Consider the following 56,493-nt stretch of genomic DNA (forward strand, 5'->3'; position numbering starts at 1 on the left):
AAAGCATTGCGAACAGCACAGACCGTGGCACCCACCGATCGGCGCGCCCGCTCAACCATGGCGGAGCTCCAGGGGAAACCAATTTCGCGCTGGGCTGCGCCGGTCAACGTGCCCTCTTCGATCGAGGCGACATAGGCAGGCGTGTGCACCAGCGCCAACTCACCGTTGCTGGCACAGGGTGCAGGCATCAATTTGACAGAGGGCATCACCTGGACCAATTGATCCCGCAGCATCCGGTACTTGGCCATCGGAAAACGATGCCCCTCAGGGAGCGGCAATACAAACTGATCTGCGTAAAAGGCTTTCATATCGCTATTGTGTCGGTACCCTCGAAAATTCATTTTCTAGAAGTCGACATCTAATTTGCTGCAACGCAACAAAAACGACTTGCAGCATTTTTTGATTTCCCTATAATTTGATTCATGCTGCACTGCAACATAGACTAGGAAGAGGCTGGGTTCGGGCGCAGATAGTTTTACCTCATTTTTATTGGAGATACTTACATGTTGACCGTCGAACAAGTCTTGGCTTCACACAAAGCAAACGTTGAAACCTTGTTGGGCCTGACTTCCAAAGCATTCGAAGGCGTTGAGAAAATTGTTGAACTCAACCTCACGGCTTCCAAAGCAGCTTTGGCCGAAACTGGCGAGCATGCCAAGGCCATGCTGAGTGTCAAGGATGCGCAGGAGTTGTTGGCTCTTCAGTCCGGTCTGCTTCAGCCCCTGGCTGAAAAAACCGCTGCTTATAGCCGTCACCTGTATGAAATTGCTTCGGGCTCCAGCGCTGAGTTGAGCAAGTCCTTCGAAGGTCAAGCTGCTGACGCACAAAAGAAATTCATGGGTCTGGTGGACACTGCTGCCAAAAACGCACCCGCTGGTTCCGAAACTGCCGTTGCCGTGATGAAAAGCGCCGTTGCTGCTGCAACAACCGCGTTGGAATCAGTGCAGAAGGCTGTCAAACAAGCCACTGAAGTTGCTGAATCCAACTTCAATGCAGTTGCTGCTTCCGCTGCTGATGCAGGCAAGCCAGCTGGCAAGAAACGTTAATTCACTTCATTAGTGTGAATTAAGACAAAATTAAATCGCTTATCAGAATCAGTAACTCAAGCAAAAAAGGGAAAACCCTGAGATACTAGAGTTAAGTTTGATTTAGGAAACATTTTTTGTTTCTGCAGGTTGTCTCCTCGGGTCCTTTCGAAACCTTCAGGTTCAGGGATCCCTTAAGGGCTGGTCGCAAGACCAGCCCTTTTTTTATGCTCGCCAGGCAGCCGTCATTTTGTTTTCGCCTCTATCGCGGCCCTGAGTTGCGGCAACGCAGCCTGCATGGCCGTTCTGCCCGCCTGAATGGAGCGACGTCGGGCGCCAAAGTCCGCGCTGGCTACGCCAACCAACGAGGGACGAACCACAACCTCGGCCTCACGCAGTTCAAACGCATTGATGCTTTTGATCATGATCGAAAAGGTTTGCAGCAAAACCTGCAAGGTGTCGCTCGCTGGATTTCCTTCGGGCGCACTTGAAATATCGACAGCGACAATCAGATCGGCCCCCATTTGCCGCGCATAACGCACCGGCACAGGTGACACCAGACCACCATCAACGTACTCATGTCCTGAAATTTTGACAGGCTGAAAAACCGCCGGCACAGCACTTGATGCCCGCACGGCAGACGATGTGTCCCCACGCTGAAACAAAACACCCTGGCCGCTGTTGAGATCGGTAGCAACAACACCTAGCGGTATGGGCATGTTTTCAATGGTGCGGCCATTGACCTGTGCGTTCACATACCGCGCCAATGACTCTCCACGCAACATGCCCCGGTTGAAGATCGGGAGCGTCCAATCGGCAAATGTGGCTTCCTCCATCGTCTCTGCCACCTGCTGCAACTGGGCTCCTGACTTGCCGCTTGCGTACAACGCCGCTACCAAGCTGCCCGCCGAGGTACCCACCACGAGACTAGGACGAATACCCGCCTCCTCCAGAACCTGAATCACGCCAATGTGGGCAAAACCACGCGCCGCACCGCCCCCCAAAGCGAGTCCAATTTTTGGAAGCTTTTTGACAACAGGCTGTACCAATGGCGGAATTTCCACAGGCTTGACCGGTGCCGGACCCGACGCGCAACCCACCAAAACGGATACCGAGAGAGTGACCTGAAGAAATTTCGAGTTCAAAATTGAAAACTTCATTTAATGATAATGATTCGCGTTTGTGTTAAAGTAATCGAACATTTTTTGGAAAGCACTCAGACATGTTGAAAAAACACATCCCTTTCGCCTGCGCCATTTTGCTCGCCTGTACGGCTGCCACTGCGCAGGAGCAGGTTCTGAATATCTATTCAGCACGGCACTACCCAACTGACGAAGCGCTGTATACCAATTTCACCAAATCGACGGGCATCAAGATCAACCGGGTTGATGCAGATGATGCCGGCATTCTTGCCCGTCTCAAGGCCGAAGGCACGGCATCACCCGCGGACGTGATCCTTCTGGTGGACGCAGCCCGCTTGTGGAAGGGTGAAGTAGAAGGCCTGTTCCAGCCTGTCAAGTCCAAAACGCTTGATGACGCCATTCCGGTTCAATATCGCGGTAAACCCACGGCCGACGGGGCATCGCCCTGGTTCGGATTTTCCACCCGCGCCCGAGTCATCGTTTATGACAAGGTGAAGGTGAAAAAGGAAGACGTCGACACTTATGAGGAGTTGGGCGACCCAAAAAACAAAAACAAGCTGTGCATCCGCTCCGGTTCGCACCCTTACAACCTTTCGTTATTCGGTGCGGTGCTGGAGCATATGGGCGAACAAAAGACCGAAGCCTGGCTCAAAGGCATGGTTGACAACCTCGCGCGCTCGCCCAAAGGCGGGGATACCGATCAAATCAAGGCTGTCGCGGCCGGTGAATGCGGCATTGCCGTCACCAATACCTATTACCTTGCCCGTCTGATGCGTTCATCGGCGCCCGAAGACAAAGCCGTCATGGACCGGGTTGGCGTTGTTTTTCCCAACCAGATGACGTGGGGCACACACGTTAATATTGCGGGTGGTGCGGTGGCGAAAAATGCCAAGAACCAGGCTAATGCAATCAAATTCCTCGAATACCTGGCTAGCGCACCTGCACAAGACCATTTTGCCAACGGCAACAATGAATGGCCGGTTGCAAATGGTGTGAAGATCAACAATGCGGCTTTGCAGGCCATGACGGGTGGAAGTTTCAAGAGCGAGACCATACCGATCAACGTCGTGGGCATGAACCAAGTGAAAGTTCAGCAAATGCTTGACCGGGTGGGCTTCAAGTAAACAGCAAGCAGGTCATCTCGGGTATTCTTGAACTTCCTTTTTCCGATCGGAAAAGAGGCAAGTTCAGAGAAAGCGAAACATGAAAATCTCGAGTTTGATCGCCTTGACGGCCCTGGTAGTCTTGGTGGTCACCGTTGGATTGGTGGGTGCCGGGCAACTTGGTTTTCTGACCGGCAAGGTGCCTCAATCTTTGGGTGTCAAGGAGGGACGGCTCAGTCCGCCCTCGTCAAATCCCAACAGTGTCAGCAGCCAAGCCGACTTTTATCCGGAACACCCACAAAAAGATTACGCGCGAATCGCGCCCCTCACCTACAAGGGGGACGGGGAAGCGGCCATGACACGGCTCGCGACGCTATTGTCCCAGGCCGACAGTACCGTGGTCATCACACGTGAGCCTGATTACATCTACGCACAATGCACAACAGCGCTGCTCAAATTCACTGACGACATTGAATTTTGGCTCGACAAAACCAACAATGTCATTCAGGTTCGTTCAGCCAGCCGCCTGGGACGCAAAGACTTAGGCGTGAACCGGACGCGGGTGGAATCCATCCGCGCCCAATTCGCCAATTAACCGGCGGTCGCCTCCTGCGCCTCGGGCTTGGGCTTGCCCTCTTTCTTGGGCAAGGGCTGGATATCCAGCAAGACCTCGGTTTTACTCTCGTCCGTGTCATCGAGGTCCACGGTCAGGCGACCACCATCGGTGAGGCGTCCAAACAGCAACTCATCAGCCAGCGCACGACGAATCGTGTCCTGAATCAGGCGCTGCATCGGTCGGGCGCCCATCAACGGGTCAAAGCCCTTCTTGGCCAAGTGCTTGCGCAGCTTGTCGGTGAACGTGACCTCGACCTTCTTGTCTGCCAACTGGGCTTCCAGTTGCAGCAAGAACTTGTCGACCACGCGCATGATGACAACCTCATCCAGCGCCTTGAAGCTGACCACAGCATCAAGACGATTGCGGAATTCCGGTGTGAACAGGCGTTTGATATCCGCCATCTCGTCACCCGATTCACGCACGTTGGTGAAGCCCATCACCGTCTTGTTGATGGACTCCGCACCAGCATTGGTCGTCATGATGATGATGACGTTGCGGAAGTCAGCTTTACGGCCGTTGTTATCCGTCAGCGTGCCGTGGTCCATAACCTGCAGGAGCACGTTGAAAATGGCAGGGTGCGCCTTCTCGATTTCATCAAGCAACAACACGCAATGCGGTTTTTTCGTGATTGCCTCGGTCAGCAGACCTCCCTGGTCAAACCCGACGTAGCCCGGAGGTGCGCCGATCAAGCGGCTCACCGCATGCTGCTCCATGTACTCGCTCATGTCAAAGCGAATCAGGTCAATACCCATGATGTAGGCCAATTGCTTGGCGGCCTCGGTCTTGCCAACGCCCGTAGGTCCGCTGAAAAGGAAGGAACCAATCGGCTTGTCGCCTTTGCCCAAACCTGAGCGCGCCATTTTCACGGCTGAGGCCAGCATGTCGATCGCCTTGTCCTGACCAAACACGACATTTTTGAGGTCACGCTCCAGCGTCTTGAGTTTGCCGCGATCATCATTGGAGACATTGGCTGGCGGGATGCGGGCGATCTTCGCCACAATTTCCTCCACCTCTGTCTTGCTGATGATTTTCTTGCGCTTGGAAGGCGGAAGGATGCGCTGTGCAGCACCAGCCTCGTCAATCACGTCAATCGCCTTGTCAGGCAGATGACGGTCATTGATGTACTTGGCACTCAACTCGGCCGCAGCCTGCAAAGCCGCCACGGCGTACTTGACGTTGTGATGCTCTTCAAAGCGAGATTTCAATCCTTTCAGAATCTCCACCGTTTGTTCAACCGTGGGCTCAACAACATCCACTTTCTGGAAGCGGCGCGACAGCGCTGCATCTTTTTCGAAGATACCGCGGTACTCGGTGAACGTTGTCGCACCAATGCATTTGAGTGCGCCGGAGCTCAGGCCAGGCTTTAGAAGATTGGATGCATCCAAGGTACCGCCTGAAGCAGCGCCCGCACCAATCAGTGTGTGGATTTCATCGATGAACAACACGGCGTTGGGCCTGTCTTTAAGCGATTTCAGAACCCCTTTGAGACGTTGCTCGAAATCGCCCCGGTATTTGGTTCCGGCAAGCAGCGCGCCCATGTCGAGTGAATAAACCACCGACTCAGCCAAAATCTCAGGCACGTCTTTTTGCGTGATGCGCCATGCCAAGCCCTCGGCAATGGCCGTCTTGCCCACACCAGCTTCACCCACCAGCAGCGGGTTGTTCTTGCGCCGGCGGCACAGAATCTGGATGACGCGCTCGACCTCGTATTCACGCCCGATCAAGGGATCAATCTTGCCGTCCTTGGCCAGTTGATTCAAGTTGACGGTGTATTGCTCCAGCGGTGACTGCTTTTCGTTTTTCTCGCCGCCCGACTCGTCATTCTCTGGCTGGCTCTCGCTGGTTTTCCCCGTTTCAGGCGGGTCGTTTTTCTTAATGCCGTGTGCAATGAAATTAACCACATCCAGACGCGTCACGCCTTGCTGATGGAGGTAATACACGGCATGCGAATCTTTCTCGCCAAAAATGGCGACCAACACGTTGGCACCGGTGACTTCCTTCTTGCCGCTGCCAGTGGACTGCACATGCATGATGGCGCGCTGAATCACCCGCTGGAAACCAAGCGTAGGCTGGGTATCCACATCATCAGACCCGGCCACCTGAGGCGTGTTGTCCTTGATGAAGTTCGAGAGCGACTTGCGCAGGTCGTCGATGTTGGCCGAACAAGCCCGCAGTACTTCTGCTGCACTGGGGTTGTCCAGCAAGGCGAGCAGCAAATGCTCAACCGTGATGAACTCGTGACGCTGTTGACGCGCCTCAACAAACGCCATATGAAGGCTGACTTCCAATTCTTGGGCAATCATGTGATTTCCTTTTAAAGCCTTGTTTTGATGTTTAACTGTAATCCGATTTCAATACCAATTCTGCTCAGATGCCATCATCTGCCTAGAAATCAACAGGCTCGCTAATGCATTTCAACGGGTGCCCTGCTTTGGCTGCAGCATCGAGCACCTGATCCACCTTGGTTGCAGCCACATCCTTGGAATAAACCCCGCAAACGCCTTTGCCATCGAGATGGATCTTGAGCATGATTTGCGTCGCCGCTTCCAGGTCCTTGCCGAAAAATTCCTGGATCACAACAACAACAAACTCCATGGGTGTGTAATCGTCATTCAGCATGACAACTTGATACATCTGCGGTGGTTTGGTCTTCTGTGTTCGCCGCTCCAGGACGACAGAGCCGCCCTCATCGCGGTCGGGTTGACGAATGGGTGGAGCGGGGGGGGTTACAGGGGGTTTGGTTGCCATGCTTTCATTCTACCGAGGGTGTCTGAGCACTGCAGCACCAACCAGAATTGGTGACAGTTTCACTACTTTCAAGCAATACAAAGAAAAAAACCGCTCCAGGCCATCCGGCCAGAGCGGTTGCAACGGGGGCAAGACCTTCAACCTCCCCCATCCGGGACCCGACAAATCACATGTGGTCGATCATGACCTGCCCGAAACCTGAGCAACTCACTTGGGTCGCACCGTCCATCAGGCGGGCAAAGTCGTAGGTCACCTTTTTGCTCAGAATGGACTTCTCCATCGAGCTGATGATCAGGTCCGCGGCCGCCGTCCACCCCATGTGGCGCAGCATCATTTCGGCAGACAGAATCTCAGAACCAGGGTTCACATAGTCTTTGCCAGCGTACTTGGGCGCTGTGCCGTGGGTGGCTTCAAAGCAGGCCACCGAATCCGACAGGTTGGCACCCGGGGCAATGCCGATCCCACCCACCTGGGCCGCCAACGCGTCAGACACGTAGTCGCCATTCAGGTTGAGCGTGGCAATGACACTGTACTCGGCGGGACGCAACAGGATTTGCTGCAAGAACGCATCGGCGATCACGTCTTTGACGATGATTTCTTTGCCAGTCTTGGGGTTCTTGAATTTCATCCAGGGACCGCCATCAATCAACTCGGCACCGAATTCTTTTTGTGCCAGACCGTAGGCCCAATCACGGAATCCACCTTCGGTGAACTTCATGATGTTGCCTTTGTGCACGATGGTCAGGCTGGGCTTGTCATTGTCGATGGTGTACTGCAAGGCCTTGCGCACCAGACGCTCGGTGCCTTCAATGGAAACGGGCTTGATGCCGATGCCGGACGTGTTGGGGAAACGTATCTTCTTGACGCCCATTTCATCCTGCAGAAACTTGATGAGCTTCTTGGCCTTGTCGGACTCGGCTTCGAACTCGATACCCGCGTAGATGTCTTCCGAATTTTCACGGAAGATGACCATATTGGTTTTTTCCGGCTCTTTCACGGGCGATGGAACACCCTTGAAATACTGGATGGGGCGCAGGCACACATACAAATCAAGTTCCTGGCGCAACGCCACGTTGAGAGAGCGAATGCCACCGCCCACAGGCGTGGTCAGCGGACCTTTGATCGACACCACATACTCGCGCAATACCTGCAGGGTTTCTTCGGGTAGCCAGACGTCAGGGCCATACACATTGGTCGACTTTTCACCGGCGTAAACCTCCATCCAGTGGATCTTCTTGGCGCCGCCATAGGCCTTGGCCACCGCAGCATCCACCACCTTCAGCATCACGGGGGTGATGTCCTGGCCGGTACCGTCGCCTTCAATGAACGGGATGATCGGCTGATCGGGCACGTTCAGAGACATGTCGGCATTGACGGTGATTTTTTGGCCTTCTGAGGGCACCTTGATATGCTGGTACATGTAGCGGTATCTCCATGAATGGATTCAATTTGCAGGATTTTTCGAGCCAGAATCAGCCTAAATTTGTGCTAGACACTGGTTACAAGTCGATTTTTATTCTATTCCGAAATATTTGGAGATTCCTGACAAGTCCGGCCAACCAGCCCCTTGCGTCAGAATAGCGCCATGAAAAAATATGCAATTGGACTCCTCGGGTTGGCAGCGCTCATGTCAGGTATGAGCCACGCGCAAAACGCGCCTCAGCTGGACCTGCCCCGCATCAAGCTCTCGGCTGGCATGCACTTGATCGACACCCAGGTGGCCGCGACGCCAGAGCAGCGCTCAACCGGTCTGATGTACCGCAAGGAGATGCCGCAGACCGAGGGCATGCTTTTTGTTTTTGAACAAACAGCACAACAATGTTTCTGGATGAAAAACACCCTGCTGCCCTTGACCGCGGCCTTTGTGGCGGACGACGGCACCATCGTCAACCTCGCCGACATGAAGCCACAAACCACGGAGGCCCACTGTTCAACCCAGCCCGTGCGCTATGTGCTGGAAATGAACCTGGGCTGGTTCGCCAAGAAAAGCATCAAGGCCGGAGCCAAGCTGGGTGGTCAACCATTTGAACCCCGCTAATGCTCTTTTTTTAATAGCTACTCCCGCATGATTGACGGGGGCTACAGCCTAAAAAGACACAAAAAAAGCCACCCGAGATGGGGTGGCTTTTTCATGGCTGCAAACTTCAGGCGAAGTTGGCTTCAGCAAAGCTCCAGTTCACCAGCTTCTCGAGGAAAGTCTCAACGAACTTGGGACGCATGTTGCGGTAGTCGATGTAGTAGGCATGCTCCCACACGTCCACGGTCAGCAAAGCCTTGTCAGCGGTGGTGAGCGGCGTGCCAGCTGCACCCATGTTGACGATGTCCACAGAACCATCGGCCTTCTTGACGAGCCAGGTCCAGCCGGAACCGAAGTTGCCCACGGCCGATTTCACGAACGCTTCCTTGAAGGCGGCGTAAGTGCCCCACTTGGCATTGATGGCGGCTGCCAGCGCGCCGGTGGGCTCGCCGCCGCCGTTGGGCTTCATGCAGCTCCAGAAGAAGGTGTGGTTCCAGATTTGAGCGGAGTTGTTGTACACACCGCCGGAGGATTTCTTGATGATCTCTTCCAGGGTCATGCTCTCGAACTCGGTCCCTTTTTGCAGGTTGTTGAGGTTCACCACATAGGCGTTGTGGTGCTTGCCGTGGTGGTACTCCAGGGTTTCCTGGGAGTAGCTGGGGGCCAGGGCATCAATCGCGTAAGGCAGGGGGGGCAGGGTGTGTTCCATGGAGATCCTCTTGAGTTTGTTGGTTGGAAATGGGATTGTAGAAACTTTGTTCACGCGCCATGTGACACAGTCAAATCAACCTCGCCGTCCGCGAGGGTGGCGCGCACCTGCTGGCCCGGGTGGGTTTGCTGCACGCTGGTGAGGGTCTCGCCTTCGCCGCTGGTCAGCCAGGCGTAACCACGTTGCAGCACCAGCGAGGGGTCGAGCAGGCCCAGACGCAACGCGGCACGGTGCAGCCGATCGCCTTTGCGGGTCAAACCGCGTTGCATTGCAACGGGCAGATCCGCTTGCAACTGCAGCAGGTTCTGCTGTTTTTGTTTCAAAAAATGCAGCGATGACGACTGCAGGCGCTGCGCGCTGGACGCCAGCCGGAGGCGCTGGCGCCCCACGAGTGCCGAGGGTCGCGCCAGACGGGAAGCGGTCAGGTCCAGCCGCTGGCTTTGCTGGTCCAGTTGGCGAAACACCGCGTCTTGCAGGTGCCGCGCCATCAGATCCAGGGCGCCCAGCCAGACATCGCGGGGCTGGGCCACCAGCTCGGCCGCCGCCGTGGGCGTAGGCGCGCGCAGGTCGGCCACAAAATCGGCGATGGTGAAGTCGGTCTCGTGCCCGACACCGCAGACGACGGGCACCGGGCTTTGCGCCAAGGTGCGGGCCAGTTGCTCGTCATTGAAAGCCCACAGGTCTTCCATGGAGCCGCCGCCACGCACCAGCAGGATCACGTCAATGATGGGCGCAGCCGTTTCGGTTTTCTTTTTTGATTTTTTAGGAGAATCGGGCTGCAGCCCTTGATCCACGTGCGCAAGCAGATATAGATTTGATAGCGCCTTGACCAGATCGCCAGGCGCGCTGGCGCCTTGCACCAAGGCCGGGGCCACCACCACCGGAATGTGGGGCACGCGCCGCTGTAGCGCCGTCATGACGTCATGCAAAGCCGCTGCACCCAGTGAGGTCACCACGCCAATGCCGCGCGGCATCAAAGGCAAGGCCCGTTTGCGGGCCGGATCGAACAGGCCCTCACCCTCCAGCTTGGCCTTGAGTTTGAGAAACTGCTCAAACAAGGCGCCCTGCCCGGCCCGGCTCATGCTTTCGACAATCAGCTGCAGGTCTCCCCGCGCTTCGTACACCCCCAGGCGCCCCCGCACTTCGACCAACTCGCCGTCACGCGGCGAAAAATCCATCAAGGTGGCCGCACGGCGGAACATGGCACAGCGGATCTGCCCGCTTTCGTCTTTGAGCGAAAAGTAGCAGTGCCCGCTGGATGCTCGGGAAAAACCCGTGATCTCGCCACGCACCGTCACCGGGTTGAAACGCGCTTCCAGCGCATCCGCAATGGCACGACACAGGGCACCCACCGGCCAGACGCGAGGCGCCACCGCGGCAGATTTGAACTCAGACATCATGGAATCCACGGGTGCGCGCACGTGGAGTCGGCAAAGTACTCCACAGCGGGCGTCCTACAGCCAAGCCTGGGGCAAAGCCCGCTGGAAAGCCTGATGTTGTGTTGCAAGTGCTTGATTTCATTGGGTTTTTTATTGCTTAAATAGTCATCAATCTGTCACAGGGCCCAGCCGGCGTGGCTTGATGGCCCCTCGCAGCACACTTACTCACAAAGTTATCCACATATTTTGTGGGTGAACGCCGTGTGAGCTTCGTGTTCGTGCCGCGGTTGCCCGCTGCGCGGATCGCGTCCAAACAAAGAGGTGGGTGGGCGATAATCTCTGCGCATTTCATCTGCGCGGAGATTCAATTTGTTTTCAATCATACAAGCGGCTGGCTGGCCGATCTGGCCCTTGGTCGCCTGCTCCATTCTGGCGTTGGCACTGGTTATTGAGCGCTTCATCAGCCTGAAGACCTCCAAGGTCGCCCCACCCAAATTGCTGGACGAGGCGTTGGCCGTGTCACGCACGTCAGTACCGGCCCCCGATGTCGTGACCCAGCTCGAAAAGAACTCGGCCCTGGGTGAAGTGCTGGCCAGCGGCTTCCGGGCGCTGAACGCCAATCCGCGCTGCAGCGAGGCCGACCTGCGTTCCTCAATGGAAGGTGCCGGACGCGTGGTAGCCCACCGGCTGGAGCGTTATTTGAGCGCCCTGGCCACGATTGCATCCGCAGCACCATTGATGGGTTTGTTTGGTACCGTGGTCGGCATGATCGAGATTTTTGGCTCGCAGACCGCCCCCGGCGGCGCCACGGGGGGTAACCCGGCGCAACTGGCGCACGGCATTTCGATTGCGCTGTACAACACCGCGTTTGGCCTGATCGTGGCCATCCCTGCGCTCATTTTCTGGCGCTACTTTCGGGCCCGGGTGGACGAATACCTGTTGACGCTGGAGCTCGCTTCTGAACGGTTGGCCCGCCACCTCAACACCTTGCGCAAATGAGCATGAACTTTCGCACCCGTTCGCGTGAAGAGCCGGAAATCAACCTGATTCCGTTCATTGACGTGTTGCTGGTGGTCCTGATTTTTCTGATGCTGTCTACGACCTACAGCAAGTTCACCGAACTGCAACTCAAACTGCCCGTGGCCGACGCCGATGCACAGCGCGACTACCCCAAAGAAGTGGTGGTGACCGTCACCAGCGATGGCGCCTATGCCGTCAACAAAGTTCCCGTCGAGGGCCGCAGCCTGAACGCGCTGGCTGCCGCCTTGCTGGATGGCGCCAAGGCCGGCAAAGAGTCGGTGGTGATCATCAGTGCCGACGCCAGCGCCAAGCACCAAGCCGTGGTCACGGTGATGGAAGCCGCCCGCCGCTCGGGGCTGACACAGATCACCTTTGCCACCCAGTCGTCGTCCCACAACGGGACCCCATAAGGCCATGAGCGGCGCGCAATTGCCAGCATGGCAGCGCGCCGTGACTCGCGCCTGGACCCACAGGGGCTGGCTGGCGTGGCTGCTGCTGCCGCTGGCCCTCTTGTTTGGCGCCTTGGCCGCGCTGCGCCGCGCCCTGTACCGGGCCGGTTGGCTCAAAAGCCAACGCGTTCCGGCCATCGTCATTGTGGTGGGCAATGTGGTCGCTGGCGGCTCTGGCAAGACACCGGTCGTCATGGCGCTGGTGCGTCACCTGCAGGCCCAAGGTCTGCAGGTCGGGGTCGTCTCCCGTGGTTATGGACGCCAGTCAACCGATAGCCATGAAGTGCTGGCCGACAGCCCCCCATCGGATGTGGGCGATGAACCGGCATTGATCAAGCGCGCCACCTCGGCGCCCGTGTTTGTGGCGGCCCGGCGTGTTGAGGCAGCCACGGCACTGCTGGCGCGCTACCCGGCCACCCAGGTGATTGTTTGCGACGATGGGCTGCAGCACCTGGCGCTTCACCGCGACCTGGAAATTTGCGTGTTTGATGACCGGGGCATTGGCAACGGTTTTTTGTTACCCGCCGGGCCTTTGCGCGAGCCCTGGCCGCGTGCGGTCAACCTGGTGTTGCACACCGGCGCCCATCCGGCATTTGCCGGGTTCACCGCCCAACGTCAGCTCGCCCCTTACGCCCTGCGCGCCGATGGTGACCAGATTGAACTGAGCGCGCTGATGAAGGCGCCTGTCAAGCCCTTGCTGGCCCTGGCAGCCATCGCCAAGCCCGACGACTTCTTCACCATGCTGCGCGCCCAGGGCCTGCCTCTGGCGCGCACCCTTGCGTTGCCGGATCACTATGATTTTGATAGCTGGACCCGCAATGAATACCTGGGCTACACCGTGATTTGCACTGAAAAAGATGCCGTCAAGCTGTGGCACAAAAAAATCGACGCGCTCGCTGTGCCGCTGGTCTTCACGCCCGAGAAGGCCTTCCTCAACCAACTCGACACGCTGTTGGCGCCCTTGCTGGCCGCCCGCCACTGAACCCAAAGTTATCATCTGCCCATGGACACACGACTACTTGAATTGCTTGTTTGCCCCGTCACCAAAGGCCCCTTGGCCTATGACCGGGACAAGCAGGAACTAACCTCCCGCAGCGCGCGCCTGGCTTACCCGGTGCGCGACGGCATCCCGATCCTGCTGGAGAACGAGGCGCGCACGCTCACCGATGAGGAGCTCGGGCTTTGAGCTTCACGGTACTCATTCCAGCCCGCCTCGCCTCCACACGTCTGCCGAACAAGCCGCTGGCCGACATTGGCGGTGCGCCCATGGTGGTGCGCGTCGCCCAACGCGTCATGCAAGTGCAAAGCGCCGCAGGCGCAGTCCGGGTGGTGGTGGCAGGCGACAGCCCCGAGATCATCAGGGCCTGCCAATCCCATGGCATTGAGGCCTTGTTGACCCGTATCGACCACCCGTCGGGCAGTGACCGCCTGGCCGAAACGTGTGAGCTGCTGGGCCTGGGCGATGATGAAATCGTGGTCAACGTGCAAGGTGATGAGCCCCTGATTGACCCGTCACTGGTCGGCGCCGTAGCGCAGTTGCTCTCCGATCGGCCCGAAGCCAGCATGAGCACGGCCGCGCATGCCATCGATCAACTGGCTGACTTTCTCAACCCCAATGTGGTCAAAGTGGTGACGGATGCCCGGGGATTGGCCCTGTACTTCAGCCGGGCCCCCATTCCACACTGGCGCGATCAGCCGGGCCCCGCCCTGCCCAGTCCGGCGCCCTTGCGCCACATTGGCATCTACGGTTACCGGGTTGGCTTTTTGCGGCAATTCCCCAAGCTGGCCCAGGCCCCCCTAGAAATCACGGAAGCGCTGGAGCAACTGCGTGCCATGTGGCATGGCCACCGCATCGCAGTTCATGTCGCAGCCCACGCGCCAGGACCGGGCGTTGACACGCCCGAAGACCTGGAGCGGGTACGGCGTTTATTCAGTTCCTGAACGGCCGGTCATGTAAGGCAGGCACAAGCTGACGCGTGCTATTCTCGAAGGAAACGAAGCAGGTCGATTGGCCCGAACAAAGCTACGACCCTGCTGCCTGATTTTCAATAAATCCAAGGACATTCATGAGACTCATTCTTCTGGGCGCGCCCGGCGCTGGCAAAGGCACACAAGCCACTTTCATCTGCCAGAAATACGGCATTCCACAGATCTCCACAGGCGACATGCTGCGCGCTGCGGTCAAAGCGGGCACACCCCTGGGTATTGAGGCCAAAAAAGTCATGGACGCAGGCGCCTTGGTCAGCGACGACCTGATCATCAACCTGGTGAAAGAACGCATTGCACAGCCTGACTGCGCAGCGGGTTTCCTGTTTGATGGCTTCCCACGCACCATTCCCCAGGCTGACGCCATGAAGGCGGCCGGCGTCAAGCTCGACTTCGTACTTGAAATCGATGTGCCGTTTGACGCCATCGTTGAGCGCATGAGCGGACGCCGATCACACGCTCCGTCAGGTCGCACTTACCACGTCAAGTTCAACCCACCCAAAGTGGCTGGTGTGGACGATGTCACGGGTGAGGCGTTAATCCAGCGCGAAGACGACAAGGAAGAAACTGTGAAGAAACGTCTGGACGTCTACAGCGCCCAGACGCGTCCTCTGGTGGACTACTACTCCGGATGGGCCAAAACAGACCCAACCCATGCTCCTCAATACCGCGCCATCAGTGGCACCGGCAGCGTGGAAGAAATCAAGGCCCGCGCCTTCGAGGCATTGGCAAACTGACCTCGATTGCTGGCGTCCATCAGGTCGCCAGCAGTTCCAGCATCAGGGCGACCCGGGCCTTGACCGGAGACAGCCCTTGGGAATCAACGATGGCATGTCCCGGCGCTGGCAACACACGACCGTTTGCACAACGACTGGCACGCACCACCTTGACCCCCACCGCCTGAGCCCTGATCAGCGCCGCTTCAAGATCCTGATGGATGGTGCCGTTGCCGGTGGCGGCCACCACCAGCCCCCGCAAGGGTGTCCAGCCATCCGACTGGGCGCCTGGGCGCAACAAGGCGTCCACAATGGCGCCGCTGGCCCCTGCGAAATTCATCACAATCTCAACACGCGGCAACCCTGCAGGCGCTATCTTTTCAATAGCTACTTCCGCACTATTGACGTGGGCTACAGGCCAATTTCGTGAAAGTCGAGCACACCCCTCCTCCACAAACCCCAGCGGCCCCATGTCGCCTGAGTTGAAGGCATCCACCCGGTAGGTGTGGACTTTTTGCACATCCACTGCGCCATGAATGGTGCCGGCACACACCACCAGCACCCCGTGTGCCCCAGGCGTCACCGCCACCGCCACCGCATCCATCATGTTCTGGGGACCGTCAGGCGCCAAACTGGAGGCTGGCCGCATGGCGCAGGTCAACACCACTGGCTTGCGCGCCAGCAATGACGGCGCCAAGACTGCGTGCAGGAAAAAGGCCGTCTCCTCCAGCGTGTCTGTGCCGTGAGTGATCACCACCCCTCTCACGTCCGCCTGCGCCAAATGGTGGTTCACCCGCAACGCCAGTTGCTGCCACACCGCAAAACTCATGTCCTTGCTGTCAATTTGCGCCACCTGCTCGGCCAGCAAGGTGCGGCCGGCCAGCACCCCCGACAGCCCCGGAACGCCATCGAGCAAGACCTGCACGCCCACCTGTGCCGCCGTGTAACCCACGTTGTCGGCGGCCTGGGCAGCGGTGCCGGCAATCGTGCCGCCTGTGCCCAAAACCACCAGCCGCTCTGAACTATTTGTTGGACTCACTTGCATACTTTCAAAAACTGGTTAAAAATACAGCTACTGGATATCAAGACAGTGTGTATGAACCCACAGTTGTTATCACAGTCTGACCCACCTACCTCCAAGGAGTCGCCATGCTTGAAAGCCCGAAACTCACCGCCCGCCAACAGCAAATTCTGGAACTCATCCAGAGTGCCATCTCCCGCACTGGCGCACCGCCTACCCGGGCTGAAATTGCCACCGAGCTGGGCTTCAAGTCGGCCAATGCCGCGGAAGAACACCTGCAGGCACTCGCACGCAAAGGCGTCATTGAACTGGTCAGCGGCACCTCACGCGGCATTCGCCTCAAAAGTGACACCCTGCGATCTATCAATGAATCGCGCAGCAAGCAGTACTCCCTCACGCTGCCCGGCATGGCGCAACTGATGTTGCCACTGATTGGGAGGGTAGCCGCGGGCTCTCCTATTCTCGCGCAAGAGCATATCGACCAGACCTACTACCTGGAAAACAGCCTCTTTCAGCATCGGCCGGACTACCTGCTGAAAGTGCGGGGCATGTCCATGCGCGACGCCGGCATCATGGACGGCGACCTGCTCGCCGTGCAGTCCACCCGAGACGCCAAGAATGGGCAGATTGTGGTCGCCCGCCTGGGGGATGAAGTCACCGTCAAACGCTTTCGGCGCAACAAGGATGTGATTGAGTTGCACCCTGAAAACCCGGACTACCAAACCATCGTGGTAGAGCCCGGTGAGCCATTTGAAATTGAAGGTCTGGCCGTTGGTTTGATTCGTAACACCATGCTGATGTAAACATCCACAGAAAGGTTCCAAATGAGCACTGCCCTGTCTGCTGTTCCCGGAGTTTTTGCCCCTTTGCATGGCCTGTGGCGCTGGCTGATGCCGATTCCAACCCGTGAAAGAATCGCCCCTGTCAATGTTGCACTTCGTCTCAATGAGTTCACGCCACCCGAGACCGCCAAAACGGGCAGTCCCTCGTTGCGTCGCCCACTCCGAGTGGTCCGCATTCTGGAAGCCGACCAGGCACCAGCCCATGTAGGGCGCATGCTGATTTCTGGCCGAATGGCCGATGTTTGTGCCGAGCTCGACCGCCTTGCAGCGCGTGAAGCAGCACTTCACTGAAACCAGACACAAATAGCGCTTGGTAACCAGAGGTAAGTTAGAGGTCGCGCCCAAATCACCCAGATTGCCGAGGCACAATATCACTCTATGAATATTGTGATTCTTGATGATTACCAGGACGCCGTTAGAAAGCTCGACTGCGCGGTGAGATTGGAAGCCTACCAGGCCAAGGTTTACACCAACACGGTTAAGGGTTTGGGTCAGTTATCTGTTCGGCTCAAGGATGCCGATGTGATTGTGTTGAACCGCGAGCGGACTCACATGACACGTCAGTTGGTGGAAAAACTCCCCAAACTCAAACTGATTGTGCAAACCGGCCGCGTAGGCCCGCACGTCGACATCACCGCCTGCACCGAGCGTGGTATTGCGGTGGCAGAAGGCTCTGGGTCACCCGTAGCCCCTGCCGAACTCACTTGGGCACTCATCATGGCCGCCATGCGTCGGCTGCCACACTACATCAGCAACCTGAAGCATGGCGTGTGGCAACAGTCCGGTTTGAAGTCGGGTTCCATGCCACCAAACTTTGGTGTCGGCATGGTCCTCAACGGCAAGACACTAGGGATCTGGGGTTACGGCAAGATAGGGCAACTCGTCGCCGGCTATGGCAAGGCGTTCGGCATGAAAGTGCTGGTCTGGGGGCGAGAAGCATCCCGAGAAAAAGCGGTGATGGATGGCTTTGAAGCAGCAACCACCCGGGATGAATTTTTTGAGCAATGCGATGTGCTCTCGCTTCATCTGCGCCTGACCGACAACACCCAGGCCATTGTCCGTCTGGACGATCTGGCCCGAATGAAACCAACGGCCCTGCTGGTCAACACCTCTCGCGCTGAACTGATCGAACCCGACGCCTTGATTGGCGCCCTCAACCGGGGCCGGCCTGGCATGGCGGCGGTGGATGTTTTTGAAACCGAGCCCATTTTGCAGGGACACGCCCTGCTGCGGCTGGAGAACTGCATCTGCACACCCCACATCGGCTATGTAGAGCAAGACAGTTACGAGCTGTATTTTGGCGCCGCCTTTGACAACGTCATCAACTTCATCAAAGGCACGCCGACGAATATCGTCAATCCAGGCGCCCTGCAAGTACGCCGTTGAGCCAACGCGGGACTATTTGGACGAACGCGCTGCCAGCATAACTTTTAAAACGGCGGATCAAAAATCTCTCAGGCATCCAGTGCGTTGAGTTCAGCGTTCATCCCCGCAAACTCAGCTGCATGGATACTGAACAGCCTGCTGAAATGCAGGCGCAGGTTTTGGAAATCGTCTTTTCTGTTCATCATGTGCAACAGTTTTAACAGGTCCATGTACACCATCGGTGACGACTCGCCACCACCATGAATACAACGCTCGAGTACCTCAACAGCCTTGTCATACTGCGCCAGTGCGACAAAGAAATCGGCCTGTTGGCGGGTGTCGAACAGTTCCTGGGTATTGGAGGTCAGCGTGGAGCCAGCGATGCTGTGCCCAAAGTCACGACCCCGCTCCGATATAGGAAAATCCAACGCCGCAACCTGCTGGCCTGGCATGACCGCCGGGATCGTAGGCGGTTGCAAGGGGCTATCAATTGAGGCCAGCAGCGAATTCAACTCCAGGTCGACTTCGGCAGACGCGCGCACCGCCCCCTTCACGCCCGGAAGCCCTGGCACATAGGTCATATCAAATCTTTCGAGGCTGGCATTCGTTGGTGCCTGAAACTCTTCGGCCATTTGCGATTCGCGCCACCAGTCCTGCGACTGCGCCAGTTGACGACGTTGTCGGAGCCACAGGTAAACCACACCGCCAAGTGTGAACAACAACAAGCCAAGAAGACCGTACACCAATGACGAGGAATACCGCTGCGACTCCACTTGTTGCAGCTGGTTGATCAAATCCGTCTGACTCGCCTGATTTTTGGCAGCCAGGGCACGCAAGGTGAGCAGGTTTTCCTCCAACCCCTGAGTTCTGGCTGAATCACGCAGCACGTCCTGGGCAGACCGGTTCAATGCCAGCCACCAGGCAGTCGCTTCGGCTCTCCGCTCCACGCTGTCGGTGGGGGATGTCAACAGCTCGGGACTCGACTTGAGGCCGGAATCGCTGCCGGGAAAAGACTCAAATGCGTCAAGCTGCAAGCGGGATTTACCCACCAGTTTCTTCTCCACCAATTGAGGTAGCGGGGCTGGCTTGAACCGGGCCACTGCGACTGGCACGCGTAATTCGACAGGCTTCGCTGCGGTGACGGCCACGAGCGGCTTTTGTTTTACAACATCAGGCGCAGATTGCGAGGCTTCTGCCTTGGCCACCACCTTGGGCACTGGCCCGGCAGAGGTGGCGGGGAGTGACATCTCACTTGGAAAGTCTGCCAGCAATACATAACGACGCGACGTCTTCTGTGAACAGCCTGCGCGCAAATTGACGGCAACGACTGGCTCGTCAATCAAGGTCGAAGACATCACACGCACATTCGCAACAGTGGCGGCGGCGCCAGACACGAAAATCACTTTAACGCGAGAGGTATCCTGGCGCGTGTCGGCATAAAAAACGTCGGCGTCGAAACAAAATGCCGATACATCTTCATCTGGCTGAAACCTGACCTGAACACTCAAATCCAGCGGTCTGCCAACGAGTGCCACGCCGCTTACCGGCCCCAAGGTCAGCGCCAGACTGGAGGCCGTGCCGCAAAGCAGTGCCCAGCCTGCCAACAGGGATTGGAGCTTGGGTAAAAAGGTCATGACGAATATTTTCTCACACGGAACAGGCTTCAATGACCGTGAACAAGCGGCCATAATTCACACGATGAAACCAAATTTTTCCCGTATCGGCATTGTGGGAGCAGGAGCGATGGGGCGTGGTATTGCCCAAATTGCGGTACAGGCAGGCAGCGAGGTTCGTTTGTTTGACACCCAAATTGACGCCATCCGTACTGCACAGCATGCCGTTTGCACTCAGTGGGACAAGCTATGTGAAAAAGGGCGACTGGCGGGTGAGCAGGCGGCGGCCTACAAATCGCGGCTGCTCTGCGCCAATGCGCTGAGTGATCTCGCAGGCTGCGATTTGATCATCGAAGCGGTGATTGAGCGTCTTGACGTCAAGGCGAACCTGTTTGCCGAACTTGAGGCGATGGTACGGCCAGACACGGTGCTGGTCACCAACACTTCGTCGCTTTCAGTCACAGCGATCGCCGCACGCCTCAAACGTCCTGAACAGTTTGCAGGCTTTCATTTCTTCAACCCGGTCCCTTTGATGAAGGTCGTGGAGGTCATTGCCGGCCTCAAGACCAGTCCAGGCGTCTGTGCAGATCTGGCCGCTTATACCCGTCAAATGGGGCACACACCAGTGCAAGCTCAGGATACGCCAGGCTTTATTGTCAATCACGCTGGTCGCGGTTATGGCACCGAAGCCTTGCGAATCGTCAGCGAAGGAGTAACGGACTTCGCCACGATTGACCGTATCCTGAAAGACCAGATCGGCTTCAAACTCGGCCCGTTTGAACTGATGGACCTGACCGCACTGGACGTCTCCCACCCTGTGATGGAATCGGTTTATCGCCAATACTATGAGGAGCCGAGGTATCGGCCCAGTGTCATCACGGCTCAACGGCTGGCCGCGGGCCTGTTGGGGAAAAAAGTGGGTGAAGGCTTTTACCGGTATGAAGCGGGCCTGGCACAGATCAGCCCGGAGCCCCCGGTACCTGAAGTCGATGAGATGCCGCCCGTGTGGGTTTCACCGCGCGCCTCCCGCCGTGCCGAGTTGCTGCTATTGCTCAAAAATCTGGGCGCCAGGATCGAAACAGGCGCGGCCCCCTCACCCATGGCCCTCACCCTGGTCGCTCCGCTGGGCTTTGACATGACCACCGTGGCCGTCGTTGAGCGGCTCGATCCCGCGCGCACGATTGGTATTGACATGCTGGTCGACGACGCGACCACACGTCGCCGCGTGCTGGCCACCAATCCGGCGACCCGGACTGATATGCGCCGGGCGGCCCATGCCTTGATGGCACGTGATGGCAAGGCGGTCAGTGTTATTCGGGACAGTGGCGGGTTCGTGACCCAGCGGGTGGTTGCGACCATCGTCAACATTGCCTCCGACATGTGCCAGCAAAGCATCTGCTCGCCCGCAGACCTGGAAACTGCGGTGACTCTGGGCCTGGGCTACCCTATGGGGCCGCTGGCCATGGGCAATCTATACGGTCCGACCAATATGCTGGAGGTGCTGTTCAACATGCAAACCGTTTACGGGGACCCGCGTTATCGCCCCAGTCCGTGGTTGCGACGACGTGGTGCCATTGGTCTGAGCCTGTTGCACGAAGAAGAATAGAAATACGTCACCATGACCGCCGAACTCAAGCGCAACAGCGCAAGGTATTGAAGGCTGGCACATGAGGGCGATCCGTGCTTTCCCCAAACTTGTCGCCGAGTTATTGATGCGCGGGGAACGCGTTGACCATCATCAAGACGCTGCTCCATCAGTTGGACGACACGACGCTGATTAACCAGCTCGGACACGAACGTGACCATTTCGTGCGTAACCTTCACCATGCCAACGCAGACACGCAGGCGACACTGCCTCGTCTGCCCAGGGGTCCCAAGCGTGACAATGGGACCATTTTCAGTCACCCAAAAGACAGACCATGATTGAACCTATTCTTACCATCGATGAACGAGAGGCGATCAATTCAGGTCGCTGGTTTTCAACCCTTTCACCCTCCCTCAGACACGACATACTGCGATGTGCTTACGTCAAACGATACAAGGACGGCGACTTGATTTGTGCCCGCGGCGAGCCGCCAGACGAGTGGATTGCCTGTGCGCGTGGCGCCGTCCGGGTGAGTTCAACGTCCATATCAGGCAAACAGGTGACGCTGACTTATGTAGAGCCGGGTATCTGGTTCGGCGACGTCGCCATCTTCGACGGCGACCGACGGACGCACGATGCCTACGCACACGGCGACAGCACCATTCTGTGTGTGGCCCGAGCCGACTTCAAGAAAATTCTGGCCGCGCATGCAGAGCTTTACGAGGCATTGTTGCGCCTGCAATCACGGCGCATCCGGCAGCTCTTCGGCTTGGTGGAAGACTTGAACACCCTGCCCTTGCGGGCACGGCTGGCCAAGCAGTTGCTGCACCTGGTGCGCAGCTACGGCGTACCGTCTCTTAGCGATGGATCCGAAGTGCGCATTGGGCTGCAGTTGGCCCAGGAAGAGTTGGCACAGTTGCTGGGCGCATCCCGCCAACGCGTCAACCAGGAACTTAAATCCATGGAGCGCGAAGACGCCATTCGCATTGAGCCGGGCGGTCTGGTGATTCGCAACCGCGACGCCCTGATGCGCATCATTGAATCTGACAAATAGAACCTGGAAGGAAAGAACCCACCATGAGCGACTTTGACCATTTCAAAGGCACCCAGCCCGTATCCGAGAAACACGCGCTCAATGTGGCCACCTTGTCCGCCTGGCTTGATATCAATCTGCCCGGGTTTGCCGGACCCTTGACCATCGAGTCATTCAAAGGTGGGCAGTCCAACCCCACTTACAAACTTAACACCCCGACGCAGAGCTACGTCATGCGGGCCAAGCCGGGTCCGGTGGCCAAACTGCTGCCTTCGGCCCACGCCGTAGAACGCGAATACGCGGTAATGAGCGGCCTGCAGGGCACCGATGTACCCGTGCCCCGCATGTACTGCCTGTGTGAGGATGAATCCGTCATTGGCCGCGCCTTCTACGTGATGGAATTCATGCCGGGTCGCATCCTCTGGGACCAAACCCTGCCGGGCATGAGCAACAGTGAGCGCGGCGCCATTTATGACGAGATGAACCGCGTCATTTCCGCCCTGCACACCGTCAAGTTCGCCGAGCGTGGTCTGGCTGGTTATGGCAAGCCCGGCAATTATTTTGAACGCCAGATTGGCCGCTGGAGCAAGCAGTACGTGGCGTCCATCACCCAGCCGATTCCCGAAATGGACCAGCTCATGGCATGGCTACCGCAAAACATCCCCGCCATGGCTCGGGCCGAGCACATGGTGAGTGTCGTGCACGGCGACTACCGGTTGGACAACCTCATGTTTCATCCCACCGAGCCGCGCATTGTGGCGGTACTGGACTGGGAGCTTTCAACATTGGGGCATCCGCTCGCTGACTTCAGCTATCACTGCATGGCTTGGCACATTCCTCCTGGCGCATTCCGGGGCATTGGCGGGCTCGACGTCACCCGTATGGGTATTCCGACTGAAGACGAGTACATCCGCCGCTACTGCGAACGCACCGGCCTGGCCACCCCCGAGGCCCTCAAAACCGATTGGAATTTTTACATGGCTTACAACATGTTTCGCATTGCGGCCATTCTGCAAGGGATTGCCAAGCGCGTGGAAGCGGGCACCGCCGCCAGCGCGCAGGCGGTCAGTTCCGCGGCTGGCGCCAAACCACTGGCGCAGATGGCCTGGAAATTTGCACAACAAGCCTAGCGCCGGGCACACCCTCTTCTCAACCGACACAACAGGAGATTCCATGGACTTTGACTATTCACCCAAGACAAAAGAGCTTCAAGGCAAACTGCAGGCATTCATGGATGAATTCATCTATCCGGCAGAAAGTGCATACCATGCTGAAATTGAAGCCAATACGGCCGCCGGCAAACGCTGGACGCCCTTGCAAACCATCGAAAACCTCAAGGTAAAAGCTCAGGCGACCGGCTTGTGGAACCTATTTTTGCCGGTGGACAGTGCAGCAGCCTCTGGCTACACCGGCGCGGGGCTGACAAATCAGGAATATGCACCACTGGCCGAAATCATGGGCCGCGTCATGTGGTCCAGTGAAGTGTTCAACTGCTCAGCGCCTGACACCGGCAACATGGAAACCATTGCCCGTTATGGGTCGGAAGAAAACAAGGCCCGCTGGCTCAAGCCTCTGCTCGAAGGAAAAATCAGGTCAGCCTTTGCCATGACGGAACCGGACGTGGCCTCCAGCGACGCCACCAACATTGAAACCCGCATTGAACGCGAGGGCGACGACTACGTCATCAACGGGCGCAAGTGGTGGATATCCGGCGCAGGCGATCCACGTTGCGCCATCTACATCACCATGGGAAAAACCAACCCCGATGCGCCCCGCCACTCACAGCAAAGCATGGTGCTGGTTCCAGCCAATACGCCGGGTATTACTGTCGTGCGTCCCCTGAATGTGATGGGTTATGACGATGCACCCCACGGTCATATGGAAATCCTGTTCGAGAACGTTCGGGTGCCCGTGTCCAGCATTCTTCTTGGCGAAGGCCGTGGCTTTGAAATTGCCCAAGGTCGTCTCGGACCTGGTCGCATTCACCACTGCATGCGACTGATTGGACTGGCTGAACGGGCACTGGAGCTGATGTGCAAGCGGGCGTCCTCACGCGTGGCTTTCGGCAAGACTGTAGCGTCTCAAACCGTCACGCAAGAACGCATCGCAGAGTCGCGCTGCAAAATCGATATGGCTCGCCTGCTGACGCTCAAAGCTGCCTGGATGATGGACATGGCGGGCAACAAATTTGCCAAAAACGAAATCGCCATGATCAAAGTTGTGGCACCGAGCATGGCATGTCAGGTCATTGACTGGGCGATGCAAGTGCATGGCGGAGGTGGAATGTGCGATGACTTCCCGTTGGCCTACTCCTACGCCAACGCCCGTACGTTGCGTTTTGCAGATGGCCCGGACGAAGTGCATCGCAACTCCATTGCAAAGATGGAACTGGGGAAATACGCCGTCAACCCCAAACCCATTGAAATGCCGATTACACGCGGCTGCTGAGGCAGGCCGTAGGAGGCGCGACGGCCTTTTTGGTACTACGCAATATCAAAAAGGCCAGTAAAAGGAATTACCAGACCACTGGCGGCAAACCCGACCACAATTCGTTGAGGTCAGGGAATCGCCATTTGGCAGGGTCTTCGCGACCCGCAATTTTTTCAGTGGCATCAGCGCGCGACAAGTCGATGACTTGAGGCAGGATACGCATATTCGATTTGGTCGAAAAGAACACTTTCACGCAGGGTGTTGTCAATGATTTTCCGGTCTGCTCCATCACCACGCCGATGCGCCCGGAGGTTAGTCGAACCAGTGAGCCGACGGGATAAATTCCCATGCTCTTCACAAATGCCTGAAACACCTTGGGGTCAAAATGCCCGTTTGCCCACTCAGCCATTTTGCGCAAAGACTCCGCAGGATCCCAGCCGGATTTGTAAGGTCGGTTGGAGGTGATGGCGTCATACACGTCGCACACGGCGCCCATTTTGGCGAAGATACTGATCTCGTCGCCCTTCAAGCCTTTGGGGTAACCCGAACCGTCTGTCTTCTCGTGATGATGCAGGCAAACATCAAACACGATGGGATCGACATTGTCTCCGGCAAGCAACATCCGGTGACCCTCGACCGGGTGACTCTTGATAATGGCAAATTCTTCATCCGTCAGTTTGCCAGGCTTGTTCAACACAGCCATTGGCATGACGGTTTTTCCCAGATCGTGCATCAAGCCAGCCAAACCAGCCGAGCGTGTCTGCGCTTCGTCCAACCCCAACTGTCTGGCGAGAGCTACCATCATGGCGCACACGGCTACAGAGTGCAAATAGGTGTAATCGTCAACGGTCTTGAGCCGGGCAAGGCTGATCAGTGCGCCGGGATTGCGCGCCACCGAATCTGAGATTTCCTCGACCAACTGCTTGGCACCACCCACGTCCACCGTGTTGCCCATGCGCGCTTCTTCAAACATGGACACCACAGCCTGTTTTGCCTGATGGCAGATTTGAGCGGCACGTTCAATCTCCTGCGCGGCAGAAACAGGTGCAATCTGGCGTTGCACATCAACCACCTGCTGGAGTTCAGCATCAACCTGGGCTTCGGACTCTGCTTCTGAAACAGCAGACTCACCAGCAGGAACATCCAGACCCTTGTCGCAATCAATCCACACCTCTTTGATGCTGCTGGCCAAAATGGCCTTCAGATCCTTGGGATCGATCAAAACGAACCCTGAACGCCAGAAAGGATGCTCCATCCAGGAGCCGCAGAACTCCTTGAGATGCATGCCCAAAACGAGCTGATTGACGTTAATTCGTTTGAGCATGAAATTGCTTGCGGTGGATAAAAATATAGCCTTCAGCGCTCACGCAGGGGAACATCCAGTTGCCGAAGATAGGCCGCGACCTCACGAGTGAGAACACCGCCTGCGCGAGCCTTTTCCGCAAGCTCGGCGGCGCTGGCGGTTTGCCCTTGCGCTGCCAACGACACTGCCGCGCCAAGCATCCAACGAGGTTCGTCAGGTCGAAACTTCAACGCCATCAGATAAGCCGCAGCGGACTCCTGATGACGCCCCAAGCGTTGCGCTGCATTGCCACGCAACGCCCAAACATCTGCGGAGCCTGATAAAGCGGGCTCCAGCCGCGTCAGCATGTCCAGCGCCTGGCTGACACGGCCTTGCGCCAACTCCATGCGCGCCAACTCACGGGCCAGGGAGCTCAACGCAGCAGGGCTAACCGCTGGCGACTGTTCAGCCAACGCCAGCGCTTCGTGCAACAGGTCCATGGCGGCCTCCTTAGATCCAGAATTCCACAAGCTTTGCGCTTGTGCCAAGGCCTCAAATGACGGCGATGGACGCGAAGTGCCTGATGTGCTGGCGGGAATCGGTGAGTTGACCGGACTTGAAGGGCCTGGAATTGCTGCCGTTGTTAGGGGCGAATGAACCCCAAGGACAGGCACTGACTCAGCGTGCTTTTCTTTGACTGCACGGCCCTGAGGCGACAGATCCGATATACCGCCTTGGGCGACCGTAGAAATGGGCTTGGCGGGTGCCTCCATTTCCGGAGCCTGACTCAAGAGGTTTTCCATCTTCAAGGCCATGGTACTGCGCCCCATGCGCACAGGATTGGCAACTGACCGGGGGGCTTCTGGCTGAGGAGTTGCTTGAGCCGTGAGCGGCTCGGCAACGGCAACGGCAACGGGTACGGGTACGGGTACGGGTACGGGTACGGGTACGGCTGCAAGCTCGTTCTTACTGACAATGGAGGTTTGCACAGGCTCTTTCGGCGTCAGATACCACCGCAATGCCACAGCCAAACCGGCCACTATCAGCAGCCCCATCAACAAACGCCCCAATCCGGAATGACCTGCACGTCGACTGGACGGCCCGGAGTCACGGATCACGTGGGTGTCACGGACAAGACCGGTCCGGGGAGCTGGTGTTTGAACCTGCGTTGAGCCGCCTACCTGTCGGCGGTCAAGGTCACGCAGCATTTTATTGATCACACTCACCGAGAGCCTCCCACATCATCGTCCTGCAAGGTCCGCACTGGTGCGTTCAAACCAAGTGCCTTGAATTTACGCCAGGCTGCCCGCCACGAGCCCCATTGCACCCTTGATTGACTGACACCCGGTGTATCGGCCGCAGCCACGCGAACATGCTGCATACTCACACGGTGCACGTTTTCGCCATAGGCCAGCATCAAACATTTGTGCGCCATGACATTGATAAGCCGCGGAACCCCACGACTCAAGCGGGCCATCTGCCTGGCCGCAGCGGGCTCGAATACCTGAACATCCGTCGCGTCGCTCAATGCAGCAGTCGCCAGACGGTGTTCAAGGTAACCAGGTACCCTGCCGGGCAGCATCGGGCCCAGGTACTCGCTGAACGTGATGCGTTGCAATAGCTGGCGAATTTCGGGCAGGGCCAGTTTGTCATCAAGTTCAGGCTGTCCCAGCAAAACGAGTTGCAGCAACTTGCGTTTTTCGGTTTCCATGTTGGACAGCAAACGCAGACTCTCGACCGTGCGAACGGGAATAGCTTGTGCTTCATCAATGCAAACTACCACGCGTCGGCCTTCCTGGGCATGCTGAAGCAGCGCATCCTGCAAGGTACTGAGCAATGTGTGTCGCGTCCATTTCTGGTGGCTGAGTTGCGACGAAATATCAATGCCCAATTCGGTGATCAAGGCCATCAGCAAGTCGTCGGGCCCCATGTCCGGATTGGGAATGTAAGCGGTCACGCATTCGCCCTGGAGTGTGTTCAACAGTTGCCGACACAGCACTGTCTTGCCACAACCCACTTCGCCCACAATCTTCAGAAAACCTTCACCACTTCGCAGCGCCACAAGCAGCATGTTCAATGCACCCTGAACACCCTCATGTGGATAAAAAAAGGCACTGTCCGGCGTGATCGAGAACGGCACCTCACGCAATGAAAAATGCCGGCAATACATCACTTCACAGGACTTTTGGGCCTGACCTCCTCTACTGTGCCATCGATGCGAATCACGCGGGCTCGTGTTGCATCCATATCATCCAGGGCTGCACGGGTACGACGGGTTTGCGCTTCCCAATCCTGCGCCGTGCGAATGATAGTGGGCTTGATCAGCACAACCACTTCCTTTTTGCGTCCAATATTAGCCCTGTTGCCCAGCAGACTGGAGAGCACAGGAATATCACTGGTACCCGGCAAACCGGACGCCCGTCGATTAGATTCAATTTGCATCAAGCCGCCGATGGCCACGATGTTCCCATCCTGAATACGTACCAACGTATCAGTCTCATTCACGCTGCTGGACGCCAGCGGCAAACGGTAGTTGCCGGCGCTACCCAGGTCGATTTGTTTGGTTTTTTCGGTGACGCTGGTCACAGATGGATGCACGTGCAACATGATGTTGGTACCCTCATCCACCTGAGGCGTGACGTCCAGGGAGATGCCTGAGAAGAAAGGCGTCAGGGTCAGCGTCGGCAATGTGTTACCGGTGTTGTTGCTCCCGGTCGAGGAAGTCGATGTCGTACCGCTGGACACATTGGTTACGAAGAAATCTTCGGCACCCACCTTCAACACCGCCTTCTGGTTGTTCAGCGTTGCAATACGGGGGCTGGAGAGAATCTGCACATCTCCTTGAGTTTCGAGAAAGCCCAACACAGCCTGAAAACCATTCGTGGCAAACGCCAGACCAAAAAGCCCCGCACCGGCCGTTGGCAGTGCCACGCCATCGGCTAACAGACCCGTGGTGGTGGCAGAAAACCCAGGCAGGCCGGTTTGTACGCCACTGACAAGCGTGTTGCTGGTGGCATTGCCACTGAGCACGCCCATCGCCCGGGTGGAGTTACCCACATTCTTGAGCGCTGACCAATCAATGCCACTCTGGAATCCATCACGCAACTCGACCTCGACAATCTTGGCCTCCAGCATGACTTGCCGCTCGATCGCGATCTGGGCTGCCTTGAGGAATTTGTCAACCTGGCGCAATTCCTCGGGCATGGCTCGCACGGCCATGATCCCGGCTTGCGGACTGGTAATCACGTTGCGTCCTTCACCACCTCCGACCAGGCCCTTGACGGCACCGGCCAACTCGGCCCAAAAATCCGTCTTGGACGTCGTGGACACGCGGCTACCGTCCCCCTGCTGAGCGCCGCCAGAGGCAGACGCGCCCGCACCTGGTGTAGTGCTGCTGGATGCGGCCGCCTGCAATGTGGAGCCCGATGCAACGCGCAATTCACTGACACCCAAACGCTGGGAATGTGGGTAATTGACGGTAAAGATCCGGGTTTGCAGCGTAGGTGCATAGATCGTGATGCGACGGCCATCAATCTTGAAGTCGTATCCATAGACATCACGAATCGCCTCCAGCGCTTCGGTCACAGTCACCCCACGCAACGTGACCGACAGTGTGCCTGCCACGTCGGGGTGCATCAGCATGCTGTAACGCGTGTCCGCCACAATCGCCAGAAATACCTCGCGTGCCTGGGCATTGTTTACCAGCAGATCGAGCCGGGGCTCGGGCGCAAGCGGCACGGGCGGTGGCGCTGGCTCAGCCAAGGCCTCACTGATACGCGCAGGCACAACGACGGGAGCCGCAACAACCTGGGCCACCGGTGGCAAGTCGGCACGTACAGCCGCACCTACGTCAGGTGTTCTCAGTGGCCGATCAGCAGCACAACCCGCCAGCAGGCCCATGGCCACACACAAGCCTGATAAGGCAAACGACCGACGCACAGAAGCATGCCCCATGGGTAAAGGTTGAAAAATATCGATCATGCGGTGGCCTTTTTGACTCATTGGGATACAACTGACGGCGCAACGCCCGTCACAACCCGGCGTTGTATGCCGGGGAACTGGGGCACTTTGCGCAATACCCCGTCTTCGCGCAACCAGACTTCAGTCTCGCTGATGCGTTCAATGCGAGCCTGACCCAGTTTCTGGCCTTGCGTATACAGACGCGTACTCACTATCACAAACGCCTGTCCGTTGCGCACAATCACGGACATCGGCCCCTGCACCGCACCGGGAGACTCCGGGCTATCATGCGCTGTACTGCTCACACCGGCCTCGGTCGGGGGCACCGTCGGGTCACGCAAGTTTTGTGCGGTCACCGCAGTCGCCAGCGAAAACAGGAGCCAACCCAGCAGCCTGCTCATCAACCGTGTTTTTATCATGGCTGCACCCCCACCAAAAATAACTGCAAAGTCAACTCAGGCGGCGATTTGTCACTCTTGACGGTCATGGCGCCCCATCGCGCGCTCGGCAGCGCTGTCTCCAGCGTCTGAACATAACGCATCAACTGCGGGTACGGGCCTGATACCACCAACTCTACGCCCTGCCGTGTGAGTCCGCCAGGCATTGTGGCAATGCCAGTCACCGTCGTCGTACTGCTGACCGAAGCCGCTTCTGGCGCCAAAGCCGTCGTACGGAGCAAAGTGAGACCTTCATGACGGCGCAGAAACTGGCTTAAAACCTGAGTCAATGGCGTTTCGCCGGCTATTGTGGGCAAGAGCAACTTGATTTGACTGTTGACGGCGTCCAGCTGAATCGTGACGGCCGCTATTTCATCCCGCAAGGGCTTACTTGTATCGACCGGCGTTGCGGTCAGCCTCAGTGTGTCACGCGCTCGCTGCAGCTCTGCATTTTGTTTCTCGAAACGTTGCGTCAATTGACGGTGCATCACCTGCGCAGGCGACAACCAAATCACATCGACCAGCGCCATGCCACAGGCCATCATCGCCAGAAACAAAAACGCCCGCTCGCGCAAACTCAACGCATTGATACGCGCCGACTGCGCCTCCCACCAGCGCTTCATGGTTTAGCTCCCAAAGACATTGACGGCTTGCCCAAGGAGCTGACCAGGTTGAAAGACCACGTCGGACGCAAGAAGCCCGCAACCTCTGGTATGGCAACCGGCAAAGCGCCGCTCGCGTTTGACGCCACGGGAGCCTTCACGTTCTCTACCCTGACAGTTGCTAGTTTTTGTCCTTGCAGCAAGGGGCTGACGGCCAGCCTTGCGACCCAATCATTGAGCGCGGCAGGCTCCAGCGTCAGGCCGCTGACCTGCAGCTGGCTTTCGTCAGCCCGAACCTCGGTGATCCAGACTTTGGCCGGAATACTCTGGGCCAGCAGTTGCAGCCGCGCGGCGTGACCCCACCCCGGCTTGAACATACCTCGCTGCAGCTCCGATTGCACAGCCTTGCGCTGCAACAACTCCATCGTGCGGGCCTGCAGGTCTTGCGTCAACACAGCTTCAGCGGGACCTGCACCCACCTTGTTTTGCTCAATGGCAGCTTGGAGGCTCTTAAGTTCAAAGGCTTGGGTATCCAACGTCTTCCTGAACCCGTCACTGGCAGCATTGAGACTCCACACTCCATAGGTCGCCAGCCCCCCACCTACCAGGGCGAAAATAGCCAGCGCCTGAGCCAGGGTTTGCGCCGAAAAGTAACGCTTCTGCGTTAACAGGATCGGGGCACAAAGATTGATTTGCTGGGGCATGATGGCTTCAGGCGGGCTGGAATAGAGGGCGGGGGTTCAGAGCTTGCGGCTATCGGTGCGCATCAAGACACCCAGCAAAGGCATACACAAAGCCTGGTCGGCAGCCGCTCCTTGCTCCAGCCCTGAAAAAAGACTGCTCATATCCATGGGCGTGACGACCTGCCCCAACTGACGGCCCAGCCAGGTGGCCAATTCGGAACTTCGCTCACCCGCGTAAACACGGATGCCACTGAGCGGCATGCTCGACCAAGAGCGATCCCAGACATCCAGCGAACGTTGTACTTCAACCAAAAAGCGTTGCGCCTTGTCATCGTCGCCACCGCGGGTGGATGCCACAGGGCTGGCCGCACGCGTGTCGGAATAGTCGTTGCCGTAGGACACACCACCCACGCTGTAGTCAGGCACATATTCACCCACTGGTGAAAATGACTCATCCAACCCGGAACCAACGGAACTATCCTGCTCCCAACTTGCGGTCAAAAAATCCTCAGGCAAATCAAACCGGCGCGTGTAAAAAAGCTCCTCGTTGGCACTGATGGTCAACACCGCCTGCCGTCCATCGTCCAGCACCAACGCGGCGCTGGCACGGTCACCCCGGCCATCCCGTGCTGCCAGCGCACTTTGGAGATTGCGTTGCGCAGTTTCCTGAATGTCAATCACAGACACAACCCAATTCATCGCCTCACCCAGTTCGTGCACCTCGCGCAATACGGCGTTGGGAGCTGCAACCACGAAAAGATGACCCACTCCTTTGTGCTGACCATCACCGACGCGCATCACATCCAGCGTGACGTCATCTACATGGGAGTCAAGCATCTCCTTGATCTGATAACGGGCCGCCGAGCGCAATTCCTCCGGTGCGACCGCCGGGGCATCGATTTGCAGCACCTGGTATTGCTCAGGCCGCAACATGACGAAGGCGCCAAAATCCTTGAGTCCCAGCGCGTGTAAGCGACGGACAAAATCCTCGGAACTGTCAGCGCCCTGGCGCTCAACGCCCATTTTCCGAACCGCATAGCCACCTTCCGGCAAGGCACGCGCACGAACGAAAGCGAGCGTCTTCCCTGACCAGGCAACGACCAGTTGATCACCCGAACCTTGACGCTTCCAAGGCCAGCGCATGATCAACGCCAAAAGCCCGTCGAAAGGCTCAACCTGGCGGGTTTGCACATCCGGAATGAGGTCATGGGCATCTTGGAACTGGTTTCCTTGGGAGGTTCAAAATTGATAGCAAATTATGACCGAAATACATGGGTTGGCAGGGCTTTTTGCACAGTATCTCAATAGTTTTCACGCTGAAAAATAGAAGATTCTGCACCCCGGTACAAACCGAAGGAGCCGCGGGCAGACGGATTGTTTATCGGAGTCGTGTCACACCACTGCCCAAGCAGGTGTGTCAAATTGGTCCGGACAGGACTGGGGGCAGGCGTTGAGGCAGTCGGAGCCCAAGGCCGGGTGGGAGTACCCAGCGCCAAATTCTTCAGGCATGACGTGCCCGCGGTCTCCGCACCCGTCGTCGCCAGATTGATGCTGGCATCAAACGTTACCCGTCCACCGCTGGGTTTGGGGATCATCATGAAGCTGCTTCCCCCCGCGAGGGTTTTACTGGTCGCCAACGGATTGAACACGACACTGGCCGGTTTTTTGACATAGTTGCCAAAACTCCAGGCGCTGGCGGCGACCGCGGTGCAACTGTCATCGGTATTGAGGGTGAAGTTGCTGCCGTTCCAGTACTGCGCTTCTGTCGTTATTTTGAGATCGCGCGTATCGGGCCCCACGCCATTGAGCAAGCGCAATCGGCCATAACGCAATGGTGTCCCTGCGGTTGATACCGCCACAGCGGCTGGCAGCGTGACACCGTCCAGATCGACGGGCAGCGCTCTGACCACCACACTGGCGGGCGCTGCAAGCGCTGTCGGGCGACTCACTTTTTGAGCAGCCGTCACACTGGCCGCGCCACTGGTCCAAGCGCCTGAAGGCGCGGGAGTTCCGGCTGACAACAGCGATCCAGTGGGCAGACCCGCCACACTGAAACCGAAATTTGCCCAGGCGCCCAAACCCAACCGGGCGAATGACCCCGTGTAGTTCTGGGTGGTTGCATTGACTGAATTCTGCGCCGTCAAGGTGAATGGCGTGCTGAAGCCATCCTGATCAAAGTACGTGAAATCAAGCGGCGTATAACTGCCAGACGCCGCCGGATGCACTCTGCAGGCGGCCACGGGCGCAGCGGCGGTTACTGCGAAATGGTCCGGAATGAAGCGGCCAAAATAGGAGGTTGCCACCGTGTTGCCAAACTTGCAGCCGTATTGGCCACCCACCAGCGTATTGGAAAAGTCTGCCGTGCAATCCCCCGCAAGCGAATCGACACTGGTCAAAGCGTCGTCATACACACCATTGGCTGCAAAGTTGAAATAGCCCACCTCGGAGTAGTTAAAGGCTGCGCCCGTCGCCGAGCCGGTAACCACACTGGCCGCGCCAAAGGTACCGGCGACCGCCCCCGCCTGCACCGCACCAGTATGCGCCGCTACTTTGGTCGAATCCAGCTGGGGTGCAAGGCTATAGCCCACTACCCCAGTGGCCGCCGTCATCGTAAAGTTGGCGCCGGTTTTGATCGGCGACGCCGTGCTGGCGCTGGTTCCCGTGCCATCGGCATTGGCGTTCGACGTGACAGTCAAACCGGTAGGTCGTACAGAAAAATCGTCCGAGGAGCAGCCATACACGGTGGGCGTCAGGTTGCTGTCTTTCACACGGCAGCGCAGTTTGCTGTAGGCGTTGGGTAAGTTGAAGTTGGCCGCCACCGTTTTCCGCCCGCCATCGGTCGTCACAAACGTGATCGCCTGGGTGGCCACTGGGCTGGCATAGGCGCTGCACGCTGGCTGCGGCGAGGCGCTGTCGTCAAACAACTCGACCGTGACATTGCCCGCTGCAGTGTAGGTGGTGGACTGCACCCCTGCGGTTTGGAGTGCCACCACGTCAAACTTGAAATTGGTTCCCGACAGCTTGGTGTAAAGCGGGTTGCTCGCAGTTGGCGCTGCACTCAGGTTGTTGTAGGTGGCGCTGGTTTCCAGGCATTCGTAATTGCTGACACAGGGAACGGTTGTCACGGCAAAAGTACAACTCTGGCTGAGGGTCGTTGTGTTCCAGCACTTGGTCCCGTTGGTAGGCACTGTACTAAGACCGCTGCTGCCCAAGGCATAGACACCTGCCGCGGCGCCCTGGAGAGCGACCGTTGCGGTCGAACTGGACGCACCGAGTGTAAAAACAGCGGGCGTTTTCGTGACCGCTGGAGTAACCGGGGTGGTTGTCACAGCGCCAGTCAAGGTACCCGTATTGACGATGTTGGCCACCGGGCAAGGCACGGTTGCCGATGTACAAGCCAACACCTTCACATTGTCAGGACACAACGTAGTCGTGCCATCGTGCTGGATTTCAAGATGGTCGTACGGTGGCACATTGGGTGAGCCGATGACAAAATCGTAGCTAAAGGTGTAAGTGCCACTCGTTATAAAGTCATATTCGACACCAATACCCGTGTCTTGATAAGTAGTGGCAACTGCATTGCTCATCGCCGCCGCCTGCAACACCGAACAATTGGTCGTTCCGTTGACAAAGAACGAAGACCAGCCTGAGGAACAGTAGTTGGCAAAACTCAGACCACTGCGCTCGCGAAACGACTCCACCACCGAGACACCGGTCGGAATGCTGGTGCTCGAGGGACATGTCGTCCCTGATGCAGGCGGGTACGTGCCCACGACCCGTTTGCCATTGCTATCGGTAAATGAAAGGCCACAACCGTTGTCACTCCCCCCCAGATAGGTATCGAATACATGGTAGTAGCGCACCGGATTGAGGGCGCTGACTGCGTAACCCAAGGGGATTGTCAGCGTCACGTCTGCCGTCAAAAAATCAAGCGGTGTGGTGTATTTCCAGACCACCGACACTTGTGGACCAGAAGTGATTCCGAAGGCGCCCGTCGCACTCTGCTGAACACCTGAAGAAGAGGGGTTGGCTGGAGATGTTGCGCTGATGGACACCGAGTTGTACATTCCGCCGGTTGGCGTGAACGAAGTCACCGCATGAGAGGGGCCATACACCTTGCCATTGGCCCGAATGAATACGCCGTTGTCAAGCGAGGTACTGGCAGGCACGGCCGTAGGGGAATAAACCTGGCCCGAGTTATTGAGCCGCCTGACCTGAATTTTTGTGGTGTCCTCAATGTAGAAATGCAAGCCATTGGTGACCGAGGTGCCTCCCGAATTGTTGAACTCAACCACGGCAGCGCGCGCGCCACCCATAGCGGTGAACACACCCCAAGTGGTCAGGACAAAAAGCCGGATGAACCGCATGATCAACTCCATGTTTCAGCGCCCAATCGTCCAGTTCAGACGCCGCTCCACATAAGTGGACTGCGGGCTGGCTGGCGTCACGGCACAAGACCCGCCGGTAGGGGCATTGCAAGCCGTGGCGACCAACTGGTAATAAGTTTTCGAACTGTCACCGTCGCTCAATGGGCCAGTCCGGGTGCACGCCACACTGACCACAAAAGCTGACAGTTCCCCCGTCAGGCTCATGTGGTTGGTGACAAAACAGGCCGGGGGCGTATCAACCGCAGGCGCATCCGGCGGAGCCGGTATCAAGACCGAAAAAGCACCCCACTCGAGCCCGGCCCGTGCCGCCTGGTAAGCCCGCGCCGTGTTGAGTTCCACCGCGGACCCCACTTGCTGGCGTACGCTGATGCTGGCAATGGCTGCGCCCAGCACCGCCAGCACCACCAGAATGAAGAGCGCCGACACCATGGCAAAACCACGCTCGGGTGATGGCTTACGGAAGGTTGTCAACATGAATCGAATGATAAAGAGTGACAGACTCTGTTCCACTACCGGACAGGGTAGACGCCAATGTCAAAGACAGGCTGACCAGCCCCGCCCGAGCGGCCACCGCAAAGGCTTCATAGCTGAATTTGCACGCTGTGACACCGGTAGCCAAAATAGCGCTGCTACCGCCCGTTGGCGGGCTGACCTGGCTGGCATTGAAGCCATAGCCGGTAAAGCGTGTGAGCGTTCCCGCGGCCAGATCACAGTGGTACGAGACGGGTGGGTCGACGACCTGAACGCGAAACGGTGCCGCCCACGCCGCCACGGGCAGCGCAGCCCAGCTGCTGGTGGCGATGGTCGTGACGGCCGTCCCAGCGGCCCCGGCATAGGGGCGGCGGTTGGAGGTGACGGTATTCGTCGTAGCGTAGGCGTCCGATTCGGTGATGCCTTCACCCAGATTGAAAAAGACCAGACTCTGGCCCGCGCGCAGGCTGATGCCGGGACTCATCAGGCTAAAGCCGTCCGTGTCCGCCACACCGAAATCGAGCCGCTGCGCCGTGGGCGTTGCGTCGTCCTGGTAATACCGCCCGCCCGCTGTGGTGGGAATCAACTCCACACCAAGACCGCTGCCCAGCACCCGCACACTATTGGGCAAGGCAATGCGCAGATCACGCCCGATACGGCGCAAGGCATTGTCTGTGGCGTTGACCAGTTCCACGCGCGCCACCGTACCCAGGTAGCCCTGCACCGGCTGCACTATGAAAACACTCACGATGGCGGTCAGCACGCCGATGATGACGATGACAATGACCAGTTCAACCAGGCTGAAACCGCCTTGCACACGGCGTGCGCCGCCTAGCGTGCCAATGCTTGGGCACGAGGATGACGAGGGTGGCAAACGGTGCATGGTCATCTCAAAAAGCGGCTTTTGGCGCATAGCGGGTGCGCCAGCCTTCCAGCTTGACCTGCGTGCCACCGGGACCTGTCACGGTGACGGTGATGCGCAAGGCGTCGCCTGACGCAGAAATACTGCCCAGCGCGGCGGGCTGCACGCTGATGCTGGCCGCGTACGAGCCCAAGCCGGCAACAGCCGCACCGGTGATGTCGATGATGCCGGAGGCCATGGTGTAGCCGTGATAATCGTTGACATTGTCAAACTGGGGGGTGCCTGTGCGCGTCTCGCCGGTTTCAGGACCGATGGCCTCAGGGGTGGCGCAGGAGGCGGCACTGGTGGCCGAGTCCACCGCCGCGTCATCCGGGTCGCAATAGGTGAACGGCATCAATTGCACCTCTTCCAGCAGGGACTCGGCAATGGCCTGCGCCTGCCTGCGCAATTGGGGGTCGGCACTGCGTGCGGTGGATTGATTCAGCACCGACAGCACACCGGCCAGAGCGGCACTCACAATCACGATGAAGATGATGAGCTCAATCAGCGTGAAACCACGCTGCTCGGCAGCACGATGGGGCCACTGCACCATCACGGCAAACGCCTCATCACGCCGGTGTCATTTTCCAGTGTGAAACGGTACTGGGCGATCGCGCCATCCGTGACGGTGACCGTCAATGCGGCCGGTAACGCGGATCCGACTGGCAATGCCAAGGTCGCGCCGCTGTTGGAAGCGTTGAAGGTGACCGTCCCAGCGGAGGCGGCTGACAGGCACACAGGCACGGCCGGAGGGCATGGAACAGACGGGGCCAACGCGCCGCCCGCCACATAGGCATAGGTCACACCTGCGGTGGTGAATGTCGCAATGACCGGTTTGCGCTGGGCCAGCGACAGCCGGAGCATCGCGGCAGTGGTGCTTTGCATTTCATCGGCAAAGGCGCGCAGGCGCCAGGCATTGAGGTCCAGCATGCGGGGCACGGCAAACACGGCCAGTGCACCCACCACCACAATCACCATCACCAGCTCCACCAGGGTGAAGCCGCGCTGGCGCACTCGTTGGCCAACTGGCCAATGGGTGACGTCAACAGCACGGAGATAAATAGTCATGAGACTTCAAAATTTTTCGCTATATTTTTAATAGCGAACTCCGCATGTTATACGCGGGCTAGAGGCAGATTTCATTTAAAAATCAAACACATGATGCCTGGGTATCGATTCAGGCCAGCGTAAAAAAACGCGAGGGCTTCTGACTGAAACCCTCGCGCACCTCTTATTTCTCAATCAAAGCGGCTGGAATGAAGATCAGGAATCGGATCAAAATCCAAGCGCTCCAAAATCCGCCGCGATCACCAACGCAGCTTATATACCAATCGCCGTGAAAGTGGTGGTCAGCACGGGGGTTGAAACCGTACTCAATGTGCAAGCCACCGATGCATTCACGGCCACAGTGCCAGCTGTAATCGCATAGTCGGCCGGCAAACCACCCTGCATCGCAGTTGCTACGTCTGAACAGTTCCCAACGGAATTGCCTTTGAGGACATTAACACTGCGCGACGCGTAGTTGATGGCCGCAGCCGAATTCAAGGCACCAGCGACACCAGCCAGCGCGGCGGTACGAGCTTCGCCCTTCAAATCCACAAACTTGGGAATTGCCACGGCTGCCAGCACGCCCAAGATCACGATCACCATCACCAACTCAATCAATGTAAAACCGCGTTGCACTTGTTTCATGTTGTCAACCTTGTAAAAATTAAAAAACCATGTCTGGAATTCCTATCCAGACTCCAACGTCACCCAGGCAACCGGCCAATAACAAACACATGGCATCAGGCTGTGACTGCGTGCGAAGTTTACAAGTAAATTTCGGCCAACAAATCATAAACTTGAGGGCGAAATACCATTCATTTCGACAAATCGCCTTCAATTCATCGCGTGGGACTGCCAGGCATAGGTTTCTTTGGGCGTGAGCTGCAGCGGACCGGGTGCGCCACTCAACTGAAACCATGCTGCCGTCTCTCCACTGGGACTGTCAAACCACTGGTCATTCACGGGCACGTAGCCTACGCAGACACACACCGGGTCAAACACCCAGCTGCCGGCCGGTGCCAAGGCCATTTGGTCCCGCTTGATTTCACCCACATAGTTGGCGGGGCGACGCTCAAGCATTTCAAACGGATTGCTATTTTTGGAGGTGCCATGCGCCGTGCCATGAATCCCATGAGTACGTGTTTGCAAATGGTCAATGACCAGCGCCGTGCGCAAGGCCGCCAAGGTGGATGTCACCGCGGCCAACTCGGCCTGCCCCTGCACCACCCGCGTCTGGCGGACAAAGAGCACGGACACCACCACAATCACAGCCAGCAGGAGCGACCACTCCAATACGCGGCCATTCCAGAGCGGCGCGGAGGGCGGAATACGCCGCAGCGTCGCCACGCCTAGCCGCCGCCCTTGCCCATGGCGGCCTGGCCCATGTTCCACAGCGGCATAAAAACACCCAGCGCCAGCAACAACACCAGCACGGCAATCACGCCCAGCAAAATGGGCTCAATGGCCGCTGACAGGCCCTTGATGCTGTAGTCGGTTTCACGCTCGTACATGTCCGCGATTTCAAACAACAGCGAGTCCAGTTCACCGGTTTCCTCACCCACCGAGATCATCTGCAGCACCACGGGGGTGAACACCCCGGTGGCGGCCGCGCAGCGCGAAATGCTCTCGCCCCGTTCAATGCCGTCGCGCATCTGCTCAATGCGGCTGCCAATGAAGGCGTTGTCCACCGTTTGCGCCACCACCGTGAGTGCCTGCACCAACGGAACGCCGCTCTGGCTGGACAGCGCAAAACTGCGGGCAAAACGGGCCAGGGTGGCTTTCAAAACAATATCGCCCACGATCGGCAGTTTGAGCTTGCGGGCATCCCAGCGGTAGCGACCCTGCGGGGTGCGCAGGTAACCACGAATCACCACCGATGCGCCCGCACCGGCCGCCAGCAGCAAGGGCCACCAGGCCAGCATCCAACCCGAGAAGGCAAGCAAGCCACGGGTGATCAGCGGCAGCTCGGCGTTAAACCCGGCGAATACCTTGGCAAACACCGGGATCACGAAGATGTTGAGGATGATCACCGCAATGCCCATCGCAATCATCACAAAAATCGGATAGCGCATGGCTTGCTTGATGCGCTCGCGCACATCACGCTCAAACTCCATGTGCTCATTGAGGCGCAAAAACACCTCGGTGAGTCGGCCTGTCATCTCGCCCACACGAATCATCGAGATGTAGAAAGCGCCAAACACCTCCAAATGGCGGGCCATGGCGGCCGACAACTCGCGCCCCTGGTCCAGGCTGGCGCGGATGTCTTTGAGCATCTCAACCATCGCGGGCTTGGTAGCAGACGCTTGCAGCCCCGCGAAGGCCCGCAAAATGGGAACGCCCGCTTTGTTGAGTGTGTACATCTGGCGTGAAAACACCAGAATATCCTCCACCACAATCGGCTTCTGGCTTAAACGCGCCAACCAGTTGTCTGTACCGGCATCCGTCGGCCCCACCGCCACAGCAATGTGAACGGGCGCGACCCCAATCGCCATCAGCTGATCCGCCACGCCACCTTCGGTCATGGCGTCCATCTCGCCCTGGACCGCTTCGCCGCGGGCGTTGCGACCACGCCATGCATAGATAGCCATCGGAGCCTATTCCTGTTCGTCTACGTCAAAACCAATACGCAAGGCTTCCGCCAACGAGGTGCGCCCCTGTCGCACCATCGCCAGCGCATGGTGGGCCAGCGTGCGCCCTTTCATGCGCTCACGCGCCGCCTTCATGAAGGTCGCAGGGTCTGAGCGGGAGGCGGCCTGGGTCAGCACCGCATCCATCTCCAGCAACTCGTACACCCCCTGCCGCCCCGAATACCCGGTGCCGTTGCAAGCCGAACAACCCCGGCCCAGCTTGGGCGTGATGGACTCGCCCGTTTCCATCATGGAGGTGAGCCAAGACTGCTCTTGCGCGTTGGGCGCATGGGGCTCCGCACATTCAACACAGTTGAGGCGCACCAGGCGCTGGGCAATGACGGCCTGCAGCGAGGTTGCCACCATGAAGGGCGGCACGCCCATGTCCAGCAAGCGAAAAGGCGTGCTGATGGCGTCACGCGTGTGCAGCGTGGAGAGCACCAGGTGCCCGGTGATGGCGGCACGCAGGCCGATTTCCGCCGTTTCGGCGTCGCGCATCTCGCCCACCAGAATCACGTCAGGGTCCTGGCGCAAGGTGGAACGCAACACGCGGGCAAAGGTGAGCTCGATCTTCTCGTTCACCTGCACCTGGGTGATGCCGGGCAGACGGTATTCCACCGGGTCTTCAACGGTGATGACCTTGAGTTCTGCGGCGTTGATCTCGGCCAGCGCGGCGTAAAGCGTCGTCGTCTTGCCGGAACCCGTGGGTCCGGTGACCAGCACCAGCCCCGAACTGCGCCCCAGCACCTCCCGAAAACGAGCCAGCATGGCGGGCGGCATGCCAATGCTGTCAAGCCGGCGCATGCCCGCACCCTGGATGAGCAAACGCATCACCGCGGACTCACCATAGGTCGTCGGCAAGGTGGACAAACGGACGTCAATGGTCTGATCTTTCAGGCGCACGCTGAAACGGCCGTCCTGGGGCAAACGCTTTTCTGAAATATCAAGCCCGGCCATCAACTTGAGGCGCTGCGCCAGCGCGGCGCCAATGCGTTTGTCGGCCTGGGTTTGCGCCTGCAACACGCCATCCACCCGCACGCGAATTTGAAGCCCCGCCTCTTGTGGCTCAATGTGCACATCTGATGCGCCCACCTGCATGGCATCTTCAAACAGCGACTGCAGCAACCGCACCACCGGCGCGCCCTCAATGCCCGCCGTGGCGGTGAGTTCACCAAAGTCAACCGCATCACCGAGGTCGCGCTCCAATGCGCGGGCCAGGCCGCTGATTTCTTCGGTGCGGCGGTACAGCCGGTCAAAGGCAGACGCCAGCTGACTTTCCGGCACGGCAGCAATGGAAATATTGCGCTTGAGCAGCCGCGTCAACTCATCAAAAGCAAACAGGTCCAGCGGGTCGGCCAGCGCCACCAGCAGCGTGTCGCCCTTGTCTTCAAGCGCCAGCGCACGAAAACGCCGCGCTGCCGATTCGGGCAGGAGCTTGACGACATCAGGCCGAAACGGAAACGTCTTGAGGTTGACAAAGGGAATGCGCAGTTGCCGCGCCAGTCCGTTGGCCAGCAACTCTTCGGTGATGACGCCAGTTTCAATCAGCAGGCGGCCGACTTTCTTGCCGGTTTGGCGCTGCAACTCGAGCGTTTGCTGCAGTTGCTCCTGGGAAATCAGGCGCTGCTGCACCAGCACATCACCCAACCGCAACTTCTCGGGTCGACCCGGCGTAGGATTGGAGCCAACGGGTGCGGGAGAAGCTGCTACTGCCATATTGATGAACCATTCCTTAAACGAGATACTTCAAAAATGATAGCATTCTACGCACTACATACGGGCACAAGAGCCGAAATTAGAGGCAAAAAGGCGGGCAATCCGCCGCACAGCCCTCCCGCTAGTGCAAGTGGCGCGGCTTGCGCCCACCGCCATGCCCAACGCCACCGTGGCCGCCACCACCCGACCCGCGGGGAGGCTTGCCAAGCTGGAGCGAGTTCACGAGGTCATCAAAGCGCTGGCTGAAGAGCTTGTCGATTTCCGACACCACACCGCCGAGTTCAGCGCCATCGAAATGGCGCTCCATCATGTTGATGACATCTTGCACCAGCAAGTCACGCTGTACTTGCATGATGGCGGCAGGGTCTGGCCCCACAAACAGCATCAAGAAGTCATCACGGCTTTCCTCGTCAGATTCTTCATCGTCCTCGTCAAACTCGGCGTCATAAAACGTGACCTCAATGGCCGCGCCCGATTGCGCGATGTCGTTGAGGTTCATGCACATCTCGTCGAGCACCTGGCGGAAGTCATCATCGCCAGACACCGTCCAGCACATCTGCAGTGTGTGCTCCTGCGGGTCAAATTTCAGGCCGGGTTCGTCTTCATACGAACTGTTGGCGGCATCGGCCAATGAACGCGCGCCAGCGTATTTCCAGAGGGGCTTGAGCGCGTCCTGCACTTGGTCAAACACAACATCAGGTCGCAAGGCCAGTTGACCATGGACATGGATTTCGAAGGGGGCGTTATAGCGTGGCATGAATTGAGTGTAGTCGGGACCGGAGCCCAAAAATAAGGCTTCTGTATTTTAGAAGAGGCATGTCCGACGCTGTTTTGTCATCGATTTGAATCAAATTTTTACAAATGTATACAAACGAGAACTATTCGCATTTATAATTCATCCCTTCAAAGCCAGCCACACTGCACAGTCATGAACTGCCTGCGGATTCAGCCAGCCAGCAACTCTCTGACCCAGGCCGTCCCATGTCCCAGCATTTAAAAAATAAGCCAAATAGCACTCTAGCTCAGGTAGTACGTGCACAACCAGCTACTAAATCAATAGCAAACTCAGCCCCGCTCCTGCCCTTGGGTGCCATGTTGCTGGCAGGCTCCATGAGCGCCATGGCCCAGCAAACATCTACTGAAACAGAGCGAACCCTGGCACCCGTGGTCGTCAAGGAACGCGCGGAAGCCGCCGAAGGCAAAGACGCCTTGCGCGCCACCACCACCACCATTGGCAAAGGCAAGCAACTGCTGCGTGACATTCCCCAGTCAATCACGGTGGTCACGGAAAAGCTGCTCGATGATCGCAACCATGACACTGTCAAAGAAGCCCTGAAAAACACCAGCGGCATCTCGTTCCTGGCCGCTGAAGGCGGCGAGGAGGACATCCGTCTGCGAGGCTTTTCTTTACAGGCGACCGGCGATGTCTTCATTGACGGCATGCGAGACCCTGCGTTTTACGAGCGCGACACGTTCAACTTCGATCGACTAGAGTTGCTGCGTGGCTCTGCCTCCATGCTGTTTGGACGCGGCTCTACGGGCGGCGCCGTCAATCAGGTGAGCAAGCAGCCCCGCACCATGGACGAAAACGAAATCTCAACCACGATTGGCAGCTACAACTACAAGCGCATCACGGGCGACTTCAACCTCCAGACTGGTGAAAACGCAGCCCTGCGCATCAACGCGATGGCCACCGAAGGCGACAATGACGGCGCAGGCAACAGCCAGAGCAAAAGAGGCATTGCCGCCACTTACCGCTTTGGCATTGGCACCGCCGACGAATTTTCTGTAGGTCTGTATGACCTGCAAAACAACAACGGCATGAACTACGGCATACCGTGGATTCGCCCCACGGCCACCTCCGCGGTGTCAGACACAACGATCAACGACAAGCTCGACCCCAGCGCCTACTTTGGCATGGCCAGTGACTACAACAAAGGCAGCGCCCAGCACATCACGGCCAGCCACACCCACCGATTCCAGGACGACAGCGAACTGAAATCCAGCATCCGAGTCGGCAGCTATACGCGTGACCAACGCTCAGGCACCGTACGCCACTGCCTGCAAACAACCAACGCAACAACAGGCGTGGTGACGAACCCACAGTGCCCCACAAACGTCTCGCTCGCTACCTTCAACGACGCCACCATCTTGTCACGCGGCACGCAGCTCAAAATCCAGGACATGGACACGCTGTACCTGCAAAGCGACTACAGCAGCAAGTTCAAGGCGCTGGGGTTCCAACATGAACTTCTCACCGGAGTAGACTTTGCCAGCGAAAAGCGCCAGGTCTATGCCGCCCGTACGGCGGCACAAGGCGGCGTCAACCTGACCAAGCCCACTACCACAGCAGGCACGACGGATGACGGCGCCTCGGTCAACGAGTCTTCGCGCGTGTTGTACCAAACCAACCAGTTCGACTCCACCGGCTTTGGCATGTATGTGCAAGACCTGGTGCAAGTGGCACCCCACTGGAAATTGCTGGCTGGCCTGCGCTACGACAACCTGAATGGCGACTACACCACCTACGCCCTTCCACCCACTGCTGCGGGGCCTGTCACCACGACAAGTTACACCATGAAGGTGTCGGAAATCAGCAAACGCGTGGGCGTGCTGTACCAGCCCAACGAGCTGCAGTCCTACCATTTCTCGGCAGCCACCTCGTTCAACACGTCGGGTGAAGCCTACTCCCTGAGCGCCAGTAACCAGGACCTGCCACCGGAGCAAAGTATCAATCTGGAACTGGGCGCAAAGCTGGACTCGGCCGACAAGCAATTCACCACTCGCGTGGCGTTGTTCCACTCCACCAAGCTGCATGAACGCAACACCGACCCGCTGGTCAACCTGGTCACGCTCTCGGGCAAGCGCCATGTGGCCGGTTTTGAAGTGGACGTCACAGGCAAGATCACGCCGCAATGGGAAATCTACGGCTCCTATATGTGGATCCCGGATGCCAACATCGACATCGGCGTGGCGGGCTCGGAAGGCCAAGGCACCCGCCCCTCGCTCACACCCGAGCACAGTGGCACCGTGTGGAACACCTACCAACTCACTTCACAATGGCGCGTGGGCCTGGGTGTGAACTTCCGCGGAGAGCAGACACCGATCCGCAACCCCGGATGGACGGTGGACAGTTTTGTGACCGCTGACCTGATGGCCGAATACAAGATGAACGACAAGTTCACCGTCAAAGGCAACGTGAGCAACATCACTAACAAACTCTACGCCGATGCCTTGTACAGCGGACATTACATCCCCGGCACAGGCCGCATCGTGGAAGTCACCCTCAACGCCAAGTTCTAACTCTGCAAAGCCAACGCCATGCTGCTCCATATCCCTGACATTTTGACTGCCGATGAAGTGCGCCAAGCCCAGACCCTGCTGGCCAACGCACCGTGGGGTGATGGGCGGCCAGGCGCTGGCGTGCAGGCGGCCCAGGTCAAAAACAACGAGCAATTGCCGCATGACTGCGACGCTGCCCGTGACATTCGGGCCATGGTGCTGCGTGGTCTGGATACCAACCCCCTGTTCTTTTCAGCCGCGCTGCCCAAGCGGGTGTTTCCACCGCGGTTGAACCGTTATGGGGGCGACAGCAATTACTACGGCAACCACATCGACGGCTCGGTGCGCTACCTGCCTGGCAGCGGCCAGCGCGTGCGCACCGACGTGTCGTGCACGGTGTTTCTGTCGGACCCCGAGGACTACGACGGTGGCGAGCTGTGTGTGGCTGACACCTACGGCGAGCAGGCTGTGAAATTGCCAGCTGGCCACATGGTGCTGTACCCGGGCACCAGCCTGCACCAGGTCAAGCCCGTGACGCGCGGCTACCGGTTGGCCTGTTTTTTCTGGATCGAGAGCATGGTGCGCAGCGACGAGCAGCGCCGCCTGCTGTATGAACTGGACATGAACCTGCTGCGCCTGCGCGAGCAACACGGCGAAACTCCGGAGACCACCGGTCTCACGGGTTGCTACCACAACCTGCTGCGCATGTGGGCCGACACCTGAGGCATGAGCCCACGCCGTCCTTGAAAGAGCAAACTTCTAAACTATGGTTTTATCTGAACATCAACCCCACCTGCCCCGCATGAACCGCAACGTCATCATTGCCATCAGCGTGGTCGTCTTTCATGTCGGAGCGCTGTGGGCGCTGCAAAACGGCCTGCTCCAACGCGCGATCGAACTGGTGGTACCAGCGGAGCTGCTGAGCGAATTCATTGCGCCGCCAGCGCCCGACGTCGCCCCACCCACGCCCAAAGTCGTACCGCCGGTGCCGCAGCCCAAAGCAAGGCCTGTGCCGGTGGCGCAAACCGTGGCTAAAGTGCACGCCCCTGCACCGGTGGCAACGCCCCAGCCCCTGGCGATTGCAGACAGCACGCCGTCGCCCAACGCCCCCAGCGGCGTAACCGTTGCTCCCGTAGCAGTTGCGCCGGCAGCCACGGCGGTGGCCGCTACCGCAGCCCCCGCACCAGCCCGTGTGGAGTTGCCATCGAGCGATGCCGACTACCTGCAAAACCCAAAACCGCCCTACCCGGGCATCAGCAAGCGGCTCAATGAACAGGGCAAGGTGCTGGTGCGGGTGTTCATTGGCGTTGACGGAACGGCCCAAAAGGCAGAGATCAAGCAGTCCAGCGGATTTGACCGGCTGGATCAGGCAGCTCTCTCAACGGTCCTGCGCTGGCGTTACGTACCCGGCAAACGCGGCGGCATACCCGAAGCGATGTGGTTCAACGTGCCCATCAGCTTCGTTCTCGAATAATTTTTTTTAATTTTTTTTCTGGAGTATTTATGGATTCCCAACTCGGCCTGATCAACGTCTGGACGCAAGGTGACTGGGTCACCAAAACCGTGGCACTGCTGCTGCTCGTCATGTCGCTGGCCTCGTGGATGGTCATCATCCTGAAGGCACTCGACATCCTCAAGTACAAAAAGCTCGCCAGCCGTGCCGAAGATTTCTGGCACAGCGAAGACTTTGCCGGTGGCCTGACCAAGCTGGGCGGGGACGACAGCAACCCGTTTCGCCAAGCGGCCCTTGCCGGGCGCGAGGCCACCGCCCACCATCGCAACACCAAGGTGCAGTTGCACGACACACTGGACGTGAGCGACTGGATCACGCGCAGCCTGCGCAACTCGATCGACGACAGCACAGCGCGCCTGCAGTCGGGTCTGGCCGTGCTGGCCTCGGTCGGCTCCACGGCGCCGTTTGTGGGCTTGTTTGGCACGGTATGGGGCATCTACCACGCCTTGCTGGGCATCGGCGCGGCAGGTCAGGCCACCATTGACAAGGTGGCCGGTCCGATTGGCGAGGCGCTCATCATGACGGCGCTGGGCCTGGCTGTGGCCATTCCCGCCGTGCTGGGCTACAACGCGTTGGTGCGGGGCAACAAGTCCATCCTGACCAAACTCAACCGCTTTGCCCACGATCTGCATGCCTACTTTGTCACCGGCGCCCGCGTGAGCAGCGGCGACGGCAAAGTGGTGTCCATGAAGAAAGCTTAAGGAGGCACCATGGCTTTTGGAACCCAAGACGAACCCGATGAGGTCATGAACGAGATCAACATGACGCCCCTGGTGGACGTGATGCTGGTCTTGCTCATCATCTTCATCATCACCGTGCCGGTGATGAAACACGCCGTCAACGTGGAGTTGCCACGGGCCACCAACGTGCCGCAGGAGGCCAAGCCGCAGACCATCCGCCTGAGCGTGGATGCCCAGGGTGCCTACTTTCTGGACGATGCGCCGGTGGATGACGCCGCCCTGCCCCTGTTGCTGCAGGCGCAAGCGGGCAAAAACCCACAACCCGACCTGCATATCCGCGGCGACAAGGCGGTGCGTTACGAGCGTGTGGCGCAAGCCATGGCGGCCGCGCAGCAAGCCGGCATCAAGAAAATTGGGTTCATCACCGAACCCAAGAACTGATGGCCGGTGTGTCAAAACCTGTGACCACCCCGCAGCCAGACCGCCCCGAACTGCCTGCGGGGGCGGGCCTGCCCCCGCCAGAAACCATCGCGCCCGGCCCGGTGCAAAGCGCCGCCTTGTTCAAGGGTCAAAAATCGGTATTGATTGAACATAACGGAGCGTCTTACCGCCTGCAGACCACCAAGCTGGGCAAGCTTATTTTAACGAAATAGGCCTCTAGCCCAGGAGGGACGTGCATAAGTAGCTATATTTTTGATAGCTAATAGATTTACCCAATCGATAGCTTAGAAATAACAATAAAAATATTTAATAGTTGTTGGCTATACTTGTGCAACGCAGCAAAAACACTGCCCAGTTTTTTCAACCTGACGGAGATTTACATGTCCCTTATCAATACCGAAATCCAAGCCTTCAAGAACGAGGCGTTCCACAACGGCAAGTTCATCACCGTGTCCAATGAAACCCTCAAGGGCAAGTGGAACGTGTTCATTTTCATGCCCGCCGCGTTCACCTTCAACTGCCCCACTGAAGTGGAAGATGCAGCTGACAACTACGCCGAGTTCCAGAAAGCTGGCGCTGAGGTCTACATCGTCACGACCGACACCCACTTCGCGCACAAGGTGTGGCACGAGACATCGCCTGCCGTGGGCAAAGCCAAGTTCCCCTTGATCGGTGACCCCACCCACAAGCTGACCCGCGCCTTTGACGTGCATATCGACGAAGAAGGTCTGGCGCTGCGCGGCACCTTCATCATCAACCCGGATGGCGTGATCAAGACGCTGGAAATCCACTCCAACGAAATCGCTCGCGATGTCCAGGAAACCCTGCGCAAGCTCAAAGCTGCCCAGTACACCGCCGCTCATCCCGGCCAAGTGTGCCCCGCCAAGTGGAACGAAGGCGCCAAGACCATCACCCCTTCCCTGGATCTGGTTGGCAAGATCTAAGCTGTCTCTTCCAGACGGCAGAGCGCTTGGTCGCTCTCCAGCCGGACAGCGTCAGGGTGCCCAGCGCCTTGCCGTCCGGCTTTTTTATTGACTAAATTCGGCCCTGGCCCGCACCACGAGTGCGTAACCAGCTATCAAATTTGAAGCAAAAGGACTCCATCATGCTCGACGACACACTCAAAACCCAGCTTGCGGCCTACCTGGAACGCGTGACCCTGCCGATCGAGCTGGTGGCCTCTTTGGACGACAGCAGCACCAGCGCCGAAATGCGCGATTTGCTACAAACCATCCAGGCTCTGCGCAGCGACAAGATCACCCTGCGCACCGATGGCACCGATGCCCGCAAGCCCTCGTTCACCCTGCAACGGGCTGGCACAGCCACCAGCCTGCGTTTTGCCGGCCTGCCACTGGGTCACGAATTCACCTCGCTGGTGCTGGCCCTGCTGTGGACGGGTGGCCACCCGCCCAAGGTCGAACCTGAAGTGATCGAATCCATCCGGGCACTGGACGGTGACTTCAACTTTGAGGTCTACATGTCCCTGACTTGCCACAACTGCCCGGATGTGGTGCAAGCCCTGAGCCTGATGGCCATCTTCAACCCCAAAGTCAAGACCACGGTCATTGAAGGGGGCGCCTTCCAGGAGGAGGTGACCACCCGCGAAATCATGGCGGTGCCCAGCATCTACCTGAATGGCGAATTGTTTGGCAACGGCCGCATGCTGGTCGAAGAAATTGTGGCCAAGCTCGACACCGGCGCCGCCCAGCGCGATGCCACCAAGCTCAGCGCCAAAGACCCGTATGAAGTGCTGATCGTCGGCGGCGGCCCCGCTGGCGCTGCAGCCGCGGTGTACGCCGCCCGCAAAGGCATTCGCACCGGTATTGCGGCCGAGCGCTTTGGCGGCCAGACGAACGACACGATGGCGATTGAGAACTACATCTCGGTGCTGGAAACCGACGGCCCCAAATTTGCCGCGGCCCTGGAAGCCCAAGTCAGGCACTACGGCGTCGAGATCATGAACCTGCAGCGGGCAGACCGACTGATTCCCGCCTCGGAGCCTGGCGGCCTGATCGAGATTCAACTCGCCAACGGCGGCTCATTGAAGAGCCGTACCGTCATCCTCTCCACCGGCGCGCGCTGGCGCAATGTGAACGTGCCCGGCGAAGACCAGTACCGGAACAAGGGTGTGGCCTACTGCCCGCATTGCGACGGCCCCTTGTTCAAGGGTAAAAAAGTTTCCGTCATTGGCGGGGGCAACTCGGGCGTCGAGGCCGCCATTGACCTGGCAGGCCTCGTGGCCCACGTCACGCTGGTGGAGTTTGCCGACCAGCTCAAGGCCGACGCCGTGTTGGTCAGCAAGCTGAAAAGCCTGCCCAACGTGACCATTCACACCAACGCCCAGACGACAGAGATCACGGGCGACGGGCAAAAGGTCAATGGCCTGAGCTTCAAGGACCGCGCGACCAACGAGATTCACCATGTCACGCTGGAAGGCGTGTTTGTGCAGATCGGCCTGGTGCCCAACACCGAGTGGCTCAAAGGCACGCTGGAATTGAGCAAACACGGCGAGATCGTGGTGGACGCCAAGGGCCACACCAACCTGCCCGGCGTGTTTGCGGCAGGTGACGTAACGACCGTGCCTTACAAACAGATCGTGATCGCCGCTGGCGACGGCGCCAAGGCCGCACTGAGCGCCTTTGATTACCTGATTCGCACGCCTGTTGCAACTGAAGTCGCCGTTGCCGCGTGACCTTTTAGGGCCCACTCAGCCGGTGTTTTCAGACACAATCATGGTTTTAAAAGCAGGAGAATTTCATGAAGGGTGACCCTCAAGTCATTGAGCATTTGCAAGCGCAGCTCAAAAACGAACTGACCGCCATCAACCAGTACTTTTTGCATTACCGCATGTACAAGCACTGGGGGCTGGACAAGCTGGCCAAGAAGGAATACGCCGAGTCGATCGGCGAGATGAAACATGCTGACCTGTTGATGGACCGCATTTTCCAACTCGACGGCCTGCCCAACTTGCAGGACCTGGCCAAAATCCTCGTGGGCGAAGACGTTCCCGAGGCGCTGGCCTGCGACCTGAAGGCCGAGATGGGGGCTCAAGCCACCATCAAGGCGGGCATTGCGCACTGCGAATCCGTGCGCGACTACGTGTCACGTGAATTGCTACAAGGCATTCTGGATGACACCGAAGAACACATCGATTTCCTCGAAACGCAAATTGATCTGGTGGAAAAAGTCGGCCTGCAAAACTACCTGCAATCGCAAATGGGCGAACTCGCCTAAACCGGATTGGTCGACGCCATCATCATCACCTTGATGGCCGTCGGCTGATCCACCAGGACACAGCGCTTGCCCGTGCGCTTGCAATGGTCCTGGACCCGCCAGTAGGCGTCATGGCTCACACAACCGGTTTGGCAGATCACCAGATCGGCGTTCGTCAGAACAGCATCCAGTTCAGCCCGATCCTCCCGCTCAAAAGCCAGGGAAGTCTCCCGGATCATCACTTCCGCACGCAAACGCATCACGCAGGCCTGCAAGCGCGCCACTTCTTGCGCCTGCGCCGCCGCTAACTCACTGCAACGCAACTGCACCTGACCGTACTGCCTGACCAGTATCCGGTGCTCGTTCTCGACACTTTCAAAATCCGCTGATGCAGGGGCAATATCTTGCACGGGCTTGGGCAATGCCCATGCAGGGGCGAATCCGAAAAAAGGCATTGAGAGTTTCATGGCGTGCAGGCATCTCTTGTAAATAAGAATGATTCTTGTTTAGAATGTAGCATGAACTCGACGCCGCACACAACCCATTGCCTCCATGCCCAGCATCCTGCGCCCACACTACAGGCCGTCAATGGATCACGACGACGCAGACTTTGGGAGTTGGCCGCCAAATGCCATTGCACTCTGGTCGGCATGTGTTGGCCAGCAGATGCCTTGAGGCGCCTGGTGGAAAAATCCGTTGCCAAACGTTTGCCCGCAGATGACTACGAAGTACATGTCGCGGCGGTTGCCGAGTGCGGACAGCGCAGTCGACTCTCTGAATTGCTGCAGCAGGATCTCGATCATCGGCATGCCCCATTGCTTCGCCAATTCCGTCAGGCAAAAACAGTTGAGACACTAGCCCAGCTGTGGAAAACAACGGTCGAGAACGGCGATGCAGCGGGGGCAATGTGGGCGGCTTTAACCCACCCCCGCTGCGACATGCCGTTGCAAGAGGTCATTTGCCGCAACATGCACATGTTTCAGCATCACGCTGTGTGCAACCTTCGCACGGACCGGTTTGAGTTCAATACCTTGATGGAAGCCAATGCCAGCCTGGCTCAGGAACTGGCCAAGGCGCAGGAGCGAAACTCGCGATCCGTGGGCGAGAAAGCGCTTGAAATTGAACAACTCAACAAACTGCTGATGCAAGCACGGGGCCTGCACATTCGCCAGGACAGCAGCATCGCCTTTTTAAATGCCGAGTTGGCCGCATTGAAAACATCTGTCCCGGCTCTGGAATCAAGTGCGCGGCTGCAAAAGAAAATCGAGCAAATGGCTTCGCGGCAAACTGAACTTGAAGAGCAGGTCTGCGACCTGCGAAAAAAACTGAACACTGTCACCAAACCCCTTGACCCCGCAGAAAATAGAATCCTGCGGCAATCACCAGCGAACGACATTGGAGCACCCGTCACGCGCGCACTGACCATTCCCGTCTACCTGTATCAAAAGACAGTGCTGTGTGTTGGCGGGCGAAGCGGCAACCTGGCAAGCTACCGGGAACTGGTGGAAGGCGTCGGCGGAAAATTCTCTCACCATGACGGCGGCCTGGAAGACAACCAGAATGTGCTCGACGCCAGTCTGGCCGCGGCTGACTTGGTGATTTGCCAGACAGGCTGTATCAGTCACAACGCTTACTGGAAGGTGAAGGATTTTTGCAAACGCACCGGGAAACGCTGCGTTTTTGTTGAAAACCCGAGCTCATCCTCTCTTGCGCGCGGTCTGGCGAAGATCTCCAACGCTGAAACGTGACATTTCTCGCCTGGATCACCCGCGACCGTGAACTATTCAGACCTGGCGCAGGACATGCTATCCGCAGTCTGCCCGCTTGAGTCCCTACACGACGCCAGGGAATTGAATAATTCCAATAAATGAGAAAGATTCGCATTTATAATTTAAACACCATTTGCTGCCCCACAAGGTATTTCCATGATTGTTTGCGTCTGCCGCCGAATTTCTGACCGTGAAATTGCCCGCCACGTCCGGGCTGGCATGGGGTTTGACGACATTCAAATGGAGCTGGGCGTGGCCACGCAATGTGGTCGTTGTGAAGGCTGCGCACGCGACATCGTCGCGCAGTGCAACCAATCCACCCCCGTTGCCGCGTTGCGCCGGGAATCGGTGAGCACAGCCCCCTGGCGCAGCATAGCCCTTTGAGTTACAGGCCGATGGCGGCAATGCCCGCCTTGGCAATTTGCGCATCTTCGATGGATTTCACACCACTGACGCCAACGGCACCGAGGCATTGACCGTCTTTCATGATTGGCACGCCACCTTCGAGCATGCCTTTGATGTCGGGCGCGCTCAGGAACGATGTGCGTCCGCCATTAACGATTTCTTCGTACACCTTGCTCTCACGGCGGCTCAAGGCGGACGTGTGGGCTTTGGCGGGGGCAATGTGGGCCGAGAGCGCAGGCGCGCCGTCAAGGCGCTGCAGCCACAGCAAGTGGCCGCCGTCATCGACGATGGCGATGGTGACAGCCCAGCTGTTTTTCAGCGCTTCGGCTTCAGCAGCGGCCGCGATGGCCTTGATATCGGACAATTCCAGAGTGAATTTGCTTTTCATGGGGTGAACTCTCGTTTTAGGGAAAAGAAGGAGCATAACGGCTCTGCGGTCCTGCTTTAGGCCTATTGCGGGTGAAAGTACCCTTACAAATAGTAGGAGCCCCGCCACAATGATTTTCGGTCCGCCCCTTGATACACCCTAGAATCCACCCCATCTGAACCCTGTAGATACTGAAGGAGTTTGACCATGACTGACAACGTTCAATCGTATGACCGCGGCTACGGCTATGTAGCGTCGGCCGAGGAGCGCAACAAGGTGTTGCGCAACACCTATTGGCTGCTGGCCTTGAGCTTGGTTCCGACCGTGCTGGGTGCTTGGCTCGGTGTGGCCACTGGCATGACGCGCTCGCTCGGTGGCGGCTTGGGCATGATCGTGTTTCTGGGCGGCGCCTTTGGCTTCATGTATGCCATTGAGAAAACCAAGAATTCAGCAGCGGGTGTGCCGGTACTGCTGGGCTTCACTTTCTTCATGGGCCTGATGCTGTCGCGCATGATTGCCACCGTACTGGGCTTTCGCAACGGTACTGACCTGATCATGACCGCGTTTGGCGGCACCGCAGGCGTGTTTTTTGTGATGGCCAGCTTGTCCAGCGTCATCAAACGTGACCTCTCCGGCATGGGCAAGTGGTTGTTTGTGGGCGCGATGGCGGTCATGATCGGCGGCATCATCAATGTATTTGTCGGTTCAACAGCCGCCATGATGGCCATCTCGGTCGCCGTGATCGGCATTTTCAGCGCCTACATGCTGTACGACTTGAAGCGCATCGTCGATGGTGGCGAAACCAACTACATCAGCGCCACGCTGGCGTTGTACTTGGACATCCTGAACGTGTTCCAGGCGCTGCTGGCGCTGCTGGGCCTCACCAGCGGCGAGCGAGACTGAACGGCTCGTTTAGCTGACTCAAAAAAGACCCTTCGGGGTCTTTTTTCATTGGGGCTTGGCAAGAACAACCGACACGACTCAATATGGTGCCCGGTTTGCCGATATAGAGACAACACCCTTGATTGCACCTATGACTCTGCGCCTGCTCATCATTACTCTCGCTGCCGTCCTGCTGGCGGGATGCGAGATTCCCGGCATGGGGCCAGACCCGAAAATCGCCAAAAAAGAGGCGGATGCCAAAGCCATCGGCAGCGCCTGCCGACACGGCCTGCGCAGCATTGAGGACTGCTATACGCTCAACACCACCGCGTCCAAAGCCGACATGTTCACCGGCTGGAAAGACATGGACCAGTACATGCGCGAGAACAAGATCGAAGGCGTGCCCGCCACCGTGGTCAAAGCAGCGCCGCCTGTTGAAGGCGGTGAAGATGCCAAAGCCAATGCAGAGGAGATGGCCGACGCCACAGAAAAACCAGCCAAGGGCAAAGGCGGTACCAAAGTGGCCGCTAAATCAGCCGGGAAAGCATCGGCGCACTGAGACCGGGCGCCCCGGGCGGGATGCCGATCCCAGCGGCGTTCAGTCTTCCAGATCAAAAACCGCCATGCTCTCCACATGAGCCGTGTGCGGAAACATATTCACCATGCCCGCGGACGACAAGCGGTAGCCCGCCTGATGCACCAGCAAGTCGGCGTCGCGTGCCAGTGTGGCCGGGTTGCAGCTGACATAGACAATGCGTTTCGGGGGTGACCAGTGCTCGGCACCCGGCGTGGGCGGATGGGCAATGGGGTCGAGCTTTTGCTGATGCAGGTCCGCCAGCGCTTGCACGAGGGCAAAAGCACCTTCGCGCGGGGGGTCCACCAGCCATTTGTCCGCAGCACCATCCTTGATCAGCACCGCGGGGGTCATTTCAAACAGATTTCTTGCTACAAATTCAGTAGCTGCCAGCGGACGCCCTGCGGGGGCTAGTGCCTGATTTCGTACTAAATTCTCACGTGATCGGGCCACC

The 56,493-nt window shown here is 58.1% G+C and carries 60 protein-coding genes (2 of these 60 cut by a window edge); 30 read left to right on the forward strand and 30 right to left on the reverse strand.

Features of this window, described 5'->3' with window-relative positions:
- Positions 1-308 carry the start of a histone deacetylase family protein gene (locus AC097N_RS06880; protein ID WP_479580153.1) on the reverse strand. The gene continues 643 nt to the left of window position 1, outside the view, so only the first 308 of its 951 coding nucleotides appear in the window; the start codon lies at positions 306-308; its stop codon lies beyond the left edge, outside the window.
- A 195-nt stretch (positions 309-503) separates the two neighbouring features.
- Between AC097N_RS06880 and AC097N_RS06885 the strand changes: the two genes are divergently transcribed.
- Positions 504-1,046, forward strand: coding sequence for a phasin family protein (locus tag AC097N_RS06885; RefSeq protein ID WP_479580154.1), 543 nt, complete (start codon positions 504-506; stop codon positions 1,044-1,046).
- A 224-nt stretch (positions 1,047-1,270) separates the two neighbouring features.
- On the opposite strand, the gene AC097N_RS06890 is transcribed toward AC097N_RS06885, so the two are convergent.
- Positions 1,271-2,185, reverse strand: a complete 915-nt coding sequence (locus AC097N_RS06890) for a patatin-like phospholipase family protein (protein WP_479580155.1) — start codon at positions 2,183-2,185, stop codon at positions 1,271-1,273.
- A gap of 62 nt (positions 2,186-2,247) precedes the next feature.
- On the opposite strand from AC097N_RS06890, the gene AC097N_RS06895 reads away from it, so the two are divergent.
- Complete coding sequence (locus AC097N_RS06895; RefSeq protein ID WP_479580156.1) at positions 2,248-3,291, forward strand: extracellular solute-binding protein; 1,044 nt, start codon at positions 2,248-2,250, stop codon at positions 3,289-3,291.
- A 79-nt stretch (positions 3,292-3,370) separates the two neighbouring features.
- Positions 3,371-3,865, forward strand: coding sequence for a DUF1499 domain-containing protein (locus AC097N_RS06900; RefSeq protein WP_479580157.1), 495 nt, complete (start codon positions 3,371-3,373; stop codon positions 3,863-3,865).
- On the opposite strand, the gene clpA is transcribed toward AC097N_RS06900, so the two are convergent.
- The 3 genes from clpA to icd all read right to left on the reverse strand — a co-directional run bounded on the left by clpA (position 3,862) and on the right by icd (position 8,054).
- Positions 3,862-6,189 (reverse strand): ATP-dependent Clp protease ATP-binding subunit ClpA, encoded by a 2,328-nt coding sequence (clpA, locus tag AC097N_RS06905; protein WP_479580158.1) that lies wholly within the window; start codon positions 6,187-6,189, stop codon positions 3,862-3,864. The two genes, AC097N_RS06900 and clpA, sit on opposite strands and share 4 nt — an antisense overlap.
- A gap of 82 nt (positions 6,190-6,271) precedes the next feature.
- The gene (gene clpS, locus AC097N_RS06910; protein ID WP_479580159.1) at positions 6,272-6,634 is read right to left on the reverse strand and encodes an ATP-dependent Clp protease adapter ClpS; all 363 of its coding nucleotides are present in this window, start codon (positions 6,632-6,634) and stop codon (positions 6,272-6,274) included.
- 166 nt (positions 6,635-6,800) lie between these two features.
- Positions 6,801-8,054 carry an NADP-dependent isocitrate dehydrogenase gene (gene icd, locus AC097N_RS06915; RefSeq protein ID WP_479580160.1) on the reverse strand — a complete coding sequence of 418 codons (1,254 nt, stop codon included), beginning with the start codon at positions 8,052-8,054 and terminating at the stop codon, positions 6,801-6,803.
- A 165-nt stretch (positions 8,055-8,219) separates the two neighbouring features.
- Between icd and AC097N_RS06920 the strand changes: the two genes are divergently transcribed.
- Positions 8,220-8,672, forward strand: a complete 453-nt coding sequence (locus AC097N_RS06920; RefSeq protein WP_479580161.1) for a DUF192 domain-containing protein — start codon at positions 8,220-8,222, stop codon at positions 8,670-8,672.
- 106 nt (positions 8,673-8,778) lie between these two features.
- Here the strand turns inward: AC097N_RS06920 and AC097N_RS06925 are convergent, their stop codons facing one another.
- The gene (locus AC097N_RS06925; protein ID WP_479580162.1) at positions 8,779-9,360 is read right to left on the reverse strand and encodes a superoxide dismutase; all 582 of its coding nucleotides are present in this window, start codon (positions 9,358-9,360) and stop codon (positions 8,779-8,781) included.
- Between the two features lie 50 nt (positions 9,361-9,410).
- Positions 9,411-10,757 (reverse strand): exodeoxyribonuclease VII large subunit, encoded by a 1,347-nt coding sequence (xseA, locus tag AC097N_RS06930; protein ID WP_479580163.1) that lies wholly within the window; start codon positions 10,755-10,757, stop codon positions 9,411-9,413.
- Between the two features lie 351 nt (positions 10,758-11,108).
- Here xseA and AC097N_RS06935 point away from each other — a divergent pair, with 351 nt between their 5' ends.
- The 6 genes from AC097N_RS06935 to adk all read left to right on the forward strand — a co-directional run bounded on the left by AC097N_RS06935 (position 11,109) and on the right by adk (position 14,931).
- A complete protein-coding gene (locus AC097N_RS06935; protein ID WP_479580164.1) occupies positions 11,109-11,738 on the forward strand; it encodes a MotA/TolQ/ExbB proton channel family protein in 630 nt (209 codons plus the stop codon).
- Positions 11,739-11,740: 2 nt separating this feature from the next.
- Positions 11,741-12,169, forward strand: coding sequence for an ExbD/TolR family protein (locus tag AC097N_RS06940; RefSeq protein ID WP_479580165.1), 429 nt, complete (start codon positions 11,741-11,743; stop codon positions 12,167-12,169).
- A gap of 4 nt (positions 12,170-12,173) precedes the next feature.
- Positions 12,174-13,190 carry a tetraacyldisaccharide 4'-kinase gene (lpxK, locus tag AC097N_RS06945; protein ID WP_479580166.1) on the forward strand — a complete coding sequence of 339 codons (1,017 nt, stop codon included), beginning with the start codon at positions 12,174-12,176 and terminating at the stop codon, positions 13,188-13,190.
- 21 nt (positions 13,191-13,211) lie between these two features.
- Positions 13,212-13,394 carry a Trm112 family protein gene (locus AC097N_RS06950; RefSeq protein ID WP_479580167.1) on the forward strand — a complete coding sequence of 61 codons (183 nt, stop codon included), beginning with the start codon at positions 13,212-13,214 and terminating at the stop codon, positions 13,392-13,394.
- Positions 13,391-14,149, forward strand: a complete 759-nt coding sequence (gene kdsB, locus AC097N_RS06955; protein ID WP_479580168.1) for a 3-deoxy-manno-octulosonate cytidylyltransferase — start codon at positions 13,391-13,393, stop codon at positions 14,147-14,149. The genes AC097N_RS06950 and kdsB overlap by 4 nt, the downstream gene beginning before the upstream one ends.
- Positions 14,150-14,274: 125 nt before the next feature.
- Positions 14,275-14,931, forward strand: a complete 657-nt coding sequence (gene adk, locus AC097N_RS06960; RefSeq protein ID WP_479580169.1) for an adenylate kinase — start codon at positions 14,275-14,277, stop codon at positions 14,929-14,931.
- Between the two features lie 19 nt (positions 14,932-14,950).
- On the opposite strand, the gene AC097N_RS06965 is transcribed toward adk, so the two are convergent.
- Positions 14,951-15,949, reverse strand: coding sequence for an asparaginase (locus AC097N_RS06965; protein ID WP_479580170.1), 999 nt, complete (start codon positions 15,947-15,949; stop codon positions 14,951-14,953).
- A gap of 110 nt (positions 15,950-16,059) precedes the next feature.
- On the opposite strand from AC097N_RS06965, the gene lexA reads away from it, so the two are divergent.
- The 3 genes from lexA to AC097N_RS06980 all read left to right on the forward strand — a co-directional run bounded on the left by lexA (position 16,060) and on the right by AC097N_RS06980 (position 18,159).
- Complete coding sequence (gene lexA, locus AC097N_RS06970; protein ID WP_479580171.1) at positions 16,060-16,734, forward strand: transcriptional repressor LexA; 675 nt, start codon at positions 16,060-16,062, stop codon at positions 16,732-16,734.
- A 21-nt stretch (positions 16,735-16,755) separates the two neighbouring features.
- Positions 16,756-17,064, forward strand: coding sequence for a hypothetical protein (locus tag AC097N_RS06975; protein ID WP_479580172.1), 309 nt, complete (start codon positions 16,756-16,758; stop codon positions 17,062-17,064).
- A gap of 87 nt (positions 17,065-17,151) precedes the next feature.
- Positions 17,152-18,159, forward strand: a complete 1,008-nt coding sequence (locus AC097N_RS06980; protein WP_479580173.1) for a D-2-hydroxyacid dehydrogenase family protein — start codon at positions 17,152-17,154, stop codon at positions 18,157-18,159.
- Positions 18,160-18,227: 68 nt separating this feature from the next.
- Here the strand turns inward: AC097N_RS06980 and AC097N_RS06985 are convergent, their stop codons facing one another.
- The gene (locus tag AC097N_RS06985) at positions 18,228-19,673 is read right to left on the reverse strand and encodes a hypothetical protein (protein ID WP_479580174.1); all 1,446 of its coding nucleotides are present in this window, start codon (positions 19,671-19,673) and stop codon (positions 18,228-18,230) included.
- Positions 19,674-19,836: 163 nt separating this feature from the next.
- Between AC097N_RS06985 and AC097N_RS06990 the strand changes: the two genes are divergently transcribed.
- The 4 genes from AC097N_RS06990 (at position 19,837) to AC097N_RS07005 (ending at position 24,817) form a co-directional block, all read left to right on the forward strand.
- Entirely contained in the window at positions 19,837-21,357 is a 1,521-nt protein-coding gene (locus tag AC097N_RS06990; RefSeq protein ID WP_479580175.1) for a 3-hydroxyacyl-CoA dehydrogenase, read from the forward strand.
- A 313-nt stretch (positions 21,358-21,670) separates the two neighbouring features.
- The gene (locus AC097N_RS06995; protein WP_479580176.1) at positions 21,671-22,390 is read left to right on the forward strand and encodes a Crp/Fnr family transcriptional regulator; all 720 of its coding nucleotides are present in this window, start codon (positions 21,671-21,673) and stop codon (positions 22,388-22,390) included.
- Between the two features lie 23 nt (positions 22,391-22,413).
- Positions 22,414-23,499 (forward strand): phosphotransferase, encoded by a 1,086-nt coding sequence (locus AC097N_RS07000; RefSeq protein WP_479580177.1) that lies wholly within the window; start codon positions 22,414-22,416, stop codon positions 23,497-23,499.
- A gap of 43 nt (positions 23,500-23,542) precedes the next feature.
- The gene (locus AC097N_RS07005) at positions 23,543-24,817 is read left to right on the forward strand and encodes an acyl-CoA dehydrogenase family protein (protein WP_479580178.1); all 1,275 of its coding nucleotides are present in this window, start codon (positions 23,543-23,545) and stop codon (positions 24,815-24,817) included.
- Between the two features lie 67 nt (positions 24,818-24,884).
- Here the strand turns inward: AC097N_RS07005 and AC097N_RS07010 are convergent, their stop codons facing one another.
- From AC097N_RS07010 to AC097N_RS07095, 18 genes are all read right to left on the reverse strand, one after another.
- A complete protein-coding gene (locus AC097N_RS07010; RefSeq protein ID WP_479580179.1) occupies positions 24,885-26,123 on the reverse strand; it encodes an HD-GYP domain-containing protein in 1,239 nt (412 codons plus the stop codon).
- 32 nt (positions 26,124-26,155) lie between these two features.
- Positions 26,156-26,581, reverse strand: a complete 426-nt coding sequence (locus tag AC097N_RS07015) for a tetratricopeptide repeat protein (RefSeq protein ID WP_479580180.1) — start codon at positions 26,579-26,581, stop codon at positions 26,156-26,158.
- A gap of 722 nt (positions 26,582-27,303) precedes the next feature.
- Positions 27,304-28,221 (reverse strand): ExeA family protein, encoded by a 918-nt coding sequence (locus AC097N_RS07020; RefSeq protein WP_479580181.1) that lies wholly within the window; start codon positions 28,219-28,221, stop codon positions 27,304-27,306.
- A gap of 29 nt (positions 28,222-28,250) precedes the next feature.
- The gene (locus tag AC097N_RS07025; protein ID WP_479580182.1) at positions 28,251-30,062 is read right to left on the reverse strand and encodes a secretin N-terminal domain-containing protein; all 1,812 of its coding nucleotides are present in this window, start codon (positions 30,060-30,062) and stop codon (positions 28,251-28,253) included.
- A 17-nt stretch (positions 30,063-30,079) separates the two neighbouring features.
- The gene (locus AC097N_RS07030; protein ID WP_479580183.1) at positions 30,080-30,442 is read right to left on the reverse strand and encodes a hypothetical protein; all 363 of its coding nucleotides are present in this window, start codon (positions 30,440-30,442) and stop codon (positions 30,080-30,082) included.
- Positions 30,443-30,456: 14 nt separating this feature from the next.
- Positions 30,457-31,101 carry a hypothetical protein gene (locus AC097N_RS07035; protein WP_479580184.1) on the reverse strand — a complete coding sequence of 215 codons (645 nt, stop codon included), beginning with the start codon at positions 31,099-31,101 and terminating at the stop codon, positions 30,457-30,459.
- Entirely contained in the window at positions 31,098-31,784 is a 687-nt protein-coding gene (locus AC097N_RS07040; RefSeq protein WP_479580185.1) for a PilN domain-containing protein, read from the reverse strand. Before AC097N_RS07040 ends, AC097N_RS07035 begins: the two co-directional genes overlap by 4 nt.
- A 36-nt stretch (positions 31,785-31,820) precedes the next feature.
- A complete protein-coding gene (locus AC097N_RS07045; protein ID WP_479580186.1) occupies positions 31,821-32,906 on the reverse strand; it encodes a hypothetical protein in 1,086 nt (361 codons plus the stop codon).
- A gap of 158 nt (positions 32,907-33,064) precedes the next feature.
- Entirely contained in the window at positions 33,065-36,130 is a 3,066-nt protein-coding gene (locus tag AC097N_RS07050) for a DUF6701 domain-containing protein (protein ID WP_479580187.1), read from the reverse strand.
- A gap of 15 nt (positions 36,131-36,145) precedes the next feature.
- Entirely contained in the window at positions 36,146-36,625 is a 480-nt protein-coding gene (locus tag AC097N_RS07055; RefSeq protein WP_479580188.1) for a pilus assembly PilX family protein, read from the reverse strand.
- On the reverse strand, positions 36,606-37,505 hold the full coding sequence (locus AC097N_RS07060) for a prepilin-type N-terminal cleavage/methylation domain-containing protein (RefSeq protein ID WP_479580189.1): 900 nt from the start codon (positions 37,503-37,505) through the stop codon (positions 36,606-36,608). Before AC097N_RS07060 ends, AC097N_RS07055 begins: the two co-directional genes overlap by 20 nt.
- Before the next feature lie 7 nt (positions 37,506-37,512).
- The gene (locus AC097N_RS07065; RefSeq protein WP_479580378.1) at positions 37,513-38,076 is read right to left on the reverse strand and encodes a prepilin-type N-terminal cleavage/methylation domain-containing protein; all 564 of its coding nucleotides are present in this window, start codon (positions 38,074-38,076) and stop codon (positions 37,513-37,515) included.
- A complete protein-coding gene (locus tag AC097N_RS07070) occupies positions 38,076-38,591 on the reverse strand; it encodes a prepilin-type N-terminal cleavage/methylation domain-containing protein (protein WP_479580190.1) in 516 nt (171 codons plus the stop codon). Before AC097N_RS07070 ends, AC097N_RS07065 begins: the two co-directional genes overlap by 1 nt.
- 252 nt (positions 38,592-38,843) lie before the next feature.
- Positions 38,844-39,215 carry a pilin gene (locus AC097N_RS07075; RefSeq protein ID WP_479580191.1) on the reverse strand — a complete coding sequence of 124 codons (372 nt, stop codon included), beginning with the start codon at positions 39,213-39,215 and terminating at the stop codon, positions 38,844-38,846.
- 189 nt (positions 39,216-39,404) lie between these two features.
- The gene (locus tag AC097N_RS07080; protein ID WP_479580192.1) at positions 39,405-39,917 is read right to left on the reverse strand and encodes a hypothetical protein; all 513 of its coding nucleotides are present in this window, start codon (positions 39,915-39,917) and stop codon (positions 39,405-39,407) included.
- A 2-nt stretch (positions 39,918-39,919) separates the two neighbouring features.
- On the reverse strand, positions 39,920-41,158 hold the full coding sequence (locus tag AC097N_RS07085) for a type II secretion system F family protein (RefSeq protein ID WP_479580193.1): 1,239 nt from the start codon (positions 41,156-41,158) through the stop codon (positions 39,920-39,922).
- Between the two features lie 6 nt (positions 41,159-41,164).
- Positions 41,165-42,913: a GspE/PulE family protein gene (locus tag AC097N_RS07090; RefSeq protein ID WP_479580194.1), complete on the reverse strand. Its 1,749-nt coding sequence runs from the start codon at positions 42,911-42,913 to the stop codon at positions 41,165-41,167.
- Between the two features lie 121 nt (positions 42,914-43,034).
- Positions 43,035-43,670: a DUF6806 family protein gene (locus tag AC097N_RS07095; RefSeq protein ID WP_479580195.1), complete on the reverse strand. Its 636-nt coding sequence runs from the start codon at positions 43,668-43,670 to the stop codon at positions 43,035-43,037.
- A 335-nt stretch (positions 43,671-44,005) separates the two neighbouring features.
- Here AC097N_RS07095 and AC097N_RS07100 point away from each other — a divergent pair, with 335 nt between their 5' ends.
- The 9 genes from AC097N_RS07100 to bfr all read left to right on the forward strand — a co-directional run bounded on the left by AC097N_RS07100 (position 44,006) and on the right by bfr (position 52,063).
- Complete coding sequence (locus AC097N_RS07100; protein ID WP_479580196.1) at positions 44,006-46,216, forward strand: TonB-dependent receptor; 2,211 nt, start codon at positions 44,006-44,008, stop codon at positions 46,214-46,216.
- An 18-nt stretch (positions 46,217-46,234) separates the two neighbouring features.
- Positions 46,235-46,918, forward strand: coding sequence for a Fe2+-dependent dioxygenase (locus tag AC097N_RS07105; protein ID WP_479580197.1), 684 nt, complete (start codon positions 46,235-46,237; stop codon positions 46,916-46,918).
- A gap of 43 nt (positions 46,919-46,961) precedes the next feature.
- Positions 46,962-47,669: an energy transducer TonB gene (locus AC097N_RS07110; RefSeq protein WP_479580198.1), complete on the forward strand. Its 708-nt coding sequence runs from the start codon at positions 46,962-46,964 to the stop codon at positions 47,667-47,669.
- 29 nt (positions 47,670-47,698) lie between these two features.
- Positions 47,699-48,409, forward strand: coding sequence for a MotA/TolQ/ExbB proton channel family protein (locus tag AC097N_RS07115; protein ID WP_479580199.1), 711 nt, complete (start codon positions 47,699-47,701; stop codon positions 48,407-48,409).
- Positions 48,410-48,418: 9 nt separating this feature from the next.
- Entirely contained in the window at positions 48,419-48,829 is a 411-nt protein-coding gene (locus AC097N_RS07120; RefSeq protein ID WP_479580200.1) for an ExbD/TolR family protein, read from the forward strand.
- Positions 48,829-49,041 (forward strand): hemin uptake protein HemP, encoded by a 213-nt coding sequence (gene hemP, locus AC097N_RS07125; protein WP_479580201.1) that lies wholly within the window; start codon positions 48,829-48,831, stop codon positions 49,039-49,041. The genes AC097N_RS07120 and hemP overlap by 1 nt, the downstream gene beginning before the upstream one ends.
- A gap of 168 nt (positions 49,042-49,209) precedes the next feature.
- Positions 49,210-49,773: an alkyl hydroperoxide reductase subunit C gene (ahpC, locus tag AC097N_RS07130; RefSeq protein ID WP_479580202.1), complete on the forward strand. Its 564-nt coding sequence runs from the start codon at positions 49,210-49,212 to the stop codon at positions 49,771-49,773.
- 161 nt (positions 49,774-49,934) lie between these two features.
- Positions 49,935-51,521, forward strand: a complete 1,587-nt coding sequence (ahpF, locus tag AC097N_RS07135) for an alkyl hydroperoxide reductase subunit F (protein WP_479580203.1) — start codon at positions 49,935-49,937, stop codon at positions 51,519-51,521.
- Positions 51,522-51,586: 65 nt separating this feature from the next.
- On the forward strand, positions 51,587-52,063 hold the full coding sequence (bfr, locus tag AC097N_RS07140) for a bacterioferritin (RefSeq protein ID WP_479580204.1): 477 nt from the start codon (positions 51,587-51,589) through the stop codon (positions 52,061-52,063).
- On the opposite strand, the gene AC097N_RS07145 is transcribed toward bfr, so the two are convergent.
- Positions 52,060-52,509 (reverse strand): DUF2325 domain-containing protein, encoded by a 450-nt coding sequence (locus AC097N_RS07145; protein WP_479580205.1) that lies wholly within the window; start codon positions 52,507-52,509, stop codon positions 52,060-52,062. The two genes, bfr and AC097N_RS07145, sit on opposite strands and share 4 nt — an antisense overlap.
- A 3-nt stretch (positions 52,510-52,512) precedes the next feature.
- Here AC097N_RS07145 and AC097N_RS07150 point away from each other — a divergent pair, with 3 nt between their 5' ends.
- Together AC097N_RS07150 and AC097N_RS07155 are read left to right on the forward strand one after the other, a co-directional pair.
- Complete coding sequence (locus AC097N_RS07150; RefSeq protein WP_479580206.1) at positions 52,513-53,790, forward strand: DUF2325 domain-containing protein; 1,278 nt, start codon at positions 52,513-52,515, stop codon at positions 53,788-53,790.
- A gap of 177 nt (positions 53,791-53,967) precedes the next feature.
- The gene (locus AC097N_RS07155; RefSeq protein WP_479580207.1) at positions 53,968-54,195 is read left to right on the forward strand and encodes a (2Fe-2S)-binding protein; all 228 of its coding nucleotides are present in this window, start codon (positions 53,968-53,970) and stop codon (positions 54,193-54,195) included.
- A gap of 1 nt (position 54,196) precedes the next feature.
- Here AC097N_RS07155 and AC097N_RS07160 read toward each other — a convergent pair whose 3' ends face one another.
- Positions 54,197-54,604: a GlcG/HbpS family heme-binding protein gene (locus tag AC097N_RS07160; RefSeq protein WP_479580208.1), complete on the reverse strand. Its 408-nt coding sequence runs from the start codon at positions 54,602-54,604 to the stop codon at positions 54,197-54,199.
- Positions 54,605-54,790: 186 nt separating this feature from the next.
- Here AC097N_RS07160 and AC097N_RS07165 point away from each other — a divergent pair, with 186 nt between their 5' ends.
- Positions 54,791-55,486: a Bax inhibitor-1/YccA family protein gene (locus AC097N_RS07165; protein ID WP_479580209.1), complete on the forward strand. Its 696-nt coding sequence runs from the start codon at positions 54,791-54,793 to the stop codon at positions 55,484-55,486.
- 130 nt (positions 55,487-55,616) lie between these two features.
- Positions 55,617-56,024 (forward strand): hypothetical protein, encoded by a 408-nt coding sequence (locus AC097N_RS07170; RefSeq protein WP_479580210.1) that lies wholly within the window; start codon positions 55,617-55,619, stop codon positions 56,022-56,024.
- A 39-nt stretch (positions 56,025-56,063) separates the two neighbouring features.
- Here AC097N_RS07170 and rlmD read toward each other — a convergent pair whose 3' ends face one another.
- Positions 56,064-56,493: the 3' end of a 23S rRNA (uracil(1939)-C(5))-methyltransferase RlmD gene (gene rlmD / locus AC097N_RS07175; RefSeq protein WP_479580211.1), read on the reverse strand. It continues 1,004 nt past the right edge of the window; only the last 430 of its 1,434 coding nucleotides appear in the window; its start codon lies beyond the right edge, outside the window — the gene reads right to left on this strand; its stop codon occupies positions 56,064-56,066.

The sequence above is a fragment of the Rhodoferax sp. LS1R11 genome (assembly GCF_056521395.1).

Bases quoted from the DNA above. Each gene is read 5' to 3' on its own strand.
- bfr (WP_479580204.1), top strand. From the start codon at position 51,587: ATGAAGGGTGACCCTCAAGTCATTGAGCATTTGCAAGCGCAGCTCAAA.
- AC097N_RS06995 (WP_479580176.1), top strand. From the start codon at position 21,671: ATGATTGAACCTATTCTTACCATCGATGAACGAGAGGCGATCAATTCA.
- AC097N_RS06895 (WP_479580156.1), top strand. From the start codon at position 2,248: ATGTTGAAAAAACACATCCCTTTCGCCTGCGCCATTTTGCTCGCCTGT.
- AC097N_RS07015 (WP_479580180.1), bottom strand. From the start codon at position 26,581: ATGGACCTGTTGCACGAAGCGCTGGCGTTGGCTGAACAGTCGCCAGCG.
- AC097N_RS07065 (WP_479580378.1), bottom strand. From the start codon at position 38,076: ATGGTGCAGTGGCCCCATCGTGCTGCCGAGCAGCGTGGTTTCACGCTG.
- AC097N_RS07060 (WP_479580189.1), bottom strand. From the start codon at position 37,505: ATGCACCGTTTGCCACCCTCGTCATCCTCGTGCCCAAGCATTGGCACG.
- AC097N_RS07010 (WP_479580179.1), bottom strand. From the start codon at position 26,123: ATGCTCAAACGAATTAACGTCAATCAGCTCGTTTTGGGCATGCATCTC.
- AC097N_RS06990 (WP_479580175.1), top strand. From the start codon at position 19,837: ATGAAACCAAATTTTTCCCGTATCGGCATTGTGGGAGCAGGAGCGATG.
- AC097N_RS07090 (WP_479580194.1), bottom strand. From the start codon at position 42,913: ATGGCAGTAGCAGCTTCTCCCGCACCCGTTGGCTCCAATCCTACGCCG.
- hemP (WP_479580201.1), top strand. From the start codon at position 48,829: ATGGCCGGTGTGTCAAAACCTGTGACCACCCCGCAGCCAGACCGCCCC.
- AC097N_RS07165 (WP_479580209.1), top strand. From the start codon at position 54,791: ATGACTGACAACGTTCAATCGTATGACCGCGGCTACGGCTATGTAGCG.
- icd (WP_479580160.1), bottom strand. From the start codon at position 8,054: ATGTACCAGCATATCAAGGTGCCCTCAGAAGGCCAAAAAATCACCGTC.
- AC097N_RS06920 (WP_479580161.1), top strand. From the start codon at position 8,220: ATGAAAAAATATGCAATTGGACTCCTCGGGTTGGCAGCGCTCATGTCA.
- lexA (WP_479580171.1), top strand. From the start codon at position 16,060: ATGCTTGAAAGCCCGAAACTCACCGCCCGCCAACAGCAAATTCTGGAA.
- AC097N_RS07030 (WP_479580183.1), bottom strand. From the start codon at position 30,442: ATGAGCAGGCTGCTGGGTTGGCTCCTGTTTTCGCTGGCGACTGCGGTG.
- AC097N_RS06925 (WP_479580162.1), bottom strand. From the start codon at position 9,360: ATGGAACACACCCTGCCCCCCCTGCCTTACGCGATTGATGCCCTGGCC.
- AC097N_RS06980 (WP_479580173.1), top strand. From the start codon at position 17,152: ATGAATATTGTGATTCTTGATGATTACCAGGACGCCGTTAGAAAGCTC.
- AC097N_RS07025 (WP_479580182.1), bottom strand. From the start codon at position 30,062: ATGATCGATATTTTTCAACCTTTACCCATGGGGCATGCTTCTGTGCGT.
- AC097N_RS06885 (WP_479580154.1), top strand. From the start codon at position 504: ATGTTGACCGTCGAACAAGTCTTGGCTTCACACAAAGCAAACGTTGAA.
- AC097N_RS06940 (WP_479580165.1), top strand. From the start codon at position 11,741: ATGAACTTTCGCACCCGTTCGCGTGAAGAGCCGGAAATCAACCTGATT.
- AC097N_RS07045 (WP_479580186.1), bottom strand. From the start codon at position 32,906: ATGCGCTGGCCTTGGAAGCGTCAAGGTTCGGGTGATCAACTGGTCGTT.
- AC097N_RS07050 (WP_479580187.1), bottom strand. From the start codon at position 36,130: ATGCGGTTCATCCGGCTTTTTGTCCTGACCACTTGGGGTGTGTTCACC.
- AC097N_RS07160 (WP_479580208.1), bottom strand. From the start codon at position 54,604: ATGAAAAGCAAATTCACTCTGGAATTGTCCGATATCAAGGCCATCGCG.
- AC097N_RS06900 (WP_479580157.1), top strand. From the start codon at position 3,371: ATGAAAATCTCGAGTTTGATCGCCTTGACGGCCCTGGTAGTCTTGGTG.
- AC097N_RS07005 (WP_479580178.1), top strand. From the start codon at position 23,543: ATGGACTTTGACTATTCACCCAAGACAAAAGAGCTTCAAGGCAAACTG.
- clpA (WP_479580158.1), bottom strand. From the start codon at position 6,189: ATGATTGCCCAAGAATTGGAAGTCAGCCTTCATATGGCGTTTGTTGAG.
- AC097N_RS07115 (WP_479580199.1), top strand. From the start codon at position 47,699: ATGGATTCCCAACTCGGCCTGATCAACGTCTGGACGCAAGGTGACTGG.
- AC097N_RS07035 (WP_479580184.1), bottom strand. From the start codon at position 31,101: ATGAAGCGCTGGTGGGAGGCGCAGTCGGCGCGTATCAATGCGTTGAGT.
- AC097N_RS07170 (WP_479580210.1), top strand. From the start codon at position 55,617: ATGACTCTGCGCCTGCTCATCATTACTCTCGCTGCCGTCCTGCTGGCG.
- AC097N_RS06975 (WP_479580172.1), top strand. From the start codon at position 16,756: ATGAGCACTGCCCTGTCTGCTGTTCCCGGAGTTTTTGCCCCTTTGCAT.
- AC097N_RS07155 (WP_479580207.1), top strand. From the start codon at position 53,968: ATGATTGTTTGCGTCTGCCGCCGAATTTCTGACCGTGAAATTGCCCGC.
- AC097N_RS07085 (WP_479580193.1), bottom strand. From the start codon at position 41,158: ATGGCTATCTATGCATGGCGTGGTCGCAACGCCCGCGGCGAAGCGGTC.
- AC097N_RS07110 (WP_479580198.1), top strand. From the start codon at position 46,962: ATGGTTTTATCTGAACATCAACCCCACCTGCCCCGCATGAACCGCAAC.
- AC097N_RS07120 (WP_479580200.1), top strand. From the start codon at position 48,419: ATGGCTTTTGGAACCCAAGACGAACCCGATGAGGTCATGAACGAGATC.
- clpS (WP_479580159.1), bottom strand. From the start codon at position 6,634: ATGGCAACCAAACCCCCTGTAACCCCCCCCGCTCCACCCATTCGTCAA.
- ahpF (WP_479580203.1), top strand. From the start codon at position 49,935: ATGCTCGACGACACACTCAAAACCCAGCTTGCGGCCTACCTGGAACGC.
- AC097N_RS07055 (WP_479580188.1), bottom strand. From the start codon at position 36,625: ATGTTGACAACCTTCCGTAAGCCATCACCCGAGCGTGGTTTTGCCATG.
- AC097N_RS06950 (WP_479580167.1), top strand. From the start codon at position 13,212: ATGGACACACGACTACTTGAATTGCTTGTTTGCCCCGTCACCAAAGGC.
- AC097N_RS07040 (WP_479580185.1), bottom strand. From the start codon at position 31,784: ATGCCCCAGCAAATCAATCTTTGTGCCCCGATCCTGTTAACGCAGAAG.
- AC097N_RS07100 (WP_479580196.1), top strand. From the start codon at position 44,006: ATGTTGCTGGCAGGCTCCATGAGCGCCATGGCCCAGCAAACATCTACT.
- xseA (WP_479580163.1), bottom strand. From the start codon at position 10,757: ATGTCTGAGTTCAAATCTGCCGCGGTGGCGCCTCGCGTCTGGCCGGTG.
- adk (WP_479580169.1), top strand. From the start codon at position 14,275: ATGAGACTCATTCTTCTGGGCGCGCCCGGCGCTGGCAAAGGCACACAA.
- AC097N_RS07145 (WP_479580205.1), bottom strand. From the start codon at position 52,509: ATGAAACTCTCAATGCCTTTTTTCGGATTCGCCCCTGCATGGGCATTG.
- AC097N_RS07105 (WP_479580197.1), top strand. From the start codon at position 46,235: ATGCTGCTCCATATCCCTGACATTTTGACTGCCGATGAAGTGCGCCAA.
- AC097N_RS07070 (WP_479580190.1), bottom strand. From the start codon at position 38,591: ATGACTATTTATCTCCGTGCTGTTGACGTCACCCATTGGCCAGTTGGC.
- lpxK (WP_479580166.1), top strand. From the start codon at position 12,174: ATGAGCGGCGCGCAATTGCCAGCATGGCAGCGCGCCGTGACTCGCGCC.
- AC097N_RS06890 (WP_479580155.1), bottom strand. From the start codon at position 2,185: ATGAAGTTTTCAATTTTGAACTCGAAATTTCTTCAGGTCACTCTCTCG.
- AC097N_RS07075 (WP_479580191.1), bottom strand. From the start codon at position 39,215: ATGAAACAAGTGCAACGCGGTTTTACATTGATTGAGTTGGTGATGGTG.
- AC097N_RS07000 (WP_479580177.1), top strand. From the start codon at position 22,414: ATGAGCGACTTTGACCATTTCAAAGGCACCCAGCCCGTATCCGAGAAA.
- ahpC (WP_479580202.1), top strand. From the start codon at position 49,210: ATGTCCCTTATCAATACCGAAATCCAAGCCTTCAAGAACGAGGCGTTC.
- AC097N_RS07095 (WP_479580195.1), bottom strand. From the start codon at position 43,670: ATGCCACGCTATAACGCCCCCTTCGAAATCCATGTCCATGGTCAACTG.